Here is a 56204-nt window from a genome sequence, read left to right as displayed (position 1 = left end):
TCACCCGCGCCCGTGCCGCCGCTTCCTGGCCGGCCGGGGTCAGCATCACCTTGCGCGGTGCGCGTTCCACCAGCGGCAGGCCCAGCTCTTCTTCCAGCTTGCGGATCTGCGTCGACAGCGTGGGCTGGCTGACGAAGCAGGAGGCGGCAGCCCGGCCGAAATGCTTGTGGTCGGCCAGGGCTACCAGGTACTTCAGATCACGTAGGTTCATCCTTACACCCCAGGGGTAACGGACCGGCTGACGGCGTGGTTACCCGACAGGCAGACAATGTTCCCGGTGATCTGGGAACGGTGGATCAGGCTGCTTCAGCAACGGCACCGCTGCTGTTGCTCACCGACGAGCGGATCAGGTGGTCGAACGCACTCAGTGCGGCGGTCGAGCCGGCGCCCATGGCGATGATGATCTGCTTGTAGGGCACCGTCGTGCAATCGCCAGCGGCGAACACGCCCGGCAGGTTGGTCTGGCCGCGGTCGTCGATGAGGATCTCGCCGCGCGGCGACAGCGCCACCACATCCTTCAGCCACTCGGTGTTGGGCAGCAGGCCGATCTGCACGAAGATGCCTTCCAGCTCGACGCGGTGGGCATCGCCGCCGACGCGGTCCTTGTAGACCAGGCCGGTGACGCGGCTGCCGTCGCCCAGCACTTCGGTGGTCTGCGCGCTGGTCAGCACGGTCACGTTGCCCAGTGTGCGCAGCTTCTTCTGCAGCACTTCATCGGCGCGCAGGCTGGAATCGAACTCCAGCAGGGTTACATGCGACACGATGCCGGCCAGGTCGATGGCTGCTTCCACGCCGGAGTTGCCGCCGCCGATCACCGCCACGCGCTTGCCCTTGAACAGCGGGCCATCGCAGTGCGGGCAGTACGCCACGCCCTTGTTGCGGTACTGGTCTTCGCCCGGCACGTTCATCTGCCGCCAGCGCGCGCCGGTGGACAGGATCACCGAACGCGACTTCAGTACCGCGCCGTTTTCCAGCTGCACCTGCACCAGGCCGTCCTCGCCGGCCGGCACCAGCGCACTGGCGCGCTGCAGGTTCATGATGTCCACCTCGTACTCGCGCACGTGCTGCTCCAGCGCCGTGGCCAGCTTGGGGCCCTCGGTCTCCTTCACCGAAATGAAGTTCTCGATCGCCATGGTGTCCAGCACCTGGCCACCGAAACGCTCGGCGGCGATGCCGGTACGGATGCCCTTGCGTGCGGCGTAGATCGCCGCTGCAGCGCCGGCCGGGCCACCGCCCACCACCAGAACGTCGAAGGCGTCCTTGGCGGCGATCTTCTCGGCATCGCGCTTGCCGGCGTTGGTGTCCAGCTTGGCCACGATCTGCTCGAGGGTCATGCGGCCCTGGTCGAAGATTTCACCGTTGAGGTACACGGTCGGCACCGACATGATCTCGCGCTTCTCGACTTCGTCCTGGAACAGGGCGCCATCGATGGCCACGTGCTGGATGCGCGGGTTGAGCACCGCGGCCAGGTTCAGCGCCTGCACCACGTCCGGGCAGTTCTGGCAGGACAGCGAGAAGTAGGTTTCGAACCGGTAGTCGCCTTCCAGGTTCTGCACCTGCTCGATCAGCTCGGCGGTGGCCTTGGACGGGTGCCCGCCGACCTGCAGCAGCGCCAGCACCAGCGAGGTGAACTCGTGGCCCATCGGCAGGCCGGCGAAGGTCAGGTGGATGTCCTGGCCCGGGGTGCCCAGGTCGAAGGACGGCACGCGGCCCTGCCCATCGCGCAGCACCTGCAGCGAGATCTTGTCCGACAGGCTGTCCAGGGTCTGCAGCAGTTCCAGCATTTCCTGCGACTTGGCGCCGTCGTCGGCGTGCGCGGTGATCTGGATCGGGCGGGTCACGCGCTCCAGATAGGTCTTCAGCTGCGACTGCAGGTTGGCGTCCAACATCGGTCTTCTCCTGGCTTCAGGCAAACAGAGGGCGTGGCACCGCTGTACAAGGTAGCGGACCAGCTGGGGGTAGGGGTGAACCCAAGACAGCGACCGTGGAAGGGGCTGGCTGGCCAAGGCGGGCGAGCGTTGGCTGTCTTGGGTTCACCCCCACGCCGGCGGGGGGACCGGCACGGGGATGAAGGGCGCGCCGCGGCGTGGGGCCACGGCAGGCCGGTACTGCCTTAGATCTTGCCGACCAGGTCCAGCGACGGGGTCAGGGTCTTCTCGCCTTCCTTCCACTTGGCCGGGCAGACCTGGTTCGGGTTGGCGGCGGTGAACTGGGCAGCCTTCAGCTTGCGCAGGGTCTCGGACACGTCACGGGCGATCTCGTTGGAGTGGATCTCCAGGGTCTTGATCACGCCTTCCGGATTGATGATGAAGGTGCCGCGCAGGGCCAGGCCTTCTTCCGGAATGTGCACGCCGAAAGCGTTGGTCAGCTGGTGGGTCGGGTCGCCGACCAGCGGGAACTGGGCCTTGCCGACGGCCGGCGAGGTCTCGTGCCACACCTTGTGCGAGAAGTGGGTATCGGTGGTGACGATGTAGACCTCGGCGCCGGCCTTCTTGAACTCGGCGTAGTGGTCAGCTGCGTCCTCGATCTCGGTCGGGCAGTTGAAGGTGAAGGCGGCCGGCATGAAGATCAGGACGGACCACTGGCCCTTCAGGCTGGCGTCGGAAACCTTGATGAACTCGCCGTTGTGGTAAGCGTTGGCTTCGAACGGCTGGATCTGGGTGTTGATGAGGGACATCATTTTTCCTCTTGGTGAAGGGGAGTGGGTGAATCGACAGGAGCTAGGTTACCCATTCGCTGGCGATAAGAACAATGCATTGATTGCATCTATTTGATAGATGGAGTCTATCAAAATGCACTGAGCAGGCACTGAACCCGGCCGCTTTCATCCTGCAACTGACTGTGTGACAAGGAAAATCTCGCCGGACCGCTGCCTGGGGCCGATAGCCCCTCCTTATCCCGTCCGGCGGAACCTGAACGGATTCCGATTTTGTAGAGCCGAGCCCACCCTGCGCCAGATCGTGGCCGAGGCCAGTGTCCGCCTCGGCAGCGTCGAAGCCCGCCATGAGGCGGAGCTGCTGCTGCTGCATGTGCTGGAACGCCCACGCAGTTGGCTGTTCGCGCATGCCACCGATCCGCTGGCCGCCGCCGACCAGGCCGCCTTCGAAACGCTGTTGGCCCGCCGCGTGGCCGGCGAGCCGGTCGCCTACCTGACCGGCCGCCGCGGATTCTGGACGCTGGATCTTGAGGTCGATCCGGCCACGCTGATCCCGCGCCCGGAGACCGAACTGCTGGTCGAGCTGGCGCTGGAACGCCTGCCGCAGGACCGTGCGCTGCGGCTGGCTGACCTGGGCACCGGCAGCGGCGCGATCGCCTTGGCGCTGGCCAGCGAGCGGCCACAGGCACAGGTGCTGGCCACCGATGCCAGCCCGGGTGCGCTGGCCGTGGCCGCGCGCAATGCTGCGCGCCATGAACTGCGCAACGTCCGCTTCGCCGAGGGCGGGCACGATTGGTACGCGCCGTTGCAGGGCATGCGCTTCGACCTGATTGCGAGCAATCCGCCGTACATCGCCAGCGACGACCCGCACCTGCGACAGGGGGACTTGCGCTTCGAACCGGCCTCCGCGCTGGCGTCCGGTGTGGACGGCCTGGATGACATCCGCCGCATCATCGACGGCGGCCAGGCGCATCTGCTGCCCGGTGGCTGGTTGCTGATCGAGCACGGATGGGACCAGGGCGCGGCGATCCGCGCGCTGTTCGACGCCGCCGGTTTTGCCGAGGTGCAGACCGTGCAGGACCTGGAGCAGCGCGACCGGATCACCCTGGGCCGGCGACCGGCCTAGAATGGGGGTTCTCCTGCCCCGGCAGGGCATCACCCTGGAGCTGCAAGCATGCGTACGCTGTACCCCGCCATCACCCCCTACGACGTCGGCACCCTGAAGGTCGACGACCGCCACACGCTGTATTTCGAACAGTGCGGCAACCCGGACGGCAAGCCGGTGGTGATGCTGCACGGTGGCCCGGGCGGTGGTTGCAGCGACAAGATGCGCCAGTTCCATGACCCGTCCAAGTACCGCATCATCCTGTTCGACCAGCGTGGTGCGGGTCGATCCACCCCGCACGCGGACCTGGTGGACAACACCACCTGGGACCTGGTCGCCGATATCGAGAAGCTGCGCGAGCACCTGAAGGTCGATCGCTGGCAGGTGTTCGGTGGCAGCTGGGGCTCGACCCTGGCCCTGGCCTATGCCGAGACCCATCCGCAGCGCGTGACCGAACTGGTCCTGCGCGGCATCTTCATGCTGCGCCGCTGGGAGCTGGAATGGTTCTACCAGGAAGGCGCCAACCGCCTGTTCCCGGATGCGTGGGAGCATTACCTGAAGCCGATCCCGTCGGTGGAGCGTCATGACCTGATCTCGGCCTTCCACCGCCGCCTGACCAGTGACGACGAAACCACCCGCCTGGAAGCCGCCAAGGCCTGGGCGGTGTGGGAAGGCGCGACCAGTTTCCTGCACGTCGATGATGACTTCATCAACAGCCACGAAGACCCGCACTTCGCCCTGGCCTTCGCCCGCATCGAGAACCACTACTTCGTCAACGGTGGCTTCTTCGAGGTGGAAGACCAGCTGCTGCGCGACGCGCACCGCATCGCCGACATCCCGGGCGTGATCGTGCACGGCCGCTACGACGTGGTCTGCCCGCTGGCCAACGCCTGGGACCTGACCAAGGTGTGGCCGAAGGCGAAGCTGGAAATCACCCCGGCCTCGGGCCATTCGGCGTTCGAGGCCGAGAACGTGGACGCGCTGGTGCGCGCCACCGATGGCTTCGCCTGATCGGTAGTGCCGGCCGCTGGCCGGCAATGCCTTGCCGGGTCGTTTCGCCGCCGCCCGATGTGGCTCGCCGGCCAGCGGCCGGCACTATCGGATAGCCAAGGCCTCGGGCCATTCGGCGTTCGAGGCCGAGAACGTGGACGCGCTGGTGCGCGCCACCGATGGCTTCGCCTGATCGGTAGTGCCGGCCGCTGGCCGGCAACGCCTTGCCGGGTCGTTTCGCCGCCGGCCGATGTGGCTCGCCGGCCAGCGGCCGGCGCTACCGGATACCCAAGGGTTCTGACCCCGCCGAAACCTTCATCCACGCATGGCGTGGATTTACCAATCCCCGGCCAGCAACGCGTCGGCCAGCACCTGCAGCTTCGGCGAGTGCTGGCGCGACGGTGGGTAGATCAGCGACAGCGCGCGGCTGCGGCCCTCGAACGGCTGCAGCACGCGTTGCAGGCGGCCGTCAGCGAGCGCGTCGGCCACGGCGAAATCCATCACCTGCACGATGCCGATACCGGCGATGGCCGCTTCCACCAGCGGATCGCCGCTGTCGAACACCATCCGCGTCGGTGGCGTGAACTCGCGCAGTTGGCCCTCCTGCAGGAACTGCCAGTCCACCAGCCGGCCACTGCGCAGGTTGCGCACCGCCAGGCACGCGTGGTCCCGCAGCGCGGCCACATCGTCCGGTGCGCCACAGCGGGCCAGATACGCGGGGCTGGCCACCGTCACCCAGCGCAGCGGACGCAGCGGGCGCGCGACGATGCGCTGGTCGGCGATGACGCCGGTGCGCAGGGCCGCATCGAAACCTTCCTCGACCAGATCGACCAGACGGTCACTGAGCACGGCCTCCACCTGCAGCTGCGGGTGCTGTTGCAGCAACGGCGCCAGCAGCGGTACCAGCACCTTGCGCCCGAACATCGAGGGCGCGCTGATCTTCAGGGTGCCCGCGGGCGTGCAGGGACGGTCGGCCAACTGGCGTTCGGCATCCTCCAGGCCACACAGCAGCGGTGCCACCTGATCGACGAACTGGCGGCCATCCGGGGTCAGCGCCACGTTGCGGGTGTTCCGCTGCAGCAGCTTCACCCCCAGCGTGGCCTCCAGCCGGCCGATCGCGCGCGACAGGCCGGACTGGCTCAGGCCCAGCTGCCCGGCGGCGACGGTGAAACTGCGGGCTTCGGCCACCTGCACCAGCATGCGCACTGCATTGAGGTCCATCGAGGTTCCATTCATGATGAAAATCATGACAGATATGGCTGGCAGGGGGTTTATTGATTCGGTTGCATCAATGAGACTGCGCTCCCCCACCGCACCAGACCGCCGATGCCTCCCCTCAAGTACCCGCGTTGGGCGCTGACCCTGCTGGCCACTGCCCAGCTGATCATCGCCCTGGATGCCACCATCATCTTCGTCGCCCTGCACGACATGGGCCGCGCGCTGCAGATCAACGCGCAGCAGCTGCAGTGGGTGGTCAGTGCCTACACCGTGGCGTTCGGTGGCAGCCTGCTGCTGGGTGGTCGCGCCGCCGACCTGATCGGCCGCCGCCGCTTCTACCGGCTGGGCATGCTGCTGTTCGCGCTGGCGTCGCTGTTCGGCGCGCTGGCGCCGAATGCCACCCTGTTGATCATCGCGCGCGCGGCGCAGGGCATCGGTGCCGCGTTGCTGTTCCCGGCCACGCTGGCGCTGATCAACACGTTGTATGCGGAAGGCCCGGTGCGCAACCGCGCACTGGCGATCTGGAGCATGGCCAGTGCGGTCGGCCTGGCGCTGGGCACGCTGCTCGGTGGCGTGCTGACCCAGGCGTTCGGCTGGCCGGCGGTGCTGGCGGTGATCGTTCCGCTGGCCACCGCCTGTGCAGTCGCGGCCGGCGCGTGGTTGCCGGCCGATGGCCCGCGTGTGCAGGGCCGTTCCTTCGATCTTGCCGGTTGCCTCACCGTCACCGCCGGCGGCAGCCTGCTGGTCACCACCCTGGTGCAAGGGCCGGAGTGGGGCTGGACGGCCCGCGCCACGCTCATCTGCCTGCTGCTTTCAGCCCTACTGTTGACGGTGTTCGTACAGATCGAAAAGCGCAGCCGTGACCCGCTGATGCAGTTTGCGCTGCTGCGCCTGCCCGGCCTTCGCGCGGCACTCGGCCTGACCTTCGCCTTCATGAGCAGCTATGGCGTGCAGTACTACTTCCTGGCGCTCTACTTCCAGGATGGTTACGGCTGGAGCCCGCTGCAGGCCGGCATGGCCTTCCTGCTGCCGACCGTGGTGTGCACCTTCGGCATCCGCATTGCCGAACGCATGCTGCGGCGCCGTTCGCCACGGCAGGTGCTGGCCTGGGGCTTCGCGGCCGGTGCCATCGGCATCACTGCGGTGGCGCTGGCGATGCCGCATGGCGCCAGCTACTGGCCGCTGCTGCCGGGCGTCGTGGTGCTCAGCGTGGGCCAGGGCATGAGCTGGACGGCGATGTGGATCGTGGCCGGGCAGGGCGTGCCGGGGCCGCAGCAGGGTGTGGCGTCCGGCATGGCCGCCACCGCACAGCAGATCGGCGGCGCGTTGGGACTGGCGGTACTGGTGATGGTGGCCAACGCCGCACGTGGCACGCAGGAGGCAACCAGTCCTGATGCGCTGCAGGGCATGGTCAATGCGCAGTACGGCGCCGCGCTGTTCGCCGCGCTCGGCGTGGTGATCGCGCTGGGCCTGCGCCCGGCGCCGGTCGAATCGGCTGCTGCCGTCTGCCCGGTCAACGAGGCTTGATTGAAGGCGCTGCCGTGGGTGGATGTGCCACGCCTGCGGTGGTGCCGGCCGCTGGCCGGCAACCTCGGGGTGGTTGGATCATTGAGGTTGCCGGCCAGCGGCCGGCACTACCGATACGGGATGGAACCACGCGCGTTCAACCCAGCGCCAGCAGCTCCGGTTGCAGCGCGCTGAAGATCCGCGCCAGCCGCTCCGCCCACGCCTGCTGCCCGGCGGCATCGGCGATCAGGTCCTGGCGGATCTCCAGTTCCACGTGCACCAGGCCGCGCCCTTCGCCGTGCACCGGTACCGCGTAGTCGCTGGTGCTGCTGACCGAATACGGTTCGTTGTCACCCACCACCAGGTCGCCTTCATCGCGCAGTGCCTGCAGCAGTGCATGCGCAAAGCGCGTGTCCTGGTGGTACAGCACGCCGGCGTGCCACGGCCGCTGCGTGCCGTTCATCACTGGCGTGAAGCTGTGCATCATCACCAGCAGGGTGGGGCGGCCGGCATCGCGGCGTGCATCCAGCTCTGCGTCGATGCGCGCATGGTAGGGCGCGTGGATCGCATCGATGCGCTGCTGCCGCTGTGCAGCCGACAGCCCGGCATTGCCCGGGACCACGGTGTGGTCGCTCACTTCCGGAATCAGCGTCGGCGAGGCCAGTGGGCGGTTGCAGTCGATCAGCAGCCGCGAATAGGTCTGTTCGATCGCCCAGGCATCCAATCGATCTGCCAGCGCGCGGGTGGTGCCGGCAATGCCGATGTCCCAGCCGATATGGCGATCCAGCTCGGCCTGGGCCAGGCCGAGCCCGGTCAGCGCGCGTGGCACCTGCTGGCCGGCGTGATCGGCCAGCAGCAGGTACGGCGAGGCGCCCTGCGGCCGGTGGAGGGTATAGATCGCCGGGTCGTCGGCGCCCAGCAGCGCCGGCAGTACGTGCAGATCGGCGTCAGCCACGCGGGCGCCCGTCCAGGTGGTGCTCGATCATCCACAGGCCCGCCCACAGCTTGGCATCCAGCTCATAGCCTTCGCCCATCTTCTGCACCAGCCAGGCCGCCGCCTGCGCGCGCGGAATCTCGTGCACGGTGATGTCTTCGCTGTCATCGCCGCCACCTTCGCCGATCCGGCGCAGGCCGGTGGCGCGTACGAAGGCGATCTTCTCGCTGCTGGCGCCGGAGGACGTCGGGCCGATCATCAGCACTTCGGCGTGATCGGCGGTCCAGCCGGTTTCTTCTTCCAGCTCGCGCACGGCCGAGACTTCGATCGATTCGCCGGCGTGGATGTCGCCGACCAGGCCGGCCGGCATCTCGATGGTGGGGGCCTGCAGCGGCACGCGGAACTGTTCGACGAACAGCACCTTGTCCTCCGGGGTCACCGCGATGATGATCGCGGCCAGGCCACCGGCATGGGTACGTTCGCTGTATTCCCAGGTGCCGCGTACCAGCATGCGCTGGTACTTGCCTTCATAGACGACACGCGGGGCTTCGGTGTTGCGCTGGCTCATGCGGGCTCGCTGTGGGTGGGAAGAATATCGGGTACGCCGGCGGCATCGAACAGCCGGCGGCGGGTCATCGGGCCGAAGCGCAGGGTCTGGCACAGGCCGCCGAGCAGCTCGGGGTCGGCGGTCTGGCGCAGCAGGCCGGGTTGGCTGCCTTCCAGCGGCGCGTCCAGCGCGATGGTGGTCAGCTGGCGCCAGAGCAGGGCGTGCTCGCGCTGCTCGCGCAGGCGCACCGCCATCTGGGCGGCACCGCGCAGGCGCAGGAACGGCACTTCGTCCAGGCGTTCGTACAGCGCATCCAAGCTGCCGAAATGGGCCAGCAGCACGGCGGCGGACTTGCTGCCGACCCCACTGACACCGGGAATGTTGTCCACCGCATCGCCGCACAGCGCCAGGTAATCGGCAATCTGGTGCGCGTGCACGCCGTGCCGTGCCTTCACGCCGGCCACGTCCCAGCGCTGGTTGCGGGCGTAGTCCCACTGTTCGTCGTGGTCGAGCAGCAGCTGCGACAGGTCCTTGTCGGCGGAGATGATCACCCCGCGATGGCTGCCGCGGTGCACGTGCAGTGCGCTGCCGATCAGGTCGTCGGCTTCGTAGTCGTGGTGGGCGAGGACGGCAAGGCCCAACGCCGCGCACAGCGCCTTGCAGTGCACGAACTGGCGCTTGAGCGCTTCCGGTGCCGGATCACGGTTGGCCTTGTAGGCCGGATACAGGCGGTGGCGGAAGCCGCTGTCGAGCGCTTCGTCGAAGGCAATGGCGATGTGCCGCGGGCGCTCGCGCTCCAGCAGGTCCAGCAGGAAGCGGGCGAAGCCGTGCACAGCATTGGTCGGCCAGCCCTGCGCGTCCTGGAACTGGTCCGGCAGCGAGTGCCAGGCGCGGAACACGTAGATGCTGGCATCGACCAGGTACAGCGACGGCGGCGGTGCCGGCAGGGTCATGCCGGCGGCGTCCAGTCCTGCAGCAGGGTCGCTGGGTCGGGGCGCTCGCGCTCGGGCACGTCGGCCTTGGCGGTGCCGATGTGGATGAAGCCGGCGATGCGTTCACCCTCGACCAGGCCCAGGTGGGCCTGCACGACCGGATCGAAGGCCATCCAGGCCGTCAGCCACTGTGCGCCGAAGCCAAGCGCCTGCGCGGCCTGCAGCAGGGCGAAGCAGACGCAGCCGGCGGTCATCAGCTGTTCCTGTTCCGGCACCTTCGGGTCCGGGCGCGGGCTGGCGACCACCACGATCACCAGCGGGGCGTGGCTGAAACGCTGGCGGTCCTTCTCGAACACGGCCTCGCCGGCATGCGGGTCGCGCTGGCGGCTGCGCTTGGCCAGGAAGTCGCCCAGAGTGTGACGTGCATCGCCGGCGATCTTCAGGAAGCGGAACGGGACGCGCTTGCCGTGGTCGGGCACGCGCACGGCCGACGCCAGCATCCGCTGCAGGGTGGCCGGGTCCGGGCCGGGCTCGCCCAGTTGCCGCGAAGGCACTGAGCGGCGGGCATCCAGGGCGAGCAGGGCAGCGGGGTCGGGCATGGAGTCTGAACCGGTCATCACGGGTGTTTGATTATAGTCGGGGTGGTCAATGACGCCGTCTGTGTCGCGTCCGGCCCCTGAATACCAAACTGTGATGAACATCATGCCACTGGCGGGAAACGGACAGCCGCTTCCCCTCGCCTCGTGGGCCTTGCACGGCTTACGATACCCCTCTTGCCGGGCCGCCGGTCATGAGGTTTGAAGTGAGGACTGTTTCACTGTCCGTGACGGGCTGGCCGGCCTACCATCGACGTTCCGGTACATGGGGTGTGCCGGTCGTCGCGATGTCCATGCTGTCTGTCGTACCAGAGAAGGTGGGGAGCCTTCCCGAATGATGAGCGTGCCCACACCGATGGGATCGCCGGGCCGTGACCCGGCCCAGCTCCAGCTTGCCCGGGACATGGTCCTGCCCGCGCTGTGCCAGGCCTTCGGGGCCGCGCTGGCGCGTTTCGACGATGCCCTGTTCGACCGCGCCGGCAATGCCGGCTCGTCGCAGTTGCTGTTCCTGGACGCGATGCGCGAACTGCGCCGCCGCCGTGAGGAGATCGCTGCCGCCTTCGCCGGCCACCTGCAGCAGGCGTGGGCCGCATTGGCGGCCGGTGAGCCGCTGTCGGCCGAGGCGACCCTGTCGGGGCCGGCCGAGGATGGCCTGAGCCTGCTGGCCGAACACGTACTGGAATCGCGGTTGGCGGTGCGCAATTTCGCCACTGTATTGCTGCGTGACTTCAAGCCGGTGCTGGCGCGGCTGGACCGCCGCCTGGGCCGGTTGATCGGCGGCGTGGAACTGGACGCCGACCACAATCCCATCAGCCCCGAACATCTGGGCGTGGCCATCCACGAGGCCTTTGCCGGCTGCGAACTGGCCCCGGAAGTGCATCTGGTGCTGATCAAGCTGTGCGAGCGCGACCTGCGTGCACCGGTCGGCCGCATCTACGAGAAGCTGGACGAGCAGCTGGCCGCAGCCGGCGTGATGTCGCAGATGGGGGCTCCGCAGCGCCCACAACCGCCGGCACCGGATCCGCGCATGACCGGGATGCTGGATGACCTGGTCGAGCATCGCCACGGCGCGGGCGTCGATCCGGGGTTCAGCGATGACGAGCAGGCCGCACCGGCCTGGGCGCAGCGCTTTGCCGCCCGCTGGTCCGAGCGCCGCGGGCATATGCAGCAGCACCTGGGCGGCGATGACGGCGCCGCCGGCGAGGCCTACGCCGGCCAGCAAGGCATGCTGCTGGAAGCGTTGCACGAACTGCTGCAGCAGACCCGCCATGTGCGTGAGGACGCCACGTCTGCGGCACAGGTGGCGGTCGGCCAGCAGCGCCCGCTCAGCCAGCGCGAAATGATGTCGGTGCTGTCGCTGCTGCAGGCCACGCCGAGCGCAACCCTGCGCGCGGCCATCGGCGAGGACGGCGAATCGCTGGCGCAGCGGCTGAAGAGCGAAGTGCTGTCCAGCGCCACCCAGCTCGGCGTCGATCCGGGCCAGACCCGGCTGGACCCGCAGGATGAAGATGCCATCGACCTGGTCGGCATGCTGTTCGACGTGATGCTGGACGAGCGTGAACTGGAAGGCCGCTCGCGCGAACTGATCGGCCGCCTGGTCGTGCCTTTCGTCAAGGTCGCCATGCTCGACCGCCGCATGTTCGTGCAGAAGACCCATCCGGCGCGCAAGCTGCTCAATTCGCTGGCCGAAGCCTGCGAGGGCAACACCGGCGAAAGCCAGGCCGAGCGCATGCTGATGGCCAAGGTCGAGGAGATCATCGAGCGCCTGGTGGCCGAGTTCAACGAGAACCTGGCGATCTTCCTGACCCTGGAAGAAGAATTCCGCGAGTTCCTGGTGCAGCATCGCCGCCGCGTGGAAATCGCCGAGCGTCGTGCCGCGGAGACGCAGCGTGGGCAGGAAAAGCTGGAGATGGCCCGCAGCCGGGCCAGTGCGGAACTGGATCGTCGCATCGGTGATGCCACCCTTCCGCCGGCCATTGCCGAGTTCCTGCGCCAGCCCTGGCAGCACCACCTGACCCTGGCGCTGCTGCGCGAGGGCGAAGAAGGCGCGTCGGTGGCCGAGGCACTGAGCCTCGGCGACGGCCTGCTGGAGGAAGTGGCCGAGGCGCGCCGGCAGATTGTCGGCAAGCCATGGCTGCAGGCCTGGCAGCCGGTGCTGGCCAAGGTGTTTGCCAGCGTCGGTGTGCACGGCGATGCGGCTACCGGTGCGATCGACGCCCTGCACGACACGTTGCAGGGCATCGCCGAGTCGCGGCCGGAACTGCAGCGCGCGCTGCCCGAGCTGCCGCAGGTCGCGCTGCCGGCACCGCCGGTGGCCGAATCGCCAGCGGTGGAACTCAGCGGGCAGATCGATGCCGACGATTTCGACAACGCCGATGCCGACCGCTTCCGACGCATGGAAATCGGCAACTGGTTGGACTTCGTCGACAAGGACGGCAAGGTCCAGGCGGGCAAGCTGTCCTGGGTCAGCCCGATTTCCTCGCGCCTGCTGTTCGTCAACCGTCGCGGCGTGCGCTTCTGCGTGGCCTCGCCAGAAGAGCTGGCGGTGATGGTGCGGCTCGGCCGCCTGCGTGCCCACGTTGACGATGGCGCCTTCGACAGCGCCATGCAGGGCGTGATCGACCGCCTTGACCCGGGCAGCACCACCCTGCACTGAGTGCTGGCTGCCTGCTAGGATCGGGAAAACTCACCGATCAGCGGGGACCTGCATGGCCGTGGCGTTGCTGGGGATCAAGGAGACCGCGCCGGGTGAACGGCGCGTGGCGTTGACACCGGAAACCGCGCGCAAGCTCGGTGCCCTCGGCATTACGGTCTGGTACGAGGCCGGCGCCGGGCTGGCCGCCGGCTTCACCGATGCCGCCTATGACGACGCCGGCGCACGTGTCTTCGACGCGGGCCGCTGGGCCGAGATCGATATCCTGCTGTGCGTGCAGGCGCCTCCTGCGACGGTGCTGGAGCAGCTCAGGCCCGGTGCCAGCGTGGTTGGCCTGCTGGCACCGGCCAACGATCCGGCGCTGGCCGCGCTGGCGGCCGATGATCGCCTGCAGCTGTTCCCGCTGCAGCAGCTGCCGCGCACCACCCGCGCGCAGGCGATGGATGTACTCAGTTCGCAGGCCGGCATGGCCGGCTACAAGGCCGCGCTGATTGCCGCCGAACGCGCGCCGCGCTTCTTCCCGATGCTGACCACCGCCGCTGGCACCGTGCGGCCGGCCAAGGTGCTGGTGATCGGTGCCGGCGTGGCGGGCCTGCAGGCCATCGCCACCGCGCGGCGCCTCGGTGCACAGGTGGAAGGTTTCGATGTGCGCCCGGAAACCCGCGAGCAGATCCAGTCACTGGGTGCGCGCTTCCTCGATCTTGGCGTGAGCGCGGCCGGTGAAGGCGGCTACGCGCGTGCGTTGACCGACGAGGAGCGCGCCGAGCAGCAGCGTCGGCTGGCCGACCACCTGCGCAGCGTGGACGTGGTGATCTGCACGGCTGCGGTACCCGGTCGGCCGGCGCCGACCATCGTGACCGCCGCGATGGTGGAGGGCATGGCCACCGGCAGCGTCATTGTCGATCTGGCGGCCGAGAGCGGCGGCAACTGTGCACTGACCCAGCCGGGGCACTGCATCGAACACCAGGGCGTGACCATCGATGGTCCGCTGGGCCTGGCCAGTCGCGGCGCGACCCAGGCCAGTGAGATGTATGCGCGCAACCTGCTCAACTTCGTTGCGCTGTTCGTGCGCGAGGGGCGGCTCGGTTTCGACTGGGACGACGAGCTGCTGGCAAAGACGCGCTGGCAGGCATGAATGACGCGGGGTCAGATCCCTTTGCCTCTGGCAAAGGGATCTGACCCCGATCTCCCGCAATCTGCCAGGGGTCGGATCCCTTTGCGTCAGCAAAGGGCTCTGACCCCGTTCCCCGGGGCCTTACCGCGGCTTCGCCGGCGGCGGGTTGTCGCGCACCCAGTCCCGGCGCTGCTCCGGCGTCATCTGCGACCAGCGCTCGCGCAGCGCGTCGCGCTGTGCCGGCGGCATGTTGCGCATCTGCCCGAACAGGGCGCGTGCCTGTTCACGCTGTTCCGGGCTCATGTGCTCGAAGCGGCGCAGGCCGCGGCGGGCCTTGTCGCGCTCCTCCGGGCTCATCGATTGCCAGCGCTGGCCGTGCGAGAGCATGCGCTGGCGCTGGCCGGCATCAGCGCTGTTCCAACGGTCGCGCAGCGGCGCCAGCAGGGACTCTCGCTGGGATTCGCTCAATTGCTCCCACGCAGGCAATGGCGCGACCGGTGCGGCAGGGGCGGGCGTGGCGTTCTGCGCCAGCACCGGAACGGCCGGCAGCAGCGCCAGGGTCAACAGCAGTGGCAGGGCAAGCAGTCGGGACATGATTTACTCCATCGCCAGGTCGGTATCGCCCAGCCACAGGTACAGATCGGGATTTTCGTCGTAGAGCGCGCCGTTGTCTTCCACTGACGCAAGCACGGGGTCCGGCGGCGGACCCGCAAGCGTGCCATGGCCGGTGAACTGCAGGCCGATGCCCAGTGCAACCACCAGTGAGCAGGCGCTGGCCAGCCACCAGCGCCTGCGCCCGCGATGGGTGGTGGCCGTGGCGCCGTGGCGAGCTTGGCGCAGCCGGGCCAGCGTTGCCGGCGACAGCGCCTGCAGCGACTGCGCGTGCAGGCGGCGCAGGGTGTCATCGGAAGGCAGGGAGCGGTTCACGGGTGGGTCTCCAGGTAGTCCTGCAGCGCCTGCCGGGCGCGTGCCAGATGGGTTTTTACCGCGCCTTCGCTGCAGCCCATGGCGCGGGCGGTGGTGGCCCCGTCCAGGTCCTGCAGCACGCGCAGGGTGAAGGCCTCGCGCTGGCGGGCGGGCAGGGTGCGCAATGCGTCCACCAGCTGCTGGTACTGCTGGCGCTGCTCATGTGCCTGTGCCGGGTCCGGGCCGGGATCGGCCCAGTCGATCTCGCCGCCTTCCGCGTCCTGGTTGTCGCGCCAGAACGGCAGGCGGAAGCGGCGCCGGCGCTGCAGGTCGATCACCCGGCGGCGCAGGATGCTCCAGAACAGCGGCGCCCATTCGGCGGCCGGCTTGTCGGTGTAATCCAGCATGCGCAGCAGCGCGTCCTGCACCGCATCCATGGCGTCTTCGCGCTGGCGTAGGCCGGCCTCGGCGAAGCGGAACGCACGCGGGCCGACGCTGGCCAGGAATGCCTCCAGCGATGCCGGCAGGGCATCGGTCTCTGCGCTCGGGGGGGCGGGGCTGCTCACCAGCACAGGGTACGGTTCCTCGCTCGGGGTCACCATCGACAACGCGTGAGCGGCGCTCCGGTTGACGCCGGGTGCGCGCCGGGTTCAGCCCATGGTTATGATGGGCCGACGAAGACAGAGCAGGAGCGTTGCCGGTGAGTGACGGGTTCGTAGCGCTGTACATCTTCATGCTGGCAGCCATCGCCGGCCACGTGATCATTTCGCGGGTGCCGGTGATCCTGCATACCCCGCTGATGTCGGGTTCCAACTTCATCCACGGCATCGTGCTGATCGGCGCGATGGTGGTACTGGGGCATGCGCAGACGCCGCTGGAGAAGGCACTGGGCTTCCTGGCCGTGGTGCTCGGTGCCGGCAATGCCGCCGGTGGCTACGTGGTCACCGCGCGCATGCTGGAAATGTTCAAGCCGAGCGCGCCCAAGGGCGGCAAGGACGCACCGAAGGAGCCGCAGGCTTGAACATCAGCACCGTCGAACTGCTCGACTGGCTGGTCAAGGCCAGCTACCTGGTCGCCGCCACGCTGTTCCTGCTCGGCCTGCAGCGCATGGCCTCGCCGCTGACCGCGCGCAGCGGCATCCGCTGGGCCGGGCTGGGCATGCTGCTGGCCACCGCGGCCACCTTCTTCCTGCCCGAACTGCACAACGTGCCGTTGATCCTGGTGGCACTGCTGCTGGGTGCGGGCCTGGCCTGGTGGTCGGCCGGCAAGGTTGCCATCACCGACATGCCGCAGATGGTGGCGCTGTACAACGGCATGGGCGGCGGCTCGGCGGCGGCGATCGGCGCGGTGGAACTGCTGCGCTATGCCTTCCTGGCCCACCGCGATACCAGCCACTGGAGCGCGCAGGCGCTGGCCGACCTGGCCGCGCGCCAGCCGTCCGGCACGATGCTGCTGCTGGCGGTGGTCGGCGCGGCGATCGGCGCGGTGTCGCTGTCCGGCTCGGTGATCGCCTGGGCCAAGCTGGATGGACGCCTGGACAAGCGCGTGACCTGGCCCGGCCAGCAGGTGATGAACCTGCTGGTGGCGCTGGCGGTGGTGGTGCTGGCGATCATCGCGGCCAGTACGCTCAGTGCCTGGGCGATCGTCGCCTTCTTCGTGCTGGCACTGGCGCTGGGCGTGCTGATGACGCTGCCGATCGGCGGTGCCGACATGCCGGTGGTGATCTCGCTGTACAACGCGTTCACCGGCCTGGCAGTGTCGTTCGAAGGTTATGTGCTGGGCAACGAGGCGCTGATCATCGCCGGCATGATGGTCGGCGCGGCCGGCATCCTGCTGACCCGGCTGATGGCCAAGGCGATGAACCGGCCGATCCGCAACGTGCTGTTCTCCAACTTCGGCGGCGGTGCTGGTGGCGAAGCGCAGGCGATCAGCGGCGCGCAGAAGCCGATCGAAGCCCCGGATGTCGCGGCGATGATGGCCTACGCCGAACGCGTGGTGATCGTGCCTGGATACGGCATGGCCGTGGCCCAGGCCCAGCACAAGATCTGGGAACTGGCGCAGCGGCTGGGCCAGCGCGGGGTGAAGGTGAAGTTCGCCATCCACCCGGTCGCCGGGCGCATGCCCGGGCACATGAACGTACTGCTGGCCGAAGCCGGCGTGCCCTACGACCTGATCGCCGACATGGACGACATCAACCCGGAGTTCACCAACACGGACGTGGTGCTGGTGATCGGTGCCAACGACGTGGTCAATCCGGTCGCGCGCACTGATCCGGCCAGCCCGATCTACGGCATGCCGGTGCTGGACGTGGTCAACGCGCGCAACGTGGTGGTGATCAAGCGCGGCAAGGGCACCGGCTTCGCCGGTATCGAGAATGCGCTGTTCTACGCTGACAATACCCGCATGCTCTATGGCGACGGCGCCGAAGCGGCCGCCTCGCTGGTGAGCGAGCTGAAGGCGCTAGACGGCGGGCATTGAAGACCGGGGTCGGATCCCTTTCCGCAGGACAGGGCTCTGACCCCTTTGCCGGCCAGCGGCCGGCACTACCGGATCCGCGCGTGGCGGCTGCATCTGGTAGGCGCGGACCTGGGGCCGCACGCTTTTGCCGGCCAGCGTCCGGCATTAACCCCCATCCGCGCGTGGCGTGGATCTACGCGCTCAGCGCGCCAGCCAGGCGCCGACGACCACGGCCACGGCCAGCCACAGCCATTCCATCGCGCCATTGGCCAGGTTGATCAGGGTCCAGGCCAGGTGCGGGCCCATCCGCGTGGTGGCGTCCCACAGGTCCAGACCGATCGAGCCGCCCATCCAGGCGCTGGCGATGGCCCAGTTGGCCACGGCGGCCACCAGCAGGGTGCCGAGCACGACCAGGGCGATGCGCAACCGGCCCGGGCCCAGTGTGCCCAGGCGCAGCATGAACACCAGTTCCAGGGCGGACACTACCGCCATCCAGCCGACCTGTCGGCCGGTCATCAGCGCCAGGACCATCCAGGCGAGGGGAGCAACAAGCAGACCCAGCAACAGCATGAGGGACCAGAGCCAGGTGACGGTCCTGGCACGCGTGGCAATGGAGGACATCGAAGCTCCCTGAAGATCACCCACAGGATACTGTGGTTTGCCGCAGTGCACCGGCGGTGCCGGGGCGGCTGGGCTAGAATGCCGTCTTGCGTGGCCCCGGCCACGGCCCCATATCGGTCCCCATGTATTCCCGTAGCAGCGAACCTGTCCACTTCGAACGCGATTGCGAGGCCGTGATGGTCCCGCAGGGCGATACCGTGACCCTGCCTGCCGGCAGCTATGGGTACATCACCCAGGCGCTGGGCGGCAGCTATTCGGTGTTCGTCGAGGGCAACCTGTTCCGCATCGCCGGCAAGGACGGCGACGCCATCGGCAAGGAGGCGCCGGCACCGCTCGAGCTGCCGGCCGACGCCACCGATGAGCAGGTGGAACAACTGGTGTGGCAGCAGCTGCGCACCTGCTTCGACCCGGAGATTCCGGTCAACATCGTTGAACTGGGCCTGGTCTATGAAGTGGAGATCAAGCATCTGGACGAAGGCAAGCGCGAGATCGACGTGAAGATGACCCTGACCGCACCGGGCTGTGGCATGGGCGAGATCCTGGTCGACGACGTGCGCAGCAAGCTTGAAATGATCCCGACGGTGGCCGAGGCCGACGTCGACCTGGTGTTCGACCCGCCGTGGAACCAGCACATGATGTCCGAGGCGGCGCGGCTCGAGACCGGCATGCTTTGACCCAGGGCCCGCAGTGACGCGGGCCCGGCACTACCCGCAACCAGAACAGGAATCCTCCGGTGTCCCAGTCCATTCCCAGCTTCGCCGTCACCCGTTCGGACCACCCGCGCAGCGCTGAAGAGCGCGCCAAGATCCTGGAGAAGCCGGGCTTCGGCCTGCACTTCACCGATCACATGGTGGAAGTGCGCTGGGACAAGGATGCCGGCTGGCACAACGCCAGTGTGCGTGCCTACGGCCCGCTGCAGCTGGACCCGGCCGCGGCCGTGCTGCACTACGGCCAGGAGATCTTCGAAGGCATCAAGGCCTACCGCCATGCTGACGGCTCGATCTGGACCTTCCGCCCGGATGCCAACGGCCGTCGCCTGCAGCGTTCGGCGCAGCGCCTGGCGCTGCCGGAACTGCCGGTGGAGATCTTCGTCGAATCGCTGAAGCAGCTGATCGCCGTCGACAGCGAGTGGGTGCCGTCGGCCGACGAGTCGAGCCTGTACTTCCGCCCGTTCATGATCGGCGACGAAGCCTTCCTCGGCGTGCGCGGCGCGCACAAGGCCGGCTACTACGTCATCGCCAGCCCGGCCGGCCCGTACTTTGCCAAGGGCGTGGCCCCGGTGTCGATCTGGCTGTCCACCGAATACGCGCGCGCGGCCAAGGGCGGCACCGGCGCCGCCAAGTGCGGTGGCAACTACGCCGCCTCGCTGCTGCCGCAGCAGAAGGCGCAGGCACAGGGCTGCTCGCAGGTGCTGTTCCTCGACCCGGTCGAAGGCAAGTACCTGGAAGAGCTGGGTGGCATGAACGTGTTCCTGGTCTACAAGGACGGCACGCTGGTGACCCCGGAACTGTCCGGCAGCATCCTCGAGGGCATCACCCGCGAGAGCATCCTGCAGCTGGCGCGCGACCGTGGCATGAAGGTCGAAGAGCGCAAGGTCAGCATCGACGAGTGGAAGGACGGCGTGGCCTCCGGTGCGATCAGCGAAGTGTTTGCCTGTGGCACTGCGGCGGTGGTCACCCCGATCGGCCAGCTGAAGGGCGAGGGTTTCTCGGTGGGCGACATCAACGCGCCGGCCGGCGAAGTGACCATGTCGCTGCGCAAGGAACTGACCGACATCCAGTACGGCCGCCTGCCGGACCGGCACAACTGGCTGGTCAAGCTGGGCTGATCGCCCGCACCGGGTTGTAGACCCGAGCGCGCGCTCGGCTGCGTTGTTCCTGGAAAGCCCGTCCCTGTGACGGGCTTTCTGCGTTTTGGACAGGTGGGTGGGGTCAGATCCTTTTCCGTGGGAAAAGGGATCTGACCCCGGCTCCGACCCCGAATCGGCGGATGCCGATGTCGGCAAAGTCATCGCAGGACAGGTGATGACCCAGTCAGGTGTGTGCAGGAGATGAGAAAGTTCCTTCACCTTCACAAACCCTCGACCCGGGAAGTCTCAGAACGAACATTTCATCTTGCTGAAAAGACGCTGAAAATCTTGTGGTGTCCGGTTTTGGTCATTAGCGTCATCTGCACGGCGGATCGATAGGGGGATCCGCTGACTCGCCGGACTTCGAACCTCGCCAACGCAAGCCAGCCCATGGTTCGGGCCGGTGCTTCTGCCGATTCCGGCATTCACACCACTAGAAAGGGAAATACGATGTCCCAGGTAACGCAACCGCGTGTGCGTCGAGTGTGGGTGGTCCTTGGTGCGTCCGTTCTGTCATCGCTGCTGCTGGCCACGCCTGCGCTGGCCGGTGACGTCCAGCTCAGCGGCCTGCAGTCCGCGCCGACGCACCAGCGCTTCATCGTGAAGTACCGCGACGGCAGTGCGCCGGTGGCCAACACCACCGCACTGGCCTCTTCGCTGAAGAGTGCCGCCGCCGGCCTGGCCAGCAGCCAGGGCCGTGCGCTGGGCCTGCAGCAGGTCCGCAAGCTGGCCGTCGGCCCGACCCTGGTCAGGACCGACCGCCCGCTTGACCAGGCTGAATCCGAGCTGCTGATGCGCAAGCTGGCCGCCGACCCGAACGTGGAATACGTCGAAGTCGACCAGATCATGCGTGCGACGCTGACCCCGAATGACACCCGCTTCAGCGAACAGTGGGGCTTTGGTACCTCCAACGCGTCGATCAACGTGCGGCCGGCCTGGGACAAGGCCACCGGCACCGGCGTGGTGGTGGCCGTGATCGATACCGGCATCACCAACCATCCCGATCTCAACGCCAACATCCTGCCCGGCTATGACTTCATCAGCGATGCCGCGATGGCGCGCGATGGCGGTGGCCGCGACAGCAACCCGAACGACGAGGGCGACTGGTATGGCGCCAACGAGTGCGGCTCGGGCATCCCGGCGTCCAACTCCAGCTGGCACGGCACCCACGTCGCCGGCACCGTGGCGGCGGTGACCAACAACAGCACCGGCGTGGCCGGCACGGCGTTCAACGCCAAGGTCGTCCCGGTGCGCGTGCTCGGCAAGTGCGGCGGCTATACCTCCGACATCGCCGATGCGATCGTGTGGGCCTCCGGCGGCACCGTCAGTGGCGTGCCGGCCAATGCCAATCCGGCGGAAGTCATCAACATGTCGCTGGGCGGCGGCGGCACCTGCTCGGCCACCTACCAGAACGCGATCAACGGCGCGGTCGGCCGCGGCACCACCGTGGTGGTCGCCGCCGGCAACAGCAACACCAACGTGTCCTCGTCGGTGCCGGCCAACTGCGCGAACGTGATCGCGGTGGCGGCCACGACCTCGGCCGGTGCGCGTGCCAGCTTCTCCAACTATGGTGCCGGCATCGACATTTCCGGCCCGGGCCAGAGCATCCTGTCCACCCTCAACACCGGCACCACCACGCCGGGCAGCGCCACCTATGCGTCCTACAACGGCACCTCGATGGCGGCGCCGCATGTGGCCGGTGTGGTGGCCCTGATGCAGTCGGTGGCGCCGAGCCCGCTGAGCCCGGCACAGGTCGAGAGCATCATCAAGAGCACCGCACGCCCGCTGCCGGGCGCCTGCTCGGGGGGCTGCGGCGCCGGCATCGTCGACGCCAACGCGGCCGTGGATGCGGCGATCAATGGCGGTGGCCCGAACCCGGGCGGCAACGTGCTGCAGAACAACGTGCCGGTGACCGGCCTGGGCGCCGCGACCGGTGCCGAGCTGAACTACACCGTCGCCGTTCCGGCCGGCAGCACCCAGCTGCGCGTGGCAATCAGTGGCGGCAGCGGTGATGCCGACCTGTACGTTCGCCAGGGCAGTGCCCCGACCGATACCACCTACACCTGCCGTCCGTACCTGAGCGGCAACAGCGAGACCTGCACCATCAACAGCCCTGCCGCCGGCACCTGGTATGTGCGGGTGAAGGCGTACAGCACCTTCTCGGGCCTGACCCTCAACGCCCAGTACTGAGCCCAAGTCCCTCTCCAAGGGCACGCCCTGGCTTCGGCCGGGGCGTTTTTGTCCGGGTGGGTGCCGACCTCGGCCGGCACGCTGTTCCTCAGACCGACTCGAAACGGTTCGCCGCCACGTTCTTGCGCACGTGCTGCGGGTCGAAGATCCGCCCGTTCATCGCGATGTACACGCCGCTCGGCAGCGACTGCACCGCACCGATCGCACAACCGATGTTGAACTCCGCATCCGAGCCGCGGAAGCGTGCCGGGCTCAGCGCACCGGTCATCACGATGGTCTTGTCCGGGATCGTCGCCAGCACCTTGCCGGTCTGCACCATCGAATCGGTGCCGTGGGTCACCAGCACGTGCCGGGTGGGCTGCGCGGCGATGGTGGCGCGGATCAGCTCGCGGTCCTCGTCGTTGATGTGCAGCGAATCCTTGCGCAGGATCGGAATCACGTTGAAGCGGAACGTCACGCCCAGCTCGCGCAGGATCATGCCGATCTGCGGATCGCCGATCTGGTAGTCCGACTTGTCGTCGAAGTAGATCTTGTCGATCGTGCCACCGGTGGTGACGACCAGGAGCTCTTCCATCATGTGCATGCGCGAAACCAGGACAGGGACTGCGGCGCGGGGCCAGGAATGCAGATGATAAGGCCCTGGGCGCGCAGCGTCAGCGCCGCTTGCCGAAGCGGGCGCGCAGGCCGGGCAGGCTGGCGCTGAAGATCACCAGCAGCGCCAGCGCGATCTCGATCAGCGCCAGCCAGCGCGTCTCCGGGTGGCTCCAGGCGCTCATCACGCCGTGGCTGAACCACCCCAGCGCCAGCACCGAGGCCCAGAAGCCGGCCTTGCGCCAGCCCAGGCGCACGGCGATGGCCAGCGCCAGCGGTGGCGCGGTGAACACCAGCTGGGTGGCCAGCCAGTGCCTGTCATTGATGAACCAGCCTGCGAACAGCGCGGCCAGCCCCATCAGGGCCAACAGCAGGACCGTGCGCGGCGCGCGGTTCATCGGGCCAACCGCTGCGCGATGTCGGCCACCCGGCGCCCCAGCGCGCGCGCCAGCACCGCTTCGTCGTCGGTCGGCTGCGGATCGTCGGCGGCACCGGCCACGTGGCTGGCGCCATAGGGCGTGCCGCCACTGGTGGTGTGGCTCAGCGCCGGTTCGGTGAACGGGATGCCGACGATCACGCAGCCGTGGTGCAGCAGTGGCACCTGCATCGACAGCAGGGTCGATTCCTGGCCGCCGTGCATCGAGGCGGTGGACGTGAACACGCCGGCCGGCTTGCCGGACAGGGTGCCATTGACCCATTCGGCGCCCAGCCCATCCAGGAAGTGCTTGACCGGCGCGGCCATGTTGCCGAAGCGGGTGGGGCTGCCGAGCAGCAGGCCCTGGCAGTCGACCAGGTCCTGCACGCTCACGTAGGGGGCGCCATCGTCGGGTACCGGTGGCTGCGCGGTCTGGGTCACGGCGGCCACCGGCGGCACCGTGCGCAGGCGCGCGGTCATGCCCGGCACTTCGCCGATGCCCCGCGCGATCTGGCGCGCCAGCCGTGCCACCGAACCGCCCCGGCTGTAGTACAGCACCAGAATCTCGCCCATCGTGCCCGCTTCTCCTCGTCGTGTGGCTACCAGTATGGCTATCCTGCCAGCATTCCGCATCGGGTACCCTTCCACCGATGGAACCTTTGGATACGCTCAACCTGTGGATGGAGCGCGCGCGGGATCGCGCACGGGCCATCAGTTTCGGCCGCTTCCTGTGGCATCGCTTCCTCGACGACCGCCTGTTCCAGGCAGCGGCGGCGCTGGCCTACACCACGGTGTTCGCGCTGGTACCGCTGGCGATCGTGGTATTCGGTGTGCTGTCGGCCTTCCCCGTCTTCGACCGCTGGAGCGATCAGCTCAGCGACTACGTATTCTCCAACTTCGTGCCCTCCGCGGCGCGTGCGGCCGAGGGCTACCTGCGGCAGTTCTCGGCCAGTGCCGGCCAGCTGACGGCGGCCGGCTTCATCGCACTGGTGGCCTCACTGCTGATCACGCTCAACAGTGTGGAAGAGACCTTCAACCAGATCTGGCGGGTCGGCTCGACCCGGCCCAAGCTGACCCGCTTCCTGGTCTACTGGACCGTGCTGACCTTGGGCGCGATGCTCGCCGCCGCATCGCTTGCGGTATCGGCGCGGGTGTTCGCGATGCCGTTGTTCGGTACCCAGGAGGGCCGTTGGTTGGCCGAGCTGGCGCTGCGGCTGGCGCCGATCCTGATCGAGTTCGTCTGCATCACGCTGATGTTCCGGGTGGTGCCGCACCACACGGTGAAATGGCGGCATGCCGTGCCCGGCGCGATCCTGGCGGCGGTCATCCTGGAACTGGTGAAGTGGGGCATCGGTGCCTATCTGGGCAGCTTCCAGTCCTACCAGAAACTGTATGGCACGGTGGCGTTCGTGCCGATCCTGCTGCTGTGGATCTACCTGTGCTGGGTGGCGGTGCTGCTGGGGGCGTCGCTGGCTTCTTCGATGGCCGCCTTCCGCTACCAGCCGGTGGAACTGCGCCTGCCGCAGGGGTATGAGTTCTATGGACTGCTGCGCCTGCTTGGCCGCTTCCAGCATGCACGGGCCAAGGGCAAGGGCCTGGCCGATGACGAGATCCTGCGGCTGGAGCCGATGCTGACCGATTCACTGCTGCAGGACCTGATCTGCAACCTGCAGGAGATCGACCTGCTGCGCCGCGACGAGCGGGGCGAGTGGCTGCTGTCGCGTGACCTGGACCAGGTCAGCCTGGCCGATCTGTACGAATGCACCCAGCTGCGCATCCCGGTGGCCGAGCAGCACCTGCCGTACCGTGATGACAGCCTGGGCCGTGCCGCACTGGCGGCGCTGGACGATCTGCGGCTGCCCCTGCGCGAACGCCTGAAGCGCAAGGTCAGTGATATCTATACCGACTCTGGAGACATGCCATGACCCGCAAGACGCCGTTGCCGCTGCTGCTCCCGTTGACCCTGCTGCTGGCCCTGGCGGCCTGCAAGCCGGCCCAGGAGCCGACACCGGCCAGCAGCCAGCCGCCGGCACAGGCGCCGACGCCGACCACTCCGGCACCGGTCGATGAAACCCCGGCCGAGCGCACCACTGCCGAATTCCCGACCTTGAAGATGAAGGCGGTGGATGGCAGCGACTACGATCTGGCCGCGCATCGTGGCAAGTGGGTGGTGGTGAACTTCTGGGCGACCTGGTGCGCCCCGTGCCGCAAGGAGATGCCCGAGCTGTCGGCGCTGCATGCGATGCGCAGCAACATCGAGGTGGTCGGCCTGGCCTATGAGGACATCGAAGTGCCGGAAATGCAGTCGTTCCTGACCAAGCATCCGGTGACCTATCCGATCGTGATCGTGGACCCGTTCGATCCGCCGGCCGACTTCGCCACGCCGCGAGGCCTGCCGTTGACGCATCTGCTGGATCCGCAGGGCAAGCTGGCCCACACCTTCCTTGGCCCGGTGACCGCCGCCGACATCGAAAAGCAGATCGCTGCTGGCAAATAGTGGGGTGGTCGGCAGGGCCTGCGGCCCTGCACCTCGGTACGCGCCATCGCATGCGCGCTGCCGCTCCCACGCTTCGCTGCGCGAACCGCGGGCCCCACTTACCAACACCCAAACCCCCGCCGCTTCGCGGCCGCCCCCTGACTCAGGGGGCTCTGCCCCAGACACGATCCGACGCCCGCCAGGCCAATGGGATTGCCGATGGGGTCAGATCCGCTTTCCGCAGGAAAACGGATCTGACCCCGGTTCCATTTCGATATCTGACAGATGTGTCGACCAAGGTCGACACCTACCAACAGCCGCAGGGATCTGTCAGAGGCGGGGCGGTTGGGTGGGTAGGACACGCCGTAGACCCGTCCATGGGGGCTCGATGTCGCCATCCATGGCACCAACGGTCGTGCCCACCCACCGCGCCGCCATCCCGCGGATGCCCGCTGTTGCTGTTGCCGTTGCCGTTGCGTTGAGCAGGTGCAGGGTGCAACCCTGCCGACCCACCCTATTCTTCGACCGGGAAGTCCTCGATCGGCTTCAGCACATCGTAGTGCTCGCGATGCAGCTTGCCCTTCAGCTTCGGCAGCTCCGGCAACGGCGCATCCACCCGTGTGTCCGGCAACCGGTCCAGCAGGTTGCGCACCAGGGTCAGTCGCCCCAGCCGCTGGTCGTTGAAATCCACCAGCGTCCACGGCGCAGCCTCGCGATGCGTCGCGCGCAGCATCGCCTCGCGGGCTTCGGTATAGGCGCTGTACTTGCTGCGCGATTTCAGGTCGACCGGGGACAGCTTCCAGCCCTTCAGCGGATCGAGGTGGCGTTCGGCGAAGCGCTTCTCCTGCTGCTCCTGGTCCACGCACAGCCAGTACTTGAACAGCAGGATGCCGTCATCCACCAGCAGCTGCTCGAACACCGGTGCCTGGCGCAGGAACTGCTGGTACTCGGTTTCGCTGCAATAGCCCATCACCCGCTCGACGCCTGCGCGGTTGTACCAGCTGCGGTCCATCAGCACGATCTCGCCGGCGGCGGGAAGATGCGAGGCATAGCGCTGGAAATACCACTGCGTGGCTTCGCGGTCGGTAGGCTTGGGCAGTGCTACCACCCGGCATTGGCGTGGATTGAGATGCTGGCTGATGGCCTGGATCGCGCCGCCCTTGCCTGCCGTATCCCGTCCCTCGAACAGCACCAGCAGGCGTTGCCCGCTGAGCTGCACCCAGCGCGCCATCGCGGTCAGTTCCAGCTGCAGCGGCAGCAGCAGTTCGTCGTAGTCCTTGCGCTTGAGCTTGGCCATCGTCACACCACGCGGGGAGGAAGCCCGAGCGTAACGCAGGGGTCGCTCAGGTGTTGTCGACACCTTGCCAGCCGTGTTCACCGGCAAGCCGCTGCAGCAGGACCGACAGGTCGCGGGCAAACCCGGCCATGTCGAACAGGCCACTGCGTTCGCGCGCCTGCGCCAGCTCGGCGCGAAGCGAGGCCAGTGCTGCGGGGTCATTGCCCAGTGCGCTGGCGGTGGCGATGAACGCCGCATCATCGGCGACATTCATCCGGGCCAGCCCCAGATGGTGGTTGAGGCTGCCGGCCACGCGCGCGGCGAAGGTGTCGCCCGGGCAGGTCAGCACCGGGCAGCCGGCCCACAGTGCATCGGAGGCGGTGGTGTGCGCGTTGTACGGATGCGTGTCGAGGAACAGGTCGGCCAGTGGGTAGCGGGCCAGGTACTGCGGATGCGGCAGCTTGGCCATGAACACCAGCCGCGCCGGGTCCAGGCCGGCAGCCTGCGCGGCGGTGCGCAGGCGGGCGTCGGCCTGGCCGGGGCCGGACAGCAGCCACAGCACGCTGCCGGGCACGGCCTGCAACACTGCGAAGGCGCGGCCCATGCTGCGCGGGTTGAGCTTGTAGCTGTTGTTGAAGCAGCAGAACACCACGCCGTGCTCGGGCAGCCCGCACTCGGCGCGGGACGGCGACGGCTCCAGCGTGCGGGTGTTGTCCGAGGGCTGGAAGGCCCGCGGAAGGCGCAGGACGCGTTCGCTGAAGTGCGGTTCCAGCGCTGCCGGCAGTACGAATTCGTCGGCGACCACGGCGTCCAGCCATCGCGCGCCCGAGGTGCCGGGGTAGGCCAGCCAGTTCAGCTGCAGCGGGGCCGGGCGCATCGCCAGCACTTCGGGCGCGCCGCCGCCGCCCCAGCCGCGCAGGTCGAACAGCAGGTCGATGCCCTGTGCGCGGATGCGGGCCGCGATGTCGGCATGCCGCAGTGCGGCCACCTCATGCAGCCGGGTCGCGGACTGCAGGCGTTCGCGGATGCCGCTGCCATCGGCGCGGTTCAGCGCGAACAGGTGCAGCTGCAACGCCGGGTCATGACGCAGGTGTTCGAGCAGGGCCACGGTCAGCAGCCCGGTGGGATGGGCGCCGAAGCCATTGGAAAGGAAACCGACGCGCAACGGGCCGCGCGCGCGTACCGTCACTGCCGGCAAGGGCCGGACCGAGGCGGCGATCAGCGCGGCGCGCGCACGTGCACAGGCCAACTGCTCGCCCGCGCTGGCGTCTTCGCTGAGGAAGGCGAAGGGTTCCACCGCACCGTGGCCGGCGGCGAGCGCGGCGCGTACCTGCGCAGCCAGCGTGTCCACGTCCTGCCAGTCGCACAGGCGGCGCTGCCACGCCAGGCGCTGCGCGGCGATGTAGGGTTCATCCGGCATCAGCGCATGCGCGCGGCGATAGGCCGCTGCTGCGCCTTCGGCATCGTCGGCGTCTTCCAGCGCATGGCCCAGCCACAGCGCGATGCCCGGGTGCTGCGGGGCCAATGCCGAGGCCTGGCCGAGCAGCTTCGCCGCGTCGGCGTGCGCGCCGGCCATCCAGGCCACGCGGCCCAGGCGCGCCAGGGCCTCGGGGTGGTTCGGGCGCAGCTGCAGCGCGCGTCGTGCCGCCTGCTCGCCGGCGGCGATGTCGCCGGCTTCCAGTTCGAGGTCGGCCAGCATCACCCAGGCGACGAAATCGCCGGGCTGGCGTGCGATCGCCTGCTGCAGGTGCTGTCGCTGCTGCCAGGCCGACATCGTGCTCAGCCCGCCGACAGCTGGGCCAGGGCATCGACCTGGTGTTCGTGGCTGAGCCGCTGCAGCAGCGGGTCGAGGTCGCCGGCGAGGATGTTGGGCAGGTCGTACAGGGTCAGGCCTTCCACGCGGTGGTCGGTGATCCGGCCCTGCGGGAAGTTGTAGGTGCGGATGCGCTGGCTGCGGTCGCCGCTGCCGACCTGCAGGCGCCGCGATTCGGCCTGCGCGGCGTCCTGGCGCTGGCGCTCGGCATCGAGCAGCTGCGCCTTCAGGCGCTTCATCGCCTTGTCGCGGTTGGCGTGCTGGCTGCGCTCGGTCTGGCACTCCACCACCACGCCGGTCGGCACGTGGGTGATGCGGATGGCCGATTCGGTCTTGTTGACGTGCTGGCCGCCGGCACCGGACGAGCGGAACGTATCCACCTTCAGGTCGGCCGGGTTGATGACGATGTCATCGACCTCGTCGGCCTCGGGAATGATCGCCACGGTGGCCGCCGAAGTGTGGATGCGGCCCTGCGATTCGGTGGCCGGCACGCGCTGCACGCGATGCGTGCCCGATTCGAACTTCAGGCGCGAGAACGCACCACGGCCGACCACGCGCGCCACCACTTCCTTGTAGCCGCCATGCTCACCGGGGTTGTCCGATTCGATCTCGACCTTCCAGCCCTGGCGCTCGGCATAGCGGGCGTACATGCGGAACAGATCGCCGGCGAAGATCGCGGCTTCATCGCCGCCGGTGCCGGCGCGTACTTCCAGGAACAGGTTGCCTTCGTCGCGCGGATCGCGCGGTACCAGCAGCAGGGCCAGTTCTTGTTCCAGTTCCTGCAGGCGCGCCTGCGCCGCGGCGATTTCCTCGTCGGCCAGTTCACGCAGGTCGGGGTCGGCGCGCATGCCTTCGGCGGCGGCCAGGTCGGCCTTGGCACGGGCTTCCTCGGCGAGCGCGGCAGCGACCGGTTCAAGTTGGGCGAATTCGCGCGAAAGGTCGCGGAAACGGGTGTTGTCGGCGACCACATCGGGTTCGGCGAGCAGGCGTTCCAGTTCTTCGCGGCGCTCGGCCAGCGCTTCCAGCTTACGGCGCAGGGTCGGCGTCATCGGGTCTCACGGGTGGGTGGCGGTAACCCGGCGTGGCCGGGAACAGGCGCTCGGCGGCGCGGGTCAGGTCGGCATCGCCACTGAGCGCGGCCGCGCGCAGTGCGGCGGTCGGCGGATGCAGCAGGCGGTTGGTCAGGCCATGGGCCAGCAGTTCCAGCACTTCGTCGGCGGGCTTGCCGTTGGCCAGCTGCTGCCGTGCGCGCTCCAGCAGTTCGGCGCGGGTCGCTTCGCCGAACGCACGCAGCTGCCGCAGCGGTGCCTGGTGGGCGTTGGCCTGCTGGGTCTCGATGAAACGCGACACCTGCAGGTCGATGATCGCCTCGGCCTCGGCGGCGGCCTCGCGGCGGCCACGACGGTTGTCTTCCACCGCGCGTTCCAGGTCATCGACGGTGTAGAGGAAGGCGTCGTTGAGCGTGCCGACCTCGGCTTCGATGTCGCGCGGCACGGCCAGGTCGAACAGCAGCATCGGCTTGTGCCGGCGCGCGCGCAGTGCCTTGGCCACCATCTCGCGATGGATCACCGGTTCGCGCGCGGCGGTGGCCGAGAACACGATGTCGGCCTCGCCGAGGTGGCGGTCCAGTTCGGTCAGCGGCAGGGCCACGCCGCCATGGCGGCTGGCCAGTTCCTGCGCGTGGGCAAGGGTGCGGTTGGCGATCAGCAGCCGCCGCACCTTGCCCTCACTCAGGTGGCGTGCAGCCAGCTCGATGGTCTCGCCGGCACCGACCAGCAGCACGGTGGAGTCATCCAGGCGCGCGAAGGCGTTCTGCGCCAGGCGCACCGCGGCCGAGGCCACCGACACCGGGTTGGCGCCGACCTGGGTATCGGTGCGCGCACGCTTGGCTACCGAGAAGGTCTGCTGGAACAGGCGGTCCAGGCGCTGGCCGAGCAGGCCGTGGTCACGCGCGGTCGACCAGGCATCCTTTACCTGGCCGAGGATCTGCGGTTCGCCCAGCACCATCGAGTCCAGCCCGGTGGCGACCCGGAACAGGTGGCGCACGGCCTCGGCATCGGCATGCTGGTACAGGTAGCCCTGCAGGTCGCCTGCCTGGCTGTGCAGCCACTGGTCCAGCGCCTGTGCCGACTCGGCCACGGCATACAGTTCGGTGCGGTTGCAGGTGGACAGCAGCACTGCCTCGGCGATCTGCGGGGTATCGCGCAGCGAGCCCAGCGCACGCGGCAACGCCTCACCGGCGAAGGCCGCGCGCTCGCGCAGCTCCACCGGTGCGGTCTGGTGATTCAGTCCGAGCACCCACAGGGTCATTGTTCAGTTGCTTGCGATAAGCTGCTGGCCATTGGACGACATTTTAAGGCCCCGATGCCGACGATGCCCGCATTGATTCGCATCCCCAGTGTTCTGCTGCTGTCCCTGGCCTGCGCCCAGGCCCTGGCGGCGGTGCCGGCCAAGGCCCCCGTGCGGGCCGCGGCCACTGAGGAACTGGCGCTGGAACCGGTGATGGCCGGTGAGTTCGCCCTGCAGGCCGGCAAGCTGGCCGAGGCCGCGCGCTGGTACCTGCAGGCCGCGCAGCAGACCGACGGCGACGCCGGCCTGGCCGAGCGCGCGACCCGTATCTCCATGCTGGCCAACGATGATGCCAGCGCCGCCAAGGGCCTGGCCCTGTGGCAGCAGCGCGCCCCGCGCTCGTTGACCATGCGCAGCGCCGCCGGTGCGCTGGCCATGCGCCAGGGCGATGTGAAGGCTGCCCGCACCGAGCTGCAGGCGCTGCTGGCCGACCCCGACGAGCGCGGCTGGAAGTTCGCCCTGGCCGCGCTGATCGGCGGTGGCCGCGACCCGGCGGTGCCGGCGCAGGTGCTCGGCGAGCTGGTCGATGCCAATGCGATTCCGCCGAAGATCGAGGCCTGGCAGGAGTTCGGTCGCCTGGCCCTGCGCATGGACAAGCCCGAGCTGGCGCGGCGCATGATCGATGAAGTGGTCAAGCGCTTCCCGGAAGAACCGCGCGTAGCGTTGCTGCGTGCCAGCCAGCTGCAGCAGGCGGGCGAGACCGACAAGGCATTGTCGCTGCTGCACGACGTCGAGCCGAAGACCCGCCAGGACCCCGAGCTGCGCAATGCGGTGGCCATCGCCTACGACAGCCTGGGCCAGCCGGCTGCGGCCGAGCGCGTATTGGCGTTCGGCCCGCAGGACGTACAGACCTGGGGCATGCGCGCCTCGCTGCTGGCCAAGCAGGGCGACAAGGCGGCGCTGTCCAACCTCTACAACGAGCTGTCGCGGCAGGCGGCCAAGCCGGATCCGGCGCAGCGCCTGTTGCTGGGCAAGATCGCCGAATACCTGAAGCGTTACCCTGAGGCGGTGCAGTGGTACCACAGCGTGCCCGGTGGCGATGATCTGAGCGAAGCGCGCCTGCGCGCGGCCAATGCCCAGGCCCTGGCCGGGCGCCTGTCGCTGGCGCTGGAGGAAGTGCACGCGATCCAGTCCGACGCGGTGGTCGACGACGATGTGCGCCGTGACGCCTACCTGCTGGAAGCCGAACTGCGCCAGCGTGGTGACGACAGCGCCGGTGAACTGGATGCGCTGGCCCGCGGCCTGGCCGCCTACCCGGACGACAACGGCCTGCTGTACGCACGTGCGCTCACCTGGGAGCGCCGCGACGACATCCCGCGCGCCGAGGCCGACCTGCGCAAGATCCTGGTGACCGACCCGGAAAACGTGCCGGCGCTGAACGCGCTGGGCTACACCCTGGCCGATCGCACCGGCCGCCTGCAGGAAGCGCTGGAGCTGATCGACCGCGCCCGCGTGGCCGAGCCGGACAACGCCGCCATCGTCGACAGCTATGGCTGGGTGCTGTATCGCCTGGGCCGCAAGGAAGAGGCACTGGTACAGCTGCGCCGGGCCTGGACCCTGGCCAAGGACCCGGAGATCGCTTCCCACGTCGGCGAAGTGCTGTGGGTGCTGGGCAAGCATGACGAGGCCCGCCACTTCTTCGACGAAGCGGCCAAGCTCGACCCTGAAAACCGCGCGCTGCTGCGCGCCCGTGAGAAATTCAATCCATGAGTGGTTCCCTGATCCGGCCGCTGTTGTTGGCGGTCGTGACCCTGGCGGTGAGCGCCTGTACCAGTGTCGGCACGCAGAAGACCCCGGCGCCAGCGGTGGTCGAGATTGTTTCGGCTGAAGCGGCGCAGGCCGAGGCAGCGCGCGTGGCCGCGCTGCAGGCACAGCCGGACTGGGCCTTCCAGGGGCGGGTGGCGGTCAGCAAGGGCAAGGACGGCGGCAGCGGTCGCATCGACTGGAAGCAGGACGGCCGCCGCTACGTGGTCGAACTGAGCGCGCCGGTGACCCGGCAGAGCTGGAAGCTGACCGGCGACACCCATTCCGAAGCCGGTCGCCTGGAAGGGCTGTCCGGCGGTCCGCGCGATGGCGAGGACGCCCAGCAGCTGCTGCTGGAAGCGACTGGCTGGGACATCCCGGTCAATCAGCTGCCGGAGTGGATCCGCGGCCTGGTGGCCGGGGATGCTGCCGGTCCGGAAAAGGTCGAGCGCGACGGTGAAGGCCGGCCGCGCCGCATGCAGCAGATGGGCTGGCAGGTGCAGTACCTGGACTGGTACCCGGCCGACGCCGGACGACCGGCGCTGCCGCGACGGATCGAGGCCAGCAATGGCGACGCCAAGGTGCGCCTGCTGGTGGACCAGTGGGGGCAGGGCACGCCATGAGCGCCGGGCGCGACGACGCGGGCTGGTCCTGGTGGCCGGCCCCGGCCAAGCTGAACCTGTTCCTGCACATCACTGGCCGCCGGGCCGACGGCTACCACGAGCTGCAGACCGTATTCCGCCTGCTGGACTGGGGGGACCGCATCGGCCTGCGCCTGCGTGAAGACGGTCAGGTGCGTCGGCAGGGCGAGGGCCTGGCCGGCGTGGCCGAGGCCGATGACCTGGCGGTGCGGGCCGCGCGCCTGCTCCAGAATGAGGCGAAGGGCGCGCAAGGTGCTGACATCATCGTCGAAAAGCACGTTCCTGCCGGTGGTGGCTTCGGCGGCGGTTCGTCCGACGCGGCCACCGTGCTGGTGGTGCTGAATCGGCTCTGGCGCGCCGGCCTGGACGAGGATGCCCTGGCCGCGCTGGCCCTGCGCCTGGGCGCCGACGTGCCGGTGTTCGTGCGTGGCCACAACGCCTGGGCCGAAGGGGTAGGCGAGCGCCTGCAGCCGATCACGCTGGCGCCGGCCTGGTATGTGGTGGTTGAACCGGGTGTTCATGTTCCTACGCCGGTCCTGTTTGCAGACCCGGATTTGACGCGCGACAGCCCAGTGGCGAAAATAGAGGACTTCGCTTCCGGGACCCTGGTCGGGAACGCGTTCGAACCGGTGCTGCGCCGCCGTGAGCCTGCCGTCGATGCAGCGCTTGCCGCGTTGAGCGACATCGGCGCGGCGCGGCTGACCGGTTCGGGAAGTGGTTGTTTCGTCGAGTTCGCATCGCAGGCTGCTGCAGAGCAGGGGCGGTCGAAGTTGCCGAAGGAGTTGCGGGCAAGGGTGGCAGCGGGCGTTGCGCGTTCGCCACTGCTGGATGCACTCGAGCAACACTGATTTATCAATGCAGGGGCGTCGCCAAGAGGCCCAAGGCACCAGGTTTTGATCCTGGCATTCGTAGGTTCGAATCCTACCGCCCCTGCCAATAGCGGCTGTGTCCGCGCCTTCCAGCGCATCGCCCGCGCGGGACGTGGAAACAACCGCGGTGTTGTCAGCAGCAAGGGTCCATCGGGGTCCTTGCCGACTCCGGATCCCCGCCACTCGTCCCCGCCCGAGACAATCATGATGCAAGAGTCCCCGAACCTGCTGGTCTTTTCCGGCAACGCCAACAAACGTCTGGCGCAGAACATCTGCAAGGAACTGGGGGTCCGCCCGGGCAAGGCGTTGGTGTCGCACTTCTCCGATGGTGAAGTGCAGGTGGAAATCGAAGAGAACGTCCGCAAGCAGGACGTGTTCGTGATCCAGCCGACCTGCGCGCCGAGCGCGGAAAACCTGATGGAACTGCTGGTGCTGATCGACGCGCTCAAGCGCGCATCGGTGGCCAGCGTGACCGCCGTGGTGCCGTACTTCGGCTACTCGCGCCAGGACCGCCGCATGCGTTCCTCGCGCGTGCCGATCACCGCCAAGCTGGCGGCCAAGATGTTCAGCACCGCTGGCGCTGATCGCGTGCTGACCGTCGACCTGCACGCCGACCAGATCCAGGGCTTCTTCGATATTCCGGTGGACAACGTGTATGCGTCCCCGCTGCTGCTGGCCGACATCTGGCGCGCCTACGGCACCGAGAACCTGATTGTTGTCTCGCCGGACGTGGGCGGCGTGGTCCGCGCCCGTGCGGTGGCCAAGCGCCTGGATGACGCCGACCTGGCGATCATCGACAAGCGCCGCCCGCGCGCCAACGTCTCCACCGTGATGAACATCATCGGTGACGTCGAAGGCAAGACCTGCGTGATGGTCGATGACATCGTCGATACCGCCGGCACCCTGTGCGCCGCTGCCGCTGCCCTGAAGGCGCGCGGTGCGCTCAAGGTCGCCGCCTACTGCACCCACGCGGTGCTGTCGGGCCCGGCGGTGGACAACATCACCAATTCCCAGCTCGACGAGCTGGTGGTGACCGACACCATCCCGCTGAAGGACGCAGCGCGGGTGTGCAGCAAGATCCGCCAGCTGAGCGTGGCGGAAATGCTGGCCGAAACGATGCGCCGCATCGCCTTCGGCGAGTCGGTCAGCTCGCTGTACGTCGACTGAGTTTTCGTCCCTGCCGGCAACGGCGGGGACATACCCGGATGCTTCTGGTCGCGGAAGCATCTTCAACCGCCACGCCGCAGGGCGCGGCAACAACCTGAGTAGTCGAAAATGTCGAAGACCCATGAAATCAAGGTCACCAAGCGTGAACTGCAGCGTAAGGGTGCGAGCCGCCGCCTGCGTCACGCTGGTGTGATCCCGGCCATCGTGTACGGCGGCAACGCCGAGCCGGTCGCCATCAGCCTGGACCACAACGAAATCTGGCTGGCCCAGCAGAACGAGTGGTTCTATGCCTCGATCCTGGACCTGAACCTGGATGGCCAGGTGCAGAAGGTCCTGCTGCGTGACATGCAGCGCCACCCGTACAAGCAGCTGATCATGCACCTGGACTTCCAGCGCGTGAACGAGAACGAAGCCCTGACCGCTTCGGTCCCGCTGCACTTCGTCAACGAAGACACCTCGCCGGCCGGCAAGGCTGCCGACGTCGTGGTCACCCACGAACTGAAGGAAGTGACCATCACCTGCCTGCCGAAGGACCTGCCGGAGTCGATCGAAGTCGACCTGGGCGAGCTGAAGGCCGGTGACGTCGTGTACCTGTCCAACATCAAGCTGCCGAAGGGCGTGGAAATCCCGGCGCTGGCGCTGGGCAAGGACCACGACGACGCCATCGTCACCGCCAAGGCCGGCAAGGCCGACGAGGCTGACGAAGAAGCGGCTGCCGCCGAGTAATACCGTTACGGTGCCTGCCTCCGGGCAGGCACCGTACTGGAAGGAACCATGGCAGGACTGCGACTGATCGTCGGTCTGGGCAATCCCGGATCGGAACACGCCCGGACCCGGCACAATGCCGGGTTTCATTTCGTTGAGGCCCTGGCGGAAAAAGCCGGTGCGCGATGGAATGTGGACAGCAAGCTGTTCGGCGAGACCGCCAAGGTCGAGATCGCCGGGCAGACGGTGTGGCTGCTCAAGCCCGCCACCTTCATGAACCTCAGCGGCAAGTCGGTCACCGCCGCGCAGCGGTTCTGGAAGATCGAGCCGGAGGAAACCCTGCTGGCGCACGACGAGCTGGACCTGCCGCCCGGTGCGGCGCGACTGAAGTTCGACGGTGGCCACGGCGGCCAGAACGGCCTGCGCGATACCATCCGCCTGCTCGGCCACGGCAAGTTCCATCGCCTGCGTGTGGGCATCGGCCACCCCGGCCACAAGGACCGCGTGGTGGGTTGGGTGCTGGGGCGCCCGTCCAAGGAGGATGACGTGCTGATCGCACGCGCCATCGACGATGCGATCGACGTGCTGCCGCTGGCGGTGCAGGGCGATTTCAACGAAGCGATGAAGCGGCTGCACACCCCGAAATAGCCGGTAGGTACCGACCGTTGGTCGGTACGGAACCAACCAGAGCGGTAGGTATCGACCGCTGGTCGATACGGAACCAACCAGACCGGTAGGTATCGACCGCTGGTCGATACGGAGCCAACCAGAGCGGTAGGTATCGACCGTTGGTCGATACGGAGCCAACCAGAGCGGTAGGTATCGACCGCTGGTCGATATGGAGAATGATTGGAAAAGCAGCGCCCAGGCCGCTGTTTCCCCAATCACTTTCACCCCAGAGAGCTGTCACCCATGGGTATCAAATGCGGCATCGTCGGCCTGCCCAACGTCGGCAAGTCGACCCTGTTCAATGCGCTGACCAAGGCGGGCATCGCCGCGGCGAACTTCCCGTTCTGCACCATCGAACCGAACGTCGGCATCGTGCCGGTGCCGGATCCGCGCCTGAACGAGCTGGCGGGCATCATCAACCCGCAGAAGGTCATCCCGACCGCGGTCGAGTTCGTCGACATCGCCGGCCTGGTCGCCGGTGCCGCCAGCGGTGAGGGCCTGGGCAACAAGTTCCTGGCGCACATCCGCGAAGTCGATGCGATCACCCACGTGGTGCGCTGCTTCGAGCACGGTGACATCGTGCACGTGGCCGGCAAGGTCGACCCGATCTCGGACATCGAAACCATCGACACCGAACTGGCGCTGGCCGACCTGGACAGTGTCGAGAAGGCGCTGAACCGTGCCGAGCGTGCGGCGAAGGGTGGCGACAAGGATGCGGCGGCGCGCAAGCCGGTGCTGGCCAAGCTGCAGGCTGCACTGTCGGAGGGCAAGGCTGGGCGCTCGGCCGGGCTGGACGAGGAAGAGAAGGCGCTGGTGCGCGACCTGTTCCTGCTGACCCTGAAGCCGGTGATGTACATCGCCAACGTGCTGGAAGACGGTTTCGACAACAACCCGCACCTGGAAGCCGTGCGTGCGCATGCTGCCGCCGAAGGCGCGCAGGTGGTGCCGGTGTCGGCCGCGATCGAAGAAGAGCTGTCCCAGCTCGACGACGAAGACCGCGATACCTTCCTGGCGGACCTGGGCCTGAGCGAGCCGGGCCTGAACCGCGTGATCAACGCGGCCTACAGCCTGCTCGGCCTGCAGACCTACTTCACCGCCGGCGTGAAGGAAGTCCGTGCGTGGACCGTGCGCAAGGGCGCAACCGCCCCGCAGGCCGCGGCGGTCATCCACACCGACTTCGAGAAGGGCTTCATCCGCGCTGAAACGATCGCGTATGACGACTTCATCAAGTACAAGGGCGAAGCCGGCGCGAAGGAAGCCGGCCGCCTGCGCCTGGAAGGCAAGGAGTACCGCGTGCAGGAAGGCGACATCCTGCACTTCCGCTTCAACGTCTGATCCTGCGGCATCGGATCGACCCCGGACGCCCCGCCCTGTGCGGGGCGTTCGCGTTTCCGGTGATGGACAAAAAAACACCAGGCTGCGAAACGCTTGCGGTGTGACGTTCGCCGGTACTTGTCCACAGCAAACTCCCATCGCTTTCCACGTCGGGTGTGGAAAACCCCGCGCGCCTCTGTAGAGCCGAGCCTGCGCTCGGCTCAGGTTGGCATCAGCCAAGCATGGGCTCGGCTCTACGAGGCTTGGCGGTGCGGTGTGGACAAATTTTCACCACGCTTCGAAACGCCTGCGGTGCAATGCTCACAACTACTTGTCCACACCTAGTTCCCATCGCTTTCCACGCGCGTTGTGGAAAAGAACTGCAGACGTGGACAAAAACTCACCACGCCCGGAAGCGCCTGCCCCGCAACGCTCGAACCCACTTGTCCACACCAAACCCCCATCGCTTTCCACGCCGCATGTGGAAAAAGTGCCCGGCATTCCCTTGCCGGGCACGTCCCGCGTCACCAGGTGTACGACACGCCCAGCTGGGCACCGACGTCGTGGAAGCCCATGCCACCGCTCTGCCGGCTCAGTTCACCCCAGCCGCGCCAGCCGCCGGACAGATCCACCTGCACGCCGGCCTTGGCTTCGTAGATGTCACGCGGCAACTGCCGCTGCAGGCGCTCGCCGTCCATTGTCAGGCCCGCACCATTGCCGCCGGACCACCAGTTCACCGCCACGTACGGGTGCACCTGGCCCTGCGCCGGGCTCAACCCACGGCTGTACAGGCGCAGGCCGAGGCGGGTGCTGGTCTCGCCACCACCGCGGTCCTCGACCACCGTGCCGTTGGCCTCGACCACGCGGTCGCTGTCATAGCGGCTGTGCACCACCTGCACCTGCGGTTCCAGGTAAATGCCGCGCTGCGCGGTGCGCCGCAGGGGCAGCACATAGCCGGCCTCGGCCGACGCACTCCAGTTGCGGGCGTCATAGCGCTCCTTCTGCAGGCCTTCGCCCTGCACGCTGTTGCGGAAGCGGCCGTATTGCAGCCAACCATCCACATAGGCGCCGCCTTGCATGTGCGCATCCTGCAGCCAGGTAGCATAGGCACCCACGCTGGTGCCGGTGACCACGCCACGCGCGGTGTAGCCGGTCACCTGCGAGCGGCTGTCATTGCGCGCGCGGCCGTGGCCGAGCATCGCACCGGCCTGCAGCTCGCCCGTGCCACCCACTTCGAAGCGGCGGCCGACGCCGACCAGCATGCTGCTGATCTGCCCATCGACCTGGACCTGGCGGTTGCGGTCGTGGCTGTCGGGCTGCGCGCTGCGAAGGTGCATCCAGGCCACGGCATCGCCGCTGGCACTGGCCACGGCGGCGGGATCACCGGCGCGGTCGTGCAGGCTGTGCCGGAACATGCCCAGTGCGGCGCTGCGGTTGGCCAGGTAGGCCGCCGGTTCCGGGCGTTCCACCTGCGGGCGCGGCGGATCGATCGGCGGCTCCGGCGGCAATGGTGGATCGATCGGCGGCTCCGGCGGCAACGGCGGATCGATCGGCGGCTCCGGCGGTGACGGTGGGTCGACCGGCGGTTCCGGCGGCTGCGGCGGGTCGACCGGCGGATCCGGCGGCTGCGGCGGGTCGATCGGGGGATCCGGCGGCTGCGGCGGATCGACCGGCGGCACGTATTCCGAGCGCAGGTACCAGTTGCCATCGTCCGGGGTCGACACACCGCCCTTGAACAGGAAGTAGTCGTAGGCACCGGCAACCGCGCGCCCCTGCAGGCTGAATTGTGCATCCGACTGGCCGGCCACGGTGATCAGGCGGATGCCCTCCTGGGTCAGCGCACCGGCGCCGCCGGCATTGCGCACACTCACGCTGGCGGTGCCGCTGCTGTTGCCGTTGATCACCAGCTGGTCGCCCAGCGAAGTGTCGTCGCCCAGCGCGCGGTTGAAGATCCACTGGCCACCGTTGCCCACGTAGTCGCCGCTGACGGTAACGGTCTTGAAATCGCCGGCCGCCGGCGCATCGAAAGCGATGGTGCCGGCGTGTTCGAGCGTGCCGACGCTGGAACTGGCGCGTACGTTCCACTGGCTGCTGCCATCCAGCGCCAGTTGTGCGACCTGGTAGCCGGAGTCGTTGCGCAGGGCGCCGCTGAACGTGGTGCCGTTGCCCAGCACCATGTGCACCTCAGCCGTTGCGCTGTCGACCACCACGTCACCGCGCAGCATGCTGGCGTCGGCGCTGAAGTCGATGCGACTGGTCGCCACGCTGCTGCCGTTGGTGAACACGGTGTCGCTGACCCGCAGCAAGCGGCCACTGCCGTCGCCCGCAGTCACGTCGCTGCCATTGACGGTCAGTGCGTGATTGCTGCCCTGCAGCCAGAACGCGGGGCCACTGGCGGTCTCGATGTGGCTGTCATTGAAGGTGGCACGGTTCCAGTACGGGCCGAACGCGGTCAGGTAGGAGCGGTAGCCGCCGCTGTTGCTGCCGGTCATGCGGATATCCAGGCGATCGGCCTGGGTCAACCGCGCGGTGTTCATGTGCACGATGCCGAACACGTTCTCGCCATCGCTGCGGATCGCAACGGTATCGAGCAGCGCGGTGGCGGTGGAGCCGCCGATGAACACGCCACCGCCGCCGTTGCCGCGCACGTCGATCACGCTGCCGTTGGCTTCGACGCGGCTGGCGGTGCTGCCGGTGGAGCCGGTCACGCGCACGCCGTAGGTCGCATCACCGTGCGTGGTGATCCGGCCGCCCTGCACGGTGGCAACTCCGCCGGCGATCTCAACGCCATAACCGTAGGTGTCGGTCCAGGTGTCGATGCTGCTGTCGGTCAGCTGCAGGCGCGACTCATCGCTGGCCAGCCAGAATCCGGAGTAGCCATCACGAACATCGAACGCGGCATCGCTTGCGGTCAACTGTCCCCAGCTGTTGATGTTCACGCCATAGCCACCGACGGTGTAGAAGCTGCCGCCGTTGATCACTGCACTGGAATAGGTCTTGCTGATGCGGCTGCCGAGCAGGCGCATGCTGCCGCCCACCGAATGGGCTTCCACGTTCTCCAGCAGCAGGCTGCCGCCGCTGTCGATATCGAACCAACCGCCCTGCAGGTAGGTGTCGTACAGCTCGGCGCGGCTGCCCACGCCGTTGGCCGCCACGCCGGCAAGGATGCCACCGGGGGCGAGGGTGATGCGGCTGTTGCGGATCGTCAGCAGGCCGGCACTGTCGGCGCGCAGGCGGGCACCGCCGTCGGCGCTCATCCGCAGATCGGCCAGGTGCAGCTCGCTGCCCTTGCCGGATGCACCGGCCAGCGTGCCACCGGTCCCGGTCATTGAAAGACTGCCCCCGGCATAGTGGATCACGCCACCGTTGTAGGCCTGCACGCTGCCGAATCCGCTGCCGTTGCGCGTGGCATCGATGTCGACATCGCGCGCATCGATCACGCTGCCGGCACCATTGGCATACAGCGCATAGAAGCCCGTGCCGGTCGCCGGTGCGATCGACAGCGTTGCGTCGCGCAGCTGCACCTGGCCACCATTGGCAGCGGACACGCCGCTGCCATTGCCGGTCACGTGGATGCGGCTGCCGTCGATCAGCGCATTGCTGCCGGTACCGGTGACCGCAAGTGCGAAGCTGCCCGCACTGTGGGTGAGGACGTCGTCGGCACCCAGCTGCAGGGTGTCACCGTCGTTGACCAGCAGCGGGCCGGTGAGGTCTGCGGCATGCGCCGGCAGGGCTGCCCACAGCGCAGTGGCCAACAGGCTGGGAATGAGGGGTACGCGCTTTCCGTGCGCGCGCCCGTACGCACGGCCGTGCCGTGTGGGGGAGGCGTTCATGCTGATGGACTTCCTGTGGCAGGGCGCAGCGAGGCTGCGCGGACTGACGCGGCAGGGCCGCGTCGCTGCGGAAGTCCCACGCCACGGCAATTGCAGGCGCCATCGGACTTCCGTCCCCCACGGCGATGCGGCAACAGCCGGCAGGCGCACCTTGGCGGGATGTCTCCAGCCTAGAAATCGGCACTGTCCGATGGAATCAGGCGTTTCCTAAAGCGGTTGCAGGCCCCGTCGCAGGGCCGGCGGGATTCAGCCGGGAGTGGCCTCAGCCGAACAGCGAGGCCTGCAAGCAGTACTCGATCAGCGCCTGGTCGCTGTCCACACCGAGCTTGCGCATCGCGCTGATCTTCTGCGTGCTGACCGTCTTGGCGCTGCGCTGCAGCTGGCGTGCGATGTCGCCCACGCTCATGCCACTGGTGAACAGGCGGATCACCTCCAGCTCGCGCGGCGACAGCCGCGCACGGACCGCATCCGCATCGGCCGGTTCGCTCGCGGCTACCGGCAGCAGTCCCGGGGGGCGGTAGACGCGATCGGCCAGCACCACGCGCAGGGCCTGTACCAGGCTGCCCAATCCATGGCTCTTGAGCACCACGCCACCGGCGCCGGCGGCATACATCGCCGCGACCAACGACGGATTGGACACCATCGTCAGCACCAGCAGGCGCGTCTCCGGGAAGCTGCGGCGCAGGAACGAGATCAGCTTGATGCCGTCCCCGAAGCGATCGCCTCCCGGCATGCTGTAGTCGGTGATCACCGCCTGTGGCCGGGTCCGGGTCATCAGCTCGATCAGCGTCGCCGGATCGGCCGCTTCGCCCACGATGTCCAGGTCCAGTTCCCCGGCCAGTACGTCGCGGATGCCGGCAAGCACGATCGGGTGGTCGTCGGCGATGAGGATCCGTGTGGTCATGGCAGGGTCGGGTCGTCGGGAAGGGAGGGGGATGCAGCGTCGCGCAACGGATGCAGCAGCTGCTCGAGGCGTCGCTGGAACCCGGCAAGAGCGGCCGCCTGGGTGGCCAGGTCATCGCCGCCGGCAAGGCACTGTTCGATCTGCAGGCCGCTGTCGACCAGCGCAGGTGCACCGACGATCACCAGCGCGCCGCGGATGCGGTGCAGAACCTGCGCCACCCTGGCGGGATCGGCAGCGGCGATCGCCTGGCGCAGGCTGTCCAGGTCGGCCTGCATGGTCTGTACGAACAGCGACTGCATCTTCGCGGGAACCTGCAGCGGGGGATCCTTGTCGTGCGACGCAGTGGACGCAGGGCGCTCCTGCATCGCGACGGCCGGTGCATCACCGTCGGTGATCCGGGTCAGCAGGCGCTGCAGGGCTTCCAGCGTGATCGGCTTGACCAGCACGCCCTGCATGCCCGATTCCTGGCAGCGTTGGCGTTCGGCCGGGTCGGCATTGGCCGTGGCGCCGTGGATGGGCACGCTGACACCCCGTGCCCGCAAGGCACGGGCCAGGCCGTAGCCATCCAGCCCGGGCATGTTCAGGTCGGTCAGCACCAGCGCGAACGCCCCTTGTTGCCAGTAGCCCAGCGCTTCATTGCCATCGCTGGCGACCACGGCGCGGCAGCCGAGCTGTTCCAGCTGGTCGCGCAGGATCGCCTGGTTGATCGGGTTGTCCTCGGCGACCAGCACCTGCAGGCCGAAATGGCGCGTCGCCGGCAGGCGCCCTCCGGCGCTGGCCGCCAGCGGTTGGCCGCTGGCCGCGGCCAGGGCCAGCACGATCGCGTCGAATCGATGCAGGCCGACCTGCCAGGCGCCATCGACCTGCCGTGGCCGCACCCCGCCTTCGCGGCAGGCGATCACGCGCGGTCCACCCGCCCATGCGGGCAGAGGGTCGTCCAGGACCAGCTCGAGCAGCACGGCGGACGATGGCAGGCCTGCTGCGCTGTCCTCCCGGTACACGCTGGCCTGTGCACCGCGCTGCTGCAGGCGCTCGCACAGCGATTGCACCAGTTCGCGCACGCTGCCCCGCACCTGTACCTGCAGGCCGGCGGGTAGTTGCGGCGGCGGGGCCTGCTGTGGATCCGGTGGAGCCGAGGGCAGCGGCAGTTCGACGCTGAAGCTGCTGCCCAGGCCGCTCTCGCTGACCACGCGCAGCTGGCCTTCCATCAACGCCACAAGATGCGCGCAGATGGCCAGCCCCAGGCCGGTGCCGCGCATCGCATCGGTGCCCGGGTTGGCCTGGAAAAATGGCTCGAACAGATGCGCCTGGTGTTCGCTGGCAATGCCGATACCGGTATCGGCCACCTGCCATTGCAGCCAGCAGCGTTGCTCCTGCCAGCGTGCCGAAACACGGACCACCACGCGCCCGCTGTCGGTGAACTTCAGTGCGTTGCTGATCAGGTTGTTGAGCACCTGTCGGATCCGCGCGGCATCACCGCACACCCCGGGCGGTACGTCGGCATCGATGCAGGCGTAGAACTGCAGCCCCTTGTTGGCGGCCGCGGCAGCATACGAGTCGAGCGCGTCCTCGGTCAGCCGCACTGGATCGAATGGGCTTGGCTCCAGGCTCAGTTGCCCGGCCTCGGCCTTGCTGACATCCAGGATGTCGCTGATCAGCTGCATCAGGGTCGAGGACGAACGCTGGATCGTTGCAAGGTAGTCCTGTTGCCGTGCATCCAGTGGCGTCAGCCCCAGCAGTTCAAGCGTGCCGAGCACACCGTACAGCGGCGTGCGGATCTCATGGCTCATCGTGGCCAGGAACTGGCTCTTCGCGCGGTTGGCCTGGTCGGCGGCGCGGCGCGCCTGCTGCAGCACCTGTTCGGCTTCATGCTGGCTGCTCAGGTCAATGAACAGGCACAGCACCGCCGGCTCACCGCGATAGCGCGCCGGTGTCGCCGTTACCAGCAGGTGGCGGCCTTCGGGCGTGGCGTAGGCCAGGCCATCGCCCAGCGTGGTGCCGCCGGCAGCCAGTACGCTGCGCCGCCACGGGCCATGCCAGCCGCCGGCATGATAGTCCTCGCCCAGCCAGCGGCGGGCGAGGGCGTTGTCCAGCAGCACATTGCCATCGGTACGACGCAGCAGGCACAGCCCGATCGGCGCGTTGTCCAGGATCGTGCGACTGAAGGCTTCGCTTTCCAGCAGGCGCGCGTGGTTGCTGCGCAGCGGCTCGATGACCGAACGCCGGTACGCGCGCAGCACCAGCGTGCCGCCCAGTGCCAGCAGCAGGGCGACCACGGTCGCGCCCAGCAATGGCCCCTGCGGGTGCTGGAACACCTGCCGCCAGCCGACGTGGTAGACCGCCAGCCAGCCGCGCTCGCTGCGCATGCGGAACTGCAGGCCAGCGAGGCCGGCCTGCCAGGAGGTGCCAGCCTCGCTGGCATCGGCTGCATCGCCCAGCAGGCGCTGGCCGTTGGCATCGAACAGCGACAGCCGCTGGAACACCGGGACACCCAGCACCTGGCGATAGTCATCGACACGGCCAGGATCGAGCAGGCAGGCCAGTGCGGCCTGCGAGTCCTTGTCGTCCTCACCCCACAGGCGCGCATCCTGCGGGGCGTGGGCGATGGCCAGCAGCCAGGTCTGCCGGTCGCGCCATGGCACGCCCACCCAGACGATGCCACCACGTTGCACCGCCGGTCGCGTACCCAGCACCCGGTGGATGTCGGCGATCGCCGGGCGCAGGTGATGCGGGCTGTTCTGGCTCGCGTCGGTACCGGCGATCTGTACCGGTGCCAGCAGCCCGCGCGTGCCTTGGCCATCGACCAGCAGGCATTGCGGCGGTGGATAGCGCGAGGCCGACCAGAACGTGCCGTAGAAGCGCAGGAAACGGTCGCCCAGTTCAGTCGGTGGCGAAAGACTGGCCCCCTCGCTTCCGATCACCGCAAAGTTGGCGAACAAGGGCCCGCGTTGCAGCTCCACGCTGGCATCGGCCACCGGCTGCCCATGCGTGCCGACATCATGCAGCCGCCACTGGCGCAGGAAGCGCTCCTGCTCGCGCAGCGTGCCGTCCAGGCGGCGGAAGTGGTACTCGATCTTGCTGCGCTCTTCGTTGAACAGCTGCGAGCCGGCCGACAGCAGCAGTCCGGCCTGCAGCGTGGCCAGCACCACAACGCCGATCAGCAGGGCGTGGACGCGCAGTGAGCGGCGAGCGAGTCGGCGTACAGGAGCGGCCTCGGCCGGCATGGCAGGTCTCAGGGCAGGGAGCGGTCAGCGGCACCATGGGCAGCAACGGAGGGACATCCGCCACCGCTGCACAGACAGGATCGTCAATGCCACTTGATGATTTCGTGAAGCGGACGTGGAATCCGTGTCAGCGCAGGGCGGCTCGCGGCGACTCGTCCAACTGCGGCGCTTCTTCGTCCAGCAGGCGGGTGAACTCGTCCGACGGCAGCGCCTGCGAGATCAGGAAGCCCTGCACTTGGCTGCACCCCAGCTGGCGCAGGGCAGCCAGGTCGGCATCGCTTTCCACGCCCTCTGCCACGATGGTCAGGCCCAGCTGGTTGGCCAGCGCGATCACCGTCGACAGGGTCAGGTGCAAGGCCGGGTCGCGCGCGCATCCGCTGACCAGCGCGCGGTCGATCTTGACCTCGGTGAAAGGGGTATTGACCAGGTTGTGGACCGAGCTCAGGCCCTGCCCGAAATCGTCCTGGGCCAGGCCGAAGCCCTTCATGCGCAGGCGGCAGGCGCCGGCATAGAAGTCGCTGACGTGCCGCGTGGTGCTGTTTTCCATCAGTTCGAAGCACAATTCACCGGGCGTACCGCCGTTGGCCAGGGTCAGTGCCAGCAGTTCGTCGGGCAGGTCCGACTGCTCCAGCAGGTGAGGGGGCAGGTTGATCGATACCGGTACCCGGAACCCTTGCTTGCGCCAGCGTGCCTGCGCGCTGATGCTGGCCTTGAGCATCATCCGCAGCAGATCGCCCTCCAGCCCGTAGCGGCAGATTGCCGGCAGGAAGCTGCCAGCGGCCAGCGTGCCCAGCTGCGGATGTCGCCAGCGCACCAGTGCTTCGGCCGCCACCACGCGTCCTGACTGCAGTGACTTCTTCGGTTGGAACCAGGCCGTCAGGCTGCCATCGGCCATGGCCTGGCGCAGCTGCGATGCATCCGGTTCGGGCGCAGCCGCCGCGCGCGTAGGGGCCTCGCCGGCGGCCGGACGCGCCTGCGCCAAGGCCTCGAACAGGGCGTCCACATCGGCGGCCGCCACCGGCTTGGGCAGCAGGCCGACCACATCCAGCCCCAGCGATTCGGCCATCAGCCGTGCCGAGGTCATCATCCGCCGCGGGGCCGCGCTGACCACCGCGAGGCGTGGCGGGCGCGGCTGTGCCGCCAGCGCCTGGATGAACTGGATGCCGTCCTGCCCGGGCATCAGCAGGTCGCTGACCACCAGGTCGTAGGGCTGGCACGCACACAGCGCGATGGCCGCATCCACGTCTTCGCAGGCGTCGACCTGCACGCCTGCGTGGCTGCCGAACAGGTTGGCCAGGAAACCACGCTGGAAGGGCTGGTCTTCCAGGATCAGGACACGCTGGGTCATGCGGGGTCTCCTTGGCGCAGTGAGGTGAGCGCCTTGCGCAGGCGTGCGATGTCGATGGGTTTGCTCAGGTAGCCCTGCATGCCACTGGCCAGGCAGCGCTCGCGCTCCTCGGCAGTGGCATTGGCGGTGGCGCCGATCACCGGCACCGGGTTGCCGTCCTCGCGCAGCTGCCGGGCCAACGCGTGGCCGTCCATGCGCGGCATGTTGATGTCGGTCACCACCAGATCGAAAGACTGCTCTCGGCATCGCTGCAGGGCTTCCACGCCGTCCTGTGCCAGCTCCACGTCGCAGCCGAGGGTGCGCAGCTGCTCGGCCAGGATCACCCGGTTGATCGGGTTGTCTTCGACGGCCAGCACGTGCAGGCCCAGCGGCATCGGCGTTGCCGCGCGCGATGTTTCCGGCAGCGCCGCACGTTGCTGCTGCACGTTGGCCAGTGCATTGCCGATCGCGGTCATCCCATGCAGGGTCACCACCAGGCTGCCATCGGCGGCAACGGTGGGCTGGTCGCCGCCGTCGATCGATGCCACCACGCGAGGGCCTGCCCAGGCCAGCGGCATCCCGGCCTCGCCGTCCATCAGGATCGCGCCGTCATGGTCCAGCAGTGCAGGGTCGCCCTGCAGGGGCTGTGCGTTGGCACCCCAGCGACGCAGCCAGCCGCAGGCACTGTCGACCAGTTCGCGATCACGGCCGCGCACCAGGATCGGCGGCTCCGGCAGCAGGGTCGGGCCATCCTCGGCGGCGGCCAGCACCGGCAAGGGCAGGCGCACGCTGAAGCTGCTGCCCAGGCCGGGCTCGCTCACCACCTGCAGCTCGCCGCTCATCAGGCGCACCAGGCGGTCGCTGATGGACAGGCCCAGCCCGGTGCCCTGTGCACTGGCCGCGCCGCGGACCTGGCGGAACGGTTCGAACAACCGCGCCTGTTCCTCCGCGGCGATGCCCACGCCGGTATCGGTGACCTGCCAGGCCAGCACGCTCGATTCACCTTCGCGCTGTACCTGGCGCACGCGCAGTACCACCCGGCCATGCTCGGTGAACTTGATCGCGTTGCTGAGCAGGTTGCCCAGCACCTGGCGGATGCGGTCGGCATCACCCAGCACGCGCGTGGGCAGGCGCGGGTCGGTGCAGACCAGGATCTGCAGGCCCTTGCAGGTGGCCGATGCGGCGAAGCTGCGCAGCACGCTCTCGGTCAGCTCGCGCGGCGAGAACGGCGCCGGCTCCAGGCTGAGCTGCCCGGATTCGATCTTGGAAACATCCAGCACATCGCTGATCAACTGCAGCAGGACCGATGAGGAACTCTCGATGGTGCGCAGGTACTGCGACTGCCGGGCGTCCAGCGAGGTGTGCCCGAGCAGCTCCAGCGTGCCCAGCACGCCGTAGAGCGGAGTACGGATTTCATGGCTCATGGTGGCCAGGAACGCGCTCTTGGCCTGGTTGGCCGCATCGGCGGCCTGGCGTGCCGACGACAGCGCGGCCTGTGCCTGGCGGTGCCGGGAAATGTCATGGAACACGCACAGCAGCACGTCGTCGCCCTGGTAGCGGCAGGCCGCGTGCAGCACCTGCAGCTGACGACCGTCGCGGGTGGTGAATTCCAGTCCACGCCCGCGCTCGCCGGCATGTCCGCGCCATGGCGCCTGCCAGTCGCTGTGTTCGCCTTCTTCGCCAAGCCAGTCGCGTAGCAGCTGGTTGGAGAGCAGCAGCGCGCGGTCGCTGCGGCGCAGGACGCAGATGCCGACCGGCGCCATGTCGATCACCGTCGAACTGAAATCCAGGTTCTCCAGCAGCCTGCGCTGTTGCTGCAGGGCCGGCTGGATCAGCTGGAGGTCCACGCGATGCCGCAGCAGGCGCAGCGCGACGCCGGCCAGCAGCAGCAACAGCGCGCAGACCAGCAGCGGCACCGCCAGGTCACCCAGCAGGAGTTGCGACGGCAGGTGGTAGACCAACCGCCAGCCGTCGTTGCCGACACTTTTCACCAGCGCTACACCGCGCGGAAGCCCGCCACTCCACAGCGTGCCGAAGCTGTCGTCCTGGCGTTCCCGCAGGGTCTTCCAGCCCGCACCATCCAGACGCGGGGTCTGGCTGGACAATGCCGGCTGCCCCGCACGGTCGAGCAGCGCATAGCCGCCGATGCCCTGGCCGTCGATCATGCTCGCCGCCGCCGCGCCATCGAGCAGCAGCACCAGCCACTGCGTCGGATGCGGGCCGGCCTGTACCGGCTGCGCCAATGCAACGCCACTGTCACCCGGGCGCAGCCAGTGCACCGGGTCGGCCGCCTCCAGGCTGCCGCTGCGTGCCTGCAGCGCACGCAGCGATGGCAGGTGCGCCAGGTCCACGTCGACCTCGCCGCCGGCCAGCCAGTGCGTGCCGTGCGCATCGACCAGCAGCAGATGCGTCTGCAGTGCCTGCAGCGTGTGTTCGGCGCGCGCTGACAACAGCAGCCGCTGGCCCGGTTGGCCGCCAGCACCATCCAGCGGCACCTGGCGCATGCCTTCGCTGTCCGCCGCAGGTGCATCCGGGTTGCCCCTCACTACCGAATCGCCCAGATAGCGCAGCAGGGCTTCGCGCTGGTCGAAATAGATCTGGGCCCTGTAGGCCGCTGCATTCATCTCGCGGCGATGGGTCGAGATGTTCTCGGTGAATGCCGTGAGCAGGTAGAAGCCGGCCGCGGCGGCCAGGCAGACGAAGACGCACACGGTCAGGCAGCGCAGCAGCACCGACGCGGTGGTCGATGGCACGGCCTGCTGCAGCGAAGGGCGGGGGAAGCGGAACATGCAACGATGCTAGGGAGCGGCGCGCGCGGCGCGGAATCAGCTGTTTCCTAAAATCCCCGGCTGGCCGGTCGGGCCGGAGCCTGCGCGCGGGTACCGTTCAGGCGGCGGAAAAAAAGAACCCCCGCCGAAGCGGGGGTCTCCTGTATCTGCGCTGGCCGGGCGCTTACAGCGCGCTGCCACCGAACTTGTGGGTGTACTGCAGGTTGATCGTGCGCCCCACGCTGTCGAACCAGGACACGTCGTAGTACGGGTATGCAGTGTAGGTACGGTCCTTCGGCGGCATCTTGTTGAACACATTGACCACCGACAGCGACAGGCGCGAGTGGTCGTCGAAGCGGTACTGCAGCGAGGCGTTGTAGCGATAGGTCGCCTTCACGTACGGGCTGTCGCCGCTGTCCCAGTCGAACACCTGGTCGTAGCTGTCCGAGGTCGGCAGCTTGCCCAGGCGCGAACCGTACACCGTTGCCGACCACGCATCCTTTTCCCAGGTCACGCTCAGGCTGGTCTTGGTGCGTGGGATGTCGAAGCCGCTGTTCACTGCGAACTGGTCTTCGGTGCGGTCGCCCGGGTAGCGCTGGAAGTCATGCTTCTTCACCCAGGTGTGGGTGCCGTTGAAGATGAAGTCGCCGATGCCCGTCTGCAGGCGGTAGCGCAGGCCGACGTCGATGCCGGAGGTGGATTCGCGGGCGACGTTGATCGGCGCCACGCGCACGCCATACAGGCGCCCGTCGTTGCTGCGGGTGATGCGGGCGAGTGCATCCACGCAGGTCGGCGCGGTGATGTCGGCGCTGCCCAGGCGGCAGTTCGCTTCGTTGGCCAGGATCGTGCGCACGTCCATGTCCTGCACCTGGTCGCGCATGTCGATGTCGAACCAGTCCACCGACAGGTCCAGGCCGACGGCCGGCGACCAGACGAAGCCGGCACTCCACGAGGTGCTGGTTTCCGGGTCGAGCTGGCGGTTGCCGGTGCGGCTGCGGATCAGGTTGCGCTCGTAGTCGGCGCAGTCGGTGGCGCCGTCGGCGCGGCAGCTGTACAGGTCTTCGGCGGTGGTCTCATCGTTGCCCGGGCCGGCGAATACATAGTGCAGGTCCGGCGCACGGAACGCGGTGCCATACGAACCGCGCACCAGCAGCGTGTCGATCGGGCGCCATTCCAGGCCACCGCTCCAGGTCGCCTTGCCGATGGTGTGGCCGGAATAGCGGTACTGGTCGTAGCGGCCGGCCACGCTCAGGTTGACCGTTTCGTGCAGCGGCATGCGCAGCTCGGCCGCCGTAGCCCAGCGGTTGCGCGAACCTTGGCCGTCCGAATCCTTCCAGCTGTAATAGTAGTACTGGGTCGCCAGCGGATCAGGATTGAGCGAGTACGCCTGCTGGCCCACTTCCACGGTCGCGGCGAAACCGGCGTCACCGCCGGGCAGGCCGAACAGCGCGGAATTGGTCAGAGTGAATGCCGCCGTCTCCGTGCGCGACTTCGGCGTGTAGGTGGTACGCGCGGCGATCGAATCGTACTCGGCGCGGGTCAGCGGCCGGTACAAGCGTGACGGGTCGGCGTTGTAGATCGGGAAACCGTCGTCATCCACGCCCAGCTGCGGGCCGAGGAACAGGTCATTGGCCTTGGCGGCGATGATCTGCGCCCAGCTGATCCGCGACTGGTACTGCGAATGGCTCAATGCCGCTTCGTAGTCCCAGTTGCCGGCCAGGTTGCCCTTGAAGCCGGTGGTCACGCTGAAGGTCTTCTGCGTGCTGCGCACCATGGCATTGCGCAGGCCACCCATTTCCTCGGGCGAGAACTGGCGCTGCCAGAACTCGATCTCGCCGGTGGCTTCGTTGTTGAAGTAGCCCGACTCATCGCCGTTGGCGTCCATGCGGCCCCACTTGGTGACGTCGCGCATCAGCGACATCGTGTGGTAGCCCAGCTGCACGTCGGCGAACCACTGCTGGCCATTGTCGAAGTCATGGCTCAACGACGCGTAGCCGTTGGCACCGCGGCGCTTGCTGAGGATGGTGCCGTAGCCGATCGAGCTGTCGCTGCCACAGTAGTAGCCGTACTTCGGGCGGTAGGCGCGGTAGGTGCTGCCCTGGTTCTGGCCGGACAGCGCTTCGCAGGTGGCGGCGCCGGGGTCCAGATAGTCATCGTTGTAGTCGGTGCGCAGGTACGCACGGCGCGCGATGCGCGAACCCTCGGTGGGGCCGTCCTGGGTCGAGTCCTGGATGTCGCGCTCATAGGCCCACAGCGGCGTCTGCGCCTGCAGTTCCACGCTGTACACCGCGTTGAAGTTGCCACGGCTGAAACCGCTGGCGATGCTCATGTCGAACGACTCGCCACCGCCTTCAGTGGTGGTGCCCATGCGCATGTCGATCGTGGTGCCGTCGGCCTTCTTCTTCAGGATGAAGTTGACCACGCCGGCGATCGCGTCCGATCCATAGATGGCCGAGGCGCTGCCGGTCAGTACTTCAATGCGCTCGATCATCCCCAGCGGAATGTTGGAGACATCGGTGAAGTTGCTGCGGCCCTTGAACGGCATCGGGAAGTCGGCGATACGGCGGCCATTGACCAGCACCAGCGTGTGGTTAGGGCCCAGGCCGCGCAGGTCCACCTGCTGGGCACCCGGCGAGAAGTCGGCGCCGCTGGAAGACTGCTGGCTCTGCGTCTCACCGCCGTTCTGGGTCATCGCACGCAGCACGTCCGGCACGCTGGTGAAGCCACTGGAGCGGATCTGTTCGGCGTTGATCACCGTGATCGGGGCGGGGCCTTCCACCTGGGCGCGCGGAATGCGCGAACCGGTGACCTGCACCGCGTCCAGTTGTTGTACCGGAGAGGACGTCGGAGCCTGGGCGGCCGCGGAAGCAGCCACACCCATCAACGCTAGCTGGATCGACCACGCCATCGCCTTTCTACGCATGAGGAATTCTCGGAAATGAAGCCGGCCCGCAGAGGAGGGGCCTGTCCCCCATTCAGATTTCCGGAATGGGCGCGCGCATTTAACGCCTTTTTTATGTCCTTGACTACTGGGTCCCTATCTGGCAAAGAGTGAAAACGCTTGCAAGTCGATTTTGTTCAGGGAGATCAAGATGCGACGCGTTCACCGGACCCTGCGTACCCCTGTTGCCTGGCTGGCGCTGCTCATGCTGGCCTGGCCGTCGGCCGCGCCCGCGCAGGATCTGCAGGGCCCGGGCTTTTCCTATTACGAGGTCGGCGACCTTGAGGCCCCACGTCCCGGGCCGCGTGCATCCGCGATGATGCTGATGGGCGGTGGCGAGTGGGTGCCGGATGCCTTCCAGTGGTGGTTGAAGCAGGCAGGCAATGGCCGTGTACTGATCCTGCGTGCCTCCGGTGGCAATGAACTGCAGGACCGCCTGTACCGCCAGATCGGCGGCACCACCGCGGTACAGACGCTGGTCTTCGACAGCCGCCGCGGTGCCGATGATCCAGCCGTGCTGCGCGTGGTCGCTGCGGCCGATGCCATCTTCATTGCCGGCGGCGACCAGTCGCGCTACATCCGCTTCTGGAAGGGCACCGCACTCAACCGCGCGCTCAACGCCCATGTACGCGCCGGCAAGCCGATTGCCGGTACCAGCGCTGGCCTGGCCATCCTCGGCGGCTATGCCTATGGCGCCATGGATGGCGGCAGCATCAGCTCGGCCGGTGCGCTGGCCGATCCGATGGGCAGCGCAGTCACCATGGACAGTGGCTTCCTGCAGATGCCCTACCTGCAGCGCGTGGTCACCGACACCCATTTCGACAAGCGTGACCGCCTTGGCCGCCTCATCGTGTTCGTGGCACGCGCCGCGCAGGACAGCGGCGACCCTGACATCGTCGGCATCGGCGTTGATGAGGACACCGCCCTGTGCGTGGAGCCCGATGGCCAGGCCCAGGTCTACAGCGCTGATGGCGAGGGCAAGGTCTGGGTGGTCAGCCCCGGTCGTGATGCCGATCGCCTGGTCGAGGGCGAACCATTGCGCTTCCATGCCGTTCCGGTGACCGTGGTCGCCAGTGGCAGCCGCATGCGCCTGGACGATTTCCAGGCCGAGGCCGACTACCAGGCCGTGGCCGACATCAGCGACGGCGAGATCGAGTTCACGCTTCGGTAGCGCCGGCCGCTGGCCGGCAACTCACTTTCCCTGAGCTGATGCGCCCCTTGCGGCCAGCGGCCGGCGCTACCCTGCAATCCATTCCCTTGTCCTGCTGGAGACGTACCTGATGAAACTGCGCTTGGCGCTGTCCGCGCTGCTGTCCTTTCCATTGATCGCCCAGGCCGCCCCGGCTGCGTCGCCATTGCTGGTCATCCATGGCGGCGCCGGCGTCGAACGCAAGGACCTGTCGCCGGCCGAAGAGAAGGCTGCGCGCGATGCGTTGCGCGCCGCACTGCTGAAAGGCCATGCCGAACTGGCGGCCGGTCGTCCGGCGCTTGCAGCGGTCACTGCGGCAATCACCGTGCTGGAGGACGATCCGACCTTCAACGCTGGCAAGGGCGCAGTGTTCACCCATGACGGCCACAACGAGCTGGATGCGGCGGTGATGGACGGTGCCACCCAGGCAGCAGGTGCGGTGGCCGGCGTGCAGCGGGTGCGTAACCCGATCCTGCTGGCGCAGACCGTGATGCAGAAGTCCAGGCACGTGATGATGGTAGGGCAGGGTGCCGAAGCCTTCGCGGTGGAGCAGGGCATTGCTCTGGTTGATCCCTCCTACTTCCGCACGGAGAAGCGTTGGCAGCAGCTGCAGCGCGCGCTTAAGGAAGAGGTCAATGGCCAGGCCCATGCCGACCTGGAGACCGCAAAGCACTTCGGTACCGTCGGTGCGGTCGCGCTGGATGCGCAGGGGCAGCTGGCCGCCGGCACCTCCACGGGCGGCATGACCAACAAGCGCTATGGCCGGGTGGGTGACTCGCCGATCATCGGCGCCGGCACCTGGGCCGATGCGCGCTGTGCGGTGTCGGGCACCGGCTGGGGCGAGTACTACATCCGCACCGCGGCCGCGCACGAGATCTGTGCGCGCATGCGCTACCAGGGGCAGAGCCCGGAGCAGGCCGGCAAGGGCGTGATCAACGAGACGATTCCGCAGATGGGCGGCGACGGTGGAGCGATCGTGCTTGCCGCGGACGGCAGAATGGCCACGCCGTTCAACACCCAGGGCATGTATCGGGGCTGGATCGGCGCCGACGGAGTCCCCCATGTCGCAATTTTCGCCAGCGAGACCCTGCCGGTCCCCGGTCAATAACCTTGCGTATCAATGGGTTTGCGACAACGTGTGAAAAAGATGGAAAAAAGCGTTGACAGCCCCCCGTCCCATCAGCAGAATAAGCGGCTCACCACCACACACCGCAACGCTTCGGCGGCAACGGAATGGGGTGGTAAGGAGGGATACCCAAGCGGCCAACGGGGGCAGACTGTAAATCTGCTGGCTTACGCCTTCGGTGGTTCGAATCCACCTCCCTCCACCAGTTTCACGTTGTGACATTCCCAGCGCGGGAGTAGTTCAATGGTAGAACCTCAGCCTTCCAAGCTGATGGTGCGGGTTCGATTCCCGTCTCCCGCTCCATTGAATGAACTTTGAATCTTATCGAGTTCATGTCATAATGCAAAACTCGGCTCACGTAGCTCAGTCGGTAGAGCACTTCCTTGGTAAGGAAGAGGTCGAAGGTTCGATTCCTTTCGTGAGCACCATCTTAAGCATCACCTCTCAGACGAATTCGAGATAAGCAGCCATGGCCAAGGGTAAGTTCGAGCGCACCAAGCCGCACGTCAATGTCGGCACCATCGGTCACGTCGACCACGGCAAGACCACGCTGACCGCCGCACTGACCAAGATCGGTGCCGAGCGCTTCG

The 56204-nt window shown here is 67.9% G+C and carries 48 protein-coding genes and 4 tRNA genes (1 of these 52 running past the window's edge); 27 read left to right on the top strand and 25 right to left on the bottom strand.

Translation table 11 applies throughout. The features are described 5' to 3' along the window. The 3 genes from AC5JLE_RS11665 to ahpC form a co-directional block, all read right to left on the bottom strand. Positions 1-211: the start of a LysR substrate-binding domain-containing protein gene (locus tag AC5JLE_RS11665; RefSeq protein ID WP_014646003.1), read on the bottom strand. 752 nt of this gene lie to the left of the window's left edge; the window shows 211 of its 963 coding nt (coding positions 1-211); its start codon is at positions 209-211; the stop codon falls past the left edge of the window. An 85-nt stretch (positions 212-296) separates the two neighbouring features. Continuing rightward, positions 297-1889: an alkyl hydroperoxide reductase subunit F gene (gene ahpF, locus AC5JLE_RS11660; protein WP_100449363.1), complete on the bottom strand. Its 1593-nt coding sequence runs from the start codon at positions 1887-1889 to the stop codon at positions 297-299. 224 nt (positions 1890-2113) lie between these two features. Further along, complete coding sequence (gene ahpC, locus AC5JLE_RS11655; RefSeq protein ID WP_005408159.1) at positions 2114-2677, bottom strand: alkyl hydroperoxide reductase subunit C; 564 nt, start codon at positions 2675-2677, stop codon at positions 2114-2116. A gap of 280 nt (positions 2678-2957) precedes the next feature. Between ahpC and prmC the strand changes: the two genes are divergently transcribed. From prmC to AC5JLE_RS11640, 3 genes are read left to right on the top strand one after another with little or no spacing between them, the layout of a single operon-like run. Beyond that, positions 2958-3782 (top strand): peptide chain release factor N(5)-glutamine methyltransferase, encoded by an 825-nt coding sequence (gene prmC / locus AC5JLE_RS11650; RefSeq protein ID WP_275585156.1) that lies wholly within the window; start codon positions 2958-2960, stop codon positions 3780-3782. 48 nt (positions 3783-3830) lie between these two features. Then, positions 3831-4772, top strand: a complete 942-nt coding sequence (gene pip, locus AC5JLE_RS11645; RefSeq protein WP_010481800.1) for a prolyl aminopeptidase — start codon at positions 3831-3833, stop codon at positions 4770-4772. A gap of 31 nt (positions 4773-4803) precedes the next feature. Next, positions 4804-4944 (top strand): hypothetical protein, encoded by a 141-nt coding sequence (locus AC5JLE_RS11640; protein WP_181160701.1) that lies wholly within the window; start codon positions 4804-4806, stop codon positions 4942-4944. A 143-nt stretch (positions 4945-5087) separates the two neighbouring features. On the opposite strand, the gene AC5JLE_RS11635 is transcribed toward AC5JLE_RS11640, so the two are convergent. Further along, a complete protein-coding gene (locus tag AC5JLE_RS11635; RefSeq protein WP_164166873.1) occupies positions 5088-5972 on the bottom strand; it encodes a LysR family transcriptional regulator in 885 nt (294 codons plus the stop codon). Between the two features lie 105 nt (positions 5973-6077). On the opposite strand from AC5JLE_RS11635, the gene AC5JLE_RS11630 reads away from it, so the two are divergent. Continuing rightward, a complete protein-coding gene (locus AC5JLE_RS11630; RefSeq protein ID WP_197557669.1) occupies positions 6078-7496 on the top strand; it encodes an MFS transporter in 1419 nt (472 codons plus the stop codon). 136 nt (positions 7497-7632) lie between these two features. On the opposite strand, the gene AC5JLE_RS11625 is transcribed toward AC5JLE_RS11630, so the two are convergent. From AC5JLE_RS11625 to AC5JLE_RS11610, 4 genes are read right to left on the bottom strand one after another with little or no spacing between them, the layout of a single operon-like run. Beyond that, positions 7633-8430 carry an N-formylglutamate amidohydrolase gene (locus AC5JLE_RS11625; protein ID WP_164109974.1) on the bottom strand — a complete coding sequence of 266 codons (798 nt, stop codon included), beginning with the start codon at positions 8428-8430 and terminating at the stop codon, positions 7633-7635. Further along, positions 8423-8977 (bottom strand): NUDIX hydrolase, encoded by a 555-nt coding sequence (locus tag AC5JLE_RS11620; protein ID WP_024957736.1) that lies wholly within the window; start codon positions 8975-8977, stop codon positions 8423-8425. Before AC5JLE_RS11620 ends, AC5JLE_RS11625 begins: the two co-directional genes overlap by 8 nt. Continuing rightward, positions 8974-9909, bottom strand: coding sequence for a 5'-3' exonuclease (locus AC5JLE_RS11615; protein WP_014646011.1), 936 nt, complete (start codon positions 9907-9909; stop codon positions 8974-8976). Before AC5JLE_RS11615 ends, AC5JLE_RS11620 begins: the two co-directional genes overlap by 4 nt. Beyond that, positions 9906-10487, bottom strand: a complete 582-nt coding sequence (locus AC5JLE_RS11610) for a nitroreductase family protein (protein ID WP_014646012.1) — start codon at positions 10485-10487, stop codon at positions 9906-9908. The genes AC5JLE_RS11615 and AC5JLE_RS11610 overlap by 4 nt, the downstream gene beginning before the upstream one ends. A 331-nt stretch (positions 10488-10818) precedes the next feature. On the opposite strand from AC5JLE_RS11610, the gene pacR reads away from it, so the two are divergent. Beyond that, positions 10819-13140 (top strand): PacR family protein, encoded by a 2322-nt coding sequence (gene pacR, locus AC5JLE_RS11605; RefSeq protein WP_032956973.1) that lies wholly within the window; start codon positions 10819-10821, stop codon positions 13138-13140. 52 nt (positions 13141-13192) lie between these two features. Next, on the top strand, positions 13193-14272 hold the full coding sequence (locus tag AC5JLE_RS11600; protein ID WP_262216491.1) for an NAD(P) transhydrogenase subunit alpha: 1080 nt from the start codon (positions 13193-13195) through the stop codon (positions 14270-14272). A gap of 120 nt (positions 14273-14392) precedes the next feature. On the opposite strand, the gene AC5JLE_RS11595 is transcribed toward AC5JLE_RS11600, so the two are convergent. From AC5JLE_RS11595 to AC5JLE_RS11585, 3 genes are read right to left on the bottom strand one after another with little or no spacing between them, the layout of a single operon-like run. Next, a complete protein-coding gene (locus tag AC5JLE_RS11595) occupies positions 14393-14845 on the bottom strand; it encodes a DUF3106 domain-containing protein (protein WP_053495031.1) in 453 nt (150 codons plus the stop codon). Between the two features lie 3 nt (positions 14846-14848). Beyond that, positions 14849-15178, bottom strand: a complete 330-nt coding sequence (locus AC5JLE_RS11590; protein ID WP_164109965.1) for a DUF3379 domain-containing protein — start codon at positions 15176-15178, stop codon at positions 14849-14851. Continuing rightward, on the bottom strand, positions 15175-15759 hold the full coding sequence (locus AC5JLE_RS11585; RefSeq protein WP_080052964.1) for an RNA polymerase sigma factor: 585 nt from the start codon (positions 15757-15759) through the stop codon (positions 15175-15177). The genes AC5JLE_RS11590 and AC5JLE_RS11585 overlap by 4 nt, the downstream gene beginning before the upstream one ends. A 98-nt stretch (positions 15760-15857) precedes the next feature. Here AC5JLE_RS11585 and AC5JLE_RS11580 point away from each other — a divergent pair, with 98 nt between their 5' ends. Both AC5JLE_RS11580 and AC5JLE_RS11575 read left to right on the top strand, forming a co-directional pair. Further along, entirely contained in the window at positions 15858-16178 is a 321-nt protein-coding gene (locus AC5JLE_RS11580) for an NAD(P) transhydrogenase subunit alpha part 2 (protein ID WP_262216490.1), read from the top strand. Then, positions 16175-17635: an NAD(P)(+) transhydrogenase (Re/Si-specific) subunit beta gene (locus tag AC5JLE_RS11575; RefSeq protein WP_032956961.1), complete on the top strand. Its 1461-nt coding sequence runs from the start codon at positions 16175-16177 to the stop codon at positions 17633-17635. The genes AC5JLE_RS11580 and AC5JLE_RS11575 overlap by 4 nt, the downstream gene beginning before the upstream one ends. 180 nt (positions 17636-17815) lie before the next feature. On the opposite strand, the gene AC5JLE_RS11570 is transcribed toward AC5JLE_RS11575, so the two are convergent. After that, positions 17816-18235, bottom strand: coding sequence for a hypothetical protein (locus AC5JLE_RS11570; RefSeq protein ID WP_046429036.1), 420 nt, complete (start codon positions 18233-18235; stop codon positions 17816-17818). Between the two features lie 122 nt (positions 18236-18357). Between AC5JLE_RS11570 and sufT the strand changes: the two genes are divergently transcribed. From sufT to AC5JLE_RS11555, 3 genes are all read left to right on the top strand, one after another. Continuing rightward, complete coding sequence (gene sufT / locus AC5JLE_RS11565) at positions 18358-18909, top strand: putative Fe-S cluster assembly protein SufT (RefSeq protein ID WP_005415385.1); 552 nt, start codon at positions 18358-18360, stop codon at positions 18907-18909. 59 nt (positions 18910-18968) lie between these two features. Continuing rightward, positions 18969-20063, top strand: coding sequence for a branched-chain amino acid aminotransferase (locus AC5JLE_RS11560; protein WP_014646022.1), 1095 nt, complete (start codon positions 18969-18971; stop codon positions 20061-20063). Between the two features lie 471 nt (positions 20064-20534). Further along, on the top strand, positions 20535-22274 hold the full coding sequence (locus tag AC5JLE_RS11555; protein ID WP_496065319.1) for a S8 family peptidase: 1740 nt from the start codon (positions 20535-20537) through the stop codon (positions 22272-22274). Positions 22275-22362: 88 nt separating this feature from the next. On the opposite strand, the gene AC5JLE_RS11550 is transcribed toward AC5JLE_RS11555, so the two are convergent. The 3 genes from AC5JLE_RS11550 to wrbA all read right to left on the bottom strand — a co-directional run bounded on the left by AC5JLE_RS11550 (position 22363) and on the right by wrbA (position 23853). Then, positions 22363-22848: an asparaginase domain-containing protein gene (locus tag AC5JLE_RS11550; RefSeq protein ID WP_010481766.1), complete on the bottom strand. Its 486-nt coding sequence runs from the start codon at positions 22846-22848 to the stop codon at positions 22363-22365. Between the two features lie 79 nt (positions 22849-22927). Beyond that, complete coding sequence (locus tag AC5JLE_RS11545) at positions 22928-23263, bottom strand: DUF2069 domain-containing protein (protein ID WP_014646024.1); 336 nt, start codon at positions 23261-23263, stop codon at positions 22928-22930. Beyond that, complete coding sequence (wrbA, locus tag AC5JLE_RS11540) at positions 23260-23853, bottom strand: NAD(P)H:quinone oxidoreductase (RefSeq protein ID WP_014646025.1); 594 nt, start codon at positions 23851-23853, stop codon at positions 23260-23262. The genes AC5JLE_RS11545 and wrbA overlap by 4 nt, the downstream gene beginning before the upstream one ends. A 77-nt stretch (positions 23854-23930) precedes the next feature. On the opposite strand from wrbA, the gene AC5JLE_RS11535 reads away from it, so the two are divergent. Both AC5JLE_RS11535 and AC5JLE_RS11530 read left to right on the top strand, forming a co-directional pair. Beyond that, entirely contained in the window at positions 23931-25205 is a 1275-nt protein-coding gene (locus AC5JLE_RS11535; protein ID WP_032956948.1) for a YihY family inner membrane protein, read from the top strand. Next, positions 25202-25777: a TlpA family protein disulfide reductase gene (locus tag AC5JLE_RS11530; protein ID WP_049408756.1), complete on the top strand. Its 576-nt coding sequence runs from the start codon at positions 25202-25204 to the stop codon at positions 25775-25777. Before AC5JLE_RS11535 ends, AC5JLE_RS11530 begins: the two co-directional genes overlap by 4 nt. A gap of 493 nt (positions 25778-26270) precedes the next feature. On the opposite strand, the gene ppk2 is transcribed toward AC5JLE_RS11530, so the two are convergent. From ppk2 to hemA, 4 genes are read right to left on the bottom strand one after another with little or no spacing between them, the layout of a single operon-like run. Further along, complete coding sequence (gene ppk2, locus AC5JLE_RS11525; RefSeq protein WP_049406807.1) at positions 26271-27053, bottom strand: polyphosphate kinase 2; 783 nt, start codon at positions 27051-27053, stop codon at positions 26271-26273. Between the two features lie 46 nt (positions 27054-27099). Further along, positions 27100-28806 (bottom strand): O-linked N-acetylglucosamine transferase, SPINDLY family protein, encoded by a 1707-nt coding sequence (locus tag AC5JLE_RS11520; RefSeq protein ID WP_164109959.1) that lies wholly within the window; start codon positions 28804-28806, stop codon positions 27100-27102. Positions 28807-28811: 5 nt separating this feature from the next. Further along, on the bottom strand, positions 28812-29894 hold the full coding sequence (gene prfA / locus AC5JLE_RS11515) for a peptide chain release factor 1 (RefSeq protein ID WP_014646030.1): 1083 nt from the start codon (positions 29892-29894) through the stop codon (positions 28812-28814). After that, positions 29872-31155, bottom strand: coding sequence for a glutamyl-tRNA reductase (hemA, locus tag AC5JLE_RS11510; protein ID WP_032956936.1), 1284 nt, complete (start codon positions 31153-31155; stop codon positions 29872-29874). Before hemA ends, prfA begins: the two co-directional genes overlap by 23 nt. A gap of 63 nt (positions 31156-31218) precedes the next feature. Here hemA and AC5JLE_RS11505 point away from each other — a divergent pair, with 63 nt between their 5' ends. From AC5JLE_RS11505 to ychF, 8 genes are all read left to right on the top strand, one after another. Beyond that, on the top strand, positions 31219-32904 hold the full coding sequence (locus AC5JLE_RS11505; RefSeq protein WP_180886929.1) for a tetratricopeptide repeat protein: 1686 nt from the start codon (positions 31219-31221) through the stop codon (positions 32902-32904). Further along, positions 32901-33560, top strand: coding sequence for a lipoprotein insertase outer membrane protein LolB (gene lolB, locus AC5JLE_RS11500; protein ID WP_053495025.1), 660 nt, complete (start codon positions 32901-32903; stop codon positions 33558-33560). Before AC5JLE_RS11505 ends, lolB begins: the two co-directional genes overlap by 4 nt. Then, a complete protein-coding gene (ispE, locus tag AC5JLE_RS11495; RefSeq protein ID WP_241884048.1) occupies positions 33557-34426 on the top strand; it encodes a 4-(cytidine 5'-diphospho)-2-C-methyl-D-erythritol kinase in 870 nt (289 codons plus the stop codon). Before lolB ends, ispE begins: the two co-directional genes overlap by 4 nt. An 11-nt stretch (positions 34427-34437) precedes the next feature. Further along, positions 34438-34514: transfer RNA gene (locus tag AC5JLE_RS11490), tRNA-Gln, on the top strand. 140 nt (positions 34515-34654) lie between these two features. Next, the gene (locus tag AC5JLE_RS11485; protein WP_005415400.1) at positions 34655-35614 is read left to right on the top strand and encodes a ribose-phosphate diphosphokinase; all 960 of its coding nucleotides are present in this window, start codon (positions 34655-34657) and stop codon (positions 35612-35614) included. Between the two features lie 108 nt (positions 35615-35722). Then, a complete protein-coding gene (locus tag AC5JLE_RS11480; protein WP_010481743.1) occupies positions 35723-36340 on the top strand; it encodes a 50S ribosomal protein L25/general stress protein Ctc in 618 nt (205 codons plus the stop codon). Between the two features lie 48 nt (positions 36341-36388). After that, a complete protein-coding gene (gene pth, locus AC5JLE_RS11475; protein ID WP_049416981.1) occupies positions 36389-36967 on the top strand; it encodes an aminoacyl-tRNA hydrolase in 579 nt (192 codons plus the stop codon). Positions 36968-37231: 264 nt separating this feature from the next. Further along, positions 37232-38323, top strand: a complete 1092-nt coding sequence (gene ychF, locus AC5JLE_RS11470) for a redox-regulated ATPase YchF (RefSeq protein WP_014646036.1) — start codon at positions 37232-37234, stop codon at positions 38321-38323. 503 nt (positions 38324-38826) lie between these two features. On the opposite strand, the gene AC5JLE_RS11465 is transcribed toward ychF, so the two are convergent. The 6 genes from AC5JLE_RS11465 to AC5JLE_RS11440 all read right to left on the bottom strand — a co-directional run bounded on the left by AC5JLE_RS11465 (position 38827) and on the right by AC5JLE_RS11440 (position 53281). Beyond that, on the bottom strand, positions 38827-42135 hold the full coding sequence (locus AC5JLE_RS11465; RefSeq protein WP_496065318.1) for an autotransporter family protein: 3309 nt from the start codon (positions 42133-42135) through the stop codon (positions 38827-38829). A gap of 262 nt (positions 42136-42397) precedes the next feature. After that, positions 42398-43039, bottom strand: coding sequence for a response regulator (locus AC5JLE_RS11460; RefSeq protein ID WP_014036089.1), 642 nt, complete (start codon positions 43037-43039; stop codon positions 42398-42400). Beyond that, positions 43036-46263 carry a hybrid sensor histidine kinase/response regulator gene (locus AC5JLE_RS11455; RefSeq protein ID WP_241884050.1) on the bottom strand — a complete coding sequence of 1076 codons (3228 nt, stop codon included), beginning with the start codon at positions 46261-46263 and terminating at the stop codon, positions 43036-43038. The genes AC5JLE_RS11460 and AC5JLE_RS11455 overlap by 4 nt, the downstream gene beginning before the upstream one ends. Positions 46264-46390: 127 nt before the next feature. Beyond that, positions 46391-47611: an EAL domain-containing response regulator gene (locus tag AC5JLE_RS11450; protein ID WP_032956914.1), complete on the bottom strand. Its 1221-nt coding sequence runs from the start codon at positions 47609-47611 to the stop codon at positions 46391-46393. After that, the gene (locus AC5JLE_RS11445) at positions 47608-50379 is read right to left on the bottom strand and encodes a response regulator (RefSeq protein ID WP_241884051.1); all 2772 of its coding nucleotides are present in this window, start codon (positions 50377-50379) and stop codon (positions 47608-47610) included. Before AC5JLE_RS11445 ends, AC5JLE_RS11450 begins: the two co-directional genes overlap by 4 nt. Positions 50380-50542: 163 nt before the next feature. After that, complete coding sequence (locus AC5JLE_RS11440; RefSeq protein WP_241884052.1) at positions 50543-53281, bottom strand: TonB-dependent receptor plug domain-containing protein; 2739 nt, start codon at positions 53279-53281, stop codon at positions 50543-50545. Positions 53282-53450: 169 nt separating this feature from the next. Between AC5JLE_RS11440 and AC5JLE_RS11435 the strand changes: the two genes are divergently transcribed. The 6 genes from AC5JLE_RS11435 to AC5JLE_RS11410 all read left to right on the top strand — a co-directional run. Then, the gene (locus AC5JLE_RS11435) at positions 53451-54470 is read left to right on the top strand and encodes a cyanophycinase (protein WP_241884053.1); all 1020 of its coding nucleotides are present in this window, start codon (positions 53451-53453) and stop codon (positions 54468-54470) included. A gap of 109 nt (positions 54471-54579) precedes the next feature. Continuing rightward, positions 54580-55596 carry an isoaspartyl peptidase/L-asparaginase family protein gene (locus AC5JLE_RS11430; RefSeq protein ID WP_100449372.1) on the top strand — a complete coding sequence of 339 codons (1017 nt, stop codon included), beginning with the start codon at positions 54580-54582 and terminating at the stop codon, positions 55594-55596. Between the two features lie 137 nt (positions 55597-55733). Continuing rightward, positions 55734-55819: transfer RNA gene (locus AC5JLE_RS11425), tRNA-Tyr, on the top strand. Between the two features lie 24 nt (positions 55820-55843). After that, positions 55844-55917, top strand: a tRNA-Gly gene (locus AC5JLE_RS11420). A 49-nt stretch (positions 55918-55966) separates the two neighbouring features. Beyond that, positions 55967-56042, top strand: a tRNA-Thr gene (locus AC5JLE_RS11415). A 41-nt stretch (positions 56043-56083) separates the two neighbouring features. Further along, positions 56084-56204: GTP-binding protein (locus tag AC5JLE_RS11410; protein ID WP_049419246.1), on the top strand; the 121-nt coding region annotated here is incomplete at its 3' end.

It is taken from the genome of Stenotrophomonas sp., assembly GCF_059505245.1.
The sequence above is the reverse complement of the archived record's forward strand: the minus strand, read 5'-3'. Positions and strand labels throughout refer to the sequence as shown.

Excerpts from the sequence above, each read along its gene's own strand:
- ahpF (WP_100449363.1), bottom strand. The coding sequence starts at position 1,889 with ATGTTGGACGCCAACCTGCAGTCGCAGCTGAAGACCTATCTGGAGCGC.
- ahpC (WP_005408159.1), bottom strand. The coding sequence starts at position 2,677 with ATGTCCCTCATCAACACCCAGATCCAGCCGTTCGAAGCCAACGCTTAC.
- pip (WP_010481800.1), top strand. The coding sequence starts at position 3,831 with ATGCGTACGCTGTACCCCGCCATCACCCCCTACGACGTCGGCACCCTG.
- AC5JLE_RS11635 (WP_164166873.1), bottom strand. The coding sequence starts at position 5,972 with ATGGACCTCAATGCAGTGCGCATGCTGGTGCAGGTGGCCGAAGCCCGC.
- AC5JLE_RS11630 (WP_197557669.1), top strand. The coding sequence starts at position 6,078 with ATGCCTCCCCTCAAGTACCCGCGTTGGGCGCTGACCCTGCTGGCCACT.
- AC5JLE_RS11620 (WP_024957736.1), bottom strand. The coding sequence starts at position 8,977 with ATGAGCCAGCGCAACACCGAAGCCCCGCGTGTCGTCTATGAAGGCAAG.
- AC5JLE_RS11615 (WP_014646011.1), bottom strand. The coding sequence starts at position 9,909 with ATGACCCTGCCGGCACCGCCGCCGTCGCTGTACCTGGTCGATGCCAGC.
- AC5JLE_RS11610 (WP_014646012.1), bottom strand. The coding sequence starts at position 10,487 with ATGCCCGACCCCGCTGCCCTGCTCGCCCTGGATGCCCGCCGCTCAGTG.
- pacR (WP_032956973.1), top strand. The coding sequence starts at position 10,819 with ATGATGAGCGTGCCCACACCGATGGGATCGCCGGGCCGTGACCCGGCC.
- AC5JLE_RS11600 (WP_262216491.1), top strand. The coding sequence starts at position 13,193 with ATGGCCGTGGCGTTGCTGGGGATCAAGGAGACCGCGCCGGGTGAACGG.
- AC5JLE_RS11595 (WP_053495031.1), bottom strand. The coding sequence starts at position 14,845 with ATGTCCCGACTGCTTGCCCTGCCACTGCTGTTGACCCTGGCGCTGCTG.
- AC5JLE_RS11585 (WP_080052964.1), bottom strand. The coding sequence starts at position 15,759 with ATGGTGACCCCGAGCGAGGAACCGTACCCTGTGCTGGTGAGCAGCCCC.
- AC5JLE_RS11570 (WP_046429036.1), bottom strand. The coding sequence starts at position 18,235 with ATGTCCTCCATTGCCACGCGTGCCAGGACCGTCACCTGGCTCTGGTCC.
- sufT (WP_005415385.1), top strand. The coding sequence starts at position 18,358 with ATGTATTCCCGTAGCAGCGAACCTGTCCACTTCGAACGCGATTGCGAG.
- AC5JLE_RS11555 (WP_496065319.1), top strand. The coding sequence starts at position 20,535 with ATGTCCCAGGTAACGCAACCGCGTGTGCGTCGAGTGTGGGTGGTCCTT.
- AC5JLE_RS11550 (WP_010481766.1), bottom strand. The coding sequence starts at position 22,848 with ATGGAAGAGCTCCTGGTCGTCACCACCGGTGGCACGATCGACAAGATC.
- AC5JLE_RS11545 (WP_014646024.1), bottom strand. The coding sequence starts at position 23,263 with ATGAACCGCGCGCCGCGCACGGTCCTGCTGTTGGCCCTGATGGGGCTG.
- wrbA (WP_014646025.1), bottom strand. The coding sequence starts at position 23,853 with ATGGGCGAGATTCTGGTGCTGTACTACAGCCGGGGCGGTTCGGTGGCA.
- AC5JLE_RS11535 (WP_032956948.1), top strand. The coding sequence starts at position 23,931 with ATGGAACCTTTGGATACGCTCAACCTGTGGATGGAGCGCGCGCGGGAT.
- AC5JLE_RS11530 (WP_049408756.1), top strand. The coding sequence starts at position 25,202 with ATGACCCGCAAGACGCCGTTGCCGCTGCTGCTCCCGTTGACCCTGCTG.
- ppk2 (WP_049406807.1), bottom strand. The coding sequence starts at position 27,053 with ATGGCCAAGCTCAAGCGCAAGGACTACGACGAACTGCTGCTGCCGCTG.
- AC5JLE_RS11520 (WP_164109959.1), bottom strand. The coding sequence starts at position 28,806 with ATGTCGGCCTGGCAGCAGCGACAGCACCTGCAGCAGGCGATCGCACGC.
- prfA (WP_014646030.1), bottom strand. The coding sequence starts at position 29,894 with ATGACGCCGACCCTGCGCCGTAAGCTGGAAGCGCTGGCCGAGCGCCGC.
- hemA (WP_032956936.1), bottom strand. The coding sequence starts at position 31,155 with ATGACCCTGTGGGTGCTCGGACTGAATCACCAGACCGCACCGGTGGAG.
- AC5JLE_RS11505 (WP_180886929.1), top strand. The coding sequence starts at position 31,219 with ATGCCCGCATTGATTCGCATCCCCAGTGTTCTGCTGCTGTCCCTGGCC.
- lolB (WP_053495025.1), top strand. The coding sequence starts at position 32,901 with ATGAGTGGTTCCCTGATCCGGCCGCTGTTGTTGGCGGTCGTGACCCTG.
- ispE (WP_241884048.1), top strand. The coding sequence starts at position 33,557 with ATGAGCGCCGGGCGCGACGACGCGGGCTGGTCCTGGTGGCCGGCCCCG.
- AC5JLE_RS11485 (WP_005415400.1), top strand. The coding sequence starts at position 34,655 with ATGCAAGAGTCCCCGAACCTGCTGGTCTTTTCCGGCAACGCCAACAAA.
- AC5JLE_RS11480 (WP_010481743.1), top strand. The coding sequence starts at position 35,723 with ATGTCGAAGACCCATGAAATCAAGGTCACCAAGCGTGAACTGCAGCGT.
- pth (WP_049416981.1), top strand. The coding sequence starts at position 36,389 with ATGGCAGGACTGCGACTGATCGTCGGTCTGGGCAATCCCGGATCGGAA.
- ychF (WP_014646036.1), top strand. The coding sequence starts at position 37,232 with ATGGGTATCAAATGCGGCATCGTCGGCCTGCCCAACGTCGGCAAGTCG.
- AC5JLE_RS11465 (WP_496065318.1), bottom strand. The coding sequence starts at position 42,135 with ATGAACGCCTCCCCCACACGGCACGGCCGTGCGTACGGGCGCGCGCAC.
- AC5JLE_RS11460 (WP_014036089.1), bottom strand. The coding sequence starts at position 43,039 with ATGACCACACGGATCCTCATCGCCGACGACCACCCGATCGTGCTTGCC.
- AC5JLE_RS11455 (WP_241884050.1), bottom strand. The coding sequence starts at position 46,263 with ATGCCGGCCGAGGCCGCTCCTGTACGCCGACTCGCTCGCCGCTCACTG.
- AC5JLE_RS11450 (WP_032956914.1), bottom strand. The coding sequence starts at position 47,611 with ATGACCCAGCGTGTCCTGATCCTGGAAGACCAGCCCTTCCAGCGTGGT.
- AC5JLE_RS11445 (WP_241884051.1), bottom strand. The coding sequence starts at position 50,379 with ATGTTCCGCTTCCCCCGCCCTTCGCTGCAGCAGGCCGTGCCATCGACC.
- AC5JLE_RS11440 (WP_241884052.1), bottom strand. The coding sequence starts at position 53,281 with ATGCGTAGAAAGGCGATGGCGTGGTCGATCCAGCTAGCGTTGATGGGT.
- AC5JLE_RS11435 (WP_241884053.1), top strand. The coding sequence starts at position 53,451 with ATGCGACGCGTTCACCGGACCCTGCGTACCCCTGTTGCCTGGCTGGCG.
- AC5JLE_RS11430 (WP_100449372.1), top strand. The coding sequence starts at position 54,580 with ATGAAACTGCGCTTGGCGCTGTCCGCGCTGCTGTCCTTTCCATTGATC.